This is a genomic window from Ferrimonas kyonanensis DSM 18153, from assembly GCF_000425405.1.
Lineage (GTDB): Bacteria > Pseudomonadota > Gammaproteobacteria > Enterobacterales > Shewanellaceae > Ferrimonas > Ferrimonas kyonanensis.
The window spans coordinates 9,714-67,384 of record NZ_KE384370.1 but is presented as its reverse complement, the minus strand read 5'-3'; the positions used below and the strand labels follow the sequence as shown (position 1 = coordinate 67,384).

At 56.9% G+C, this 57,671-nt stretch carries 58 protein-coding genes (1 of these 58 only partly in view); 17 read left to right on the top strand and 41 right to left on the bottom strand.

The annotated features are described in order from the left end of the window. The 3 genes from tolQ to H598_RS0122160 all read right to left on the bottom strand — a co-directional run. Nucleotides 1-431, bottom strand: the 5' portion of a protein-coding gene (tolQ, locus tag H598_RS0122170) for a protein TolQ (protein WP_028114968.1). Its footprint begins 256 nt before the window's first position; 431 of the gene's 687 nt are visible here — the first part of the coding sequence; the start codon lies at nt 429-431; the stop codon falls past the left edge of the window. Then, entirely contained in the window at nt 421-822 is a 402-nt protein-coding gene (gene ybgC / locus H598_RS0122165; RefSeq protein WP_028114967.1) for a tol-pal system-associated acyl-CoA thioesterase, read from the bottom strand. Before ybgC ends, tolQ begins: the two co-directional genes overlap by 11 nt. Nucleotides 823-986: 164 nt before the next feature. After that, complete coding sequence (locus tag H598_RS0122160) at nt 987-3,119, bottom strand: prolyl oligopeptidase family serine peptidase (RefSeq protein ID WP_028114966.1); 2,133 nt, start codon at nt 3,117-3,119, stop codon at nt 987-989. A gap of 546 nt (nt 3,120-3,665) precedes the next feature. Here H598_RS0122160 and H598_RS25280 point away from each other — a divergent pair. Continuing rightward, nucleotides 3,666-5,021, top strand: coding sequence for a dicarboxylate/amino acid:cation symporter (locus tag H598_RS25280; protein WP_051252961.1), 1,356 nt, complete (start codon nt 3,666-3,668; stop codon nt 5,019-5,021). Nucleotides 5,022-5,098: 77 nt separating this feature from the next. Here the strand turns inward: H598_RS25280 and H598_RS0122150 are convergent, their stop codons facing one another. The 11 genes from H598_RS0122150 to fliD form a co-directional block, all read right to left on the bottom strand. After that, the gene (locus H598_RS0122150; protein WP_035416452.1) at nt 5,099-5,761 is read right to left on the bottom strand and encodes a TorF family putative porin; all 663 of its coding nucleotides are present in this window, start codon (nt 5,759-5,761) and stop codon (nt 5,099-5,101) included. A gap of 21 nt (nt 5,762-5,782) precedes the next feature. Beyond that, nucleotides 5,783-7,135, bottom strand: a complete 1,353-nt coding sequence (locus H598_RS0122145) for a hypothetical protein (RefSeq protein WP_028114964.1) — start codon at nt 7,133-7,135, stop codon at nt 5,783-5,785. A gap of 576 nt (nt 7,136-7,711) precedes the next feature. Further along, nucleotides 7,712-8,041 (bottom strand): hypothetical protein, encoded by a 330-nt coding sequence (locus H598_RS25275; protein ID WP_051252960.1) that lies wholly within the window; start codon nt 8,039-8,041, stop codon nt 7,712-7,714. Beyond that, nucleotides 8,034-8,987, bottom strand: coding sequence for a flagellar motor protein MotB (locus H598_RS0122135; RefSeq protein ID WP_245595640.1), 954 nt, complete (start codon nt 8,985-8,987; stop codon nt 8,034-8,036). Before H598_RS0122135 ends, H598_RS25275 begins: the two co-directional genes overlap by 8 nt. A gap of 20 nt (nt 8,988-9,007) precedes the next feature. Then, nucleotides 9,008-9,865, bottom strand: coding sequence for a flagellar motor stator protein MotA (gene motA, locus H598_RS0122130; RefSeq protein ID WP_028114962.1), 858 nt, complete (start codon nt 9,863-9,865; stop codon nt 9,008-9,010). Further along, entirely contained in the window at nt 9,862-10,590 is a 729-nt protein-coding gene (locus H598_RS0122125; RefSeq protein ID WP_028114961.1) for an RNA polymerase sigma factor FliA, read from the bottom strand. The genes motA and H598_RS0122125 overlap by 4 nt, the downstream gene beginning before the upstream one ends. An 8-nt stretch (nt 10,591-10,598) precedes the next feature. Then, nucleotides 10,599-11,054, bottom strand: a complete 456-nt coding sequence (locus H598_RS0122120; RefSeq protein ID WP_169629341.1) for a flagellar basal body-associated FliL family protein — start codon at nt 11,052-11,054, stop codon at nt 10,599-10,601. Nucleotides 11,055-11,077: 23 nt separating this feature from the next. Beyond that, nucleotides 11,078-12,205 (bottom strand): flagellar hook-length control protein FliK, encoded by a 1,128-nt coding sequence (locus tag H598_RS25845; protein ID WP_028114959.1) that lies wholly within the window; start codon nt 12,203-12,205, stop codon nt 11,078-11,080. Next, nucleotides 12,186-12,512, bottom strand: coding sequence for a hypothetical protein (locus tag H598_RS0122110; RefSeq protein ID WP_028114958.1), 327 nt, complete (start codon nt 12,510-12,512; stop codon nt 12,186-12,188). The genes H598_RS25845 and H598_RS0122110 overlap by 20 nt, the downstream gene beginning before the upstream one ends. After that, nucleotides 12,481-12,861 (bottom strand): flagellar export chaperone FliS, encoded by a 381-nt coding sequence (fliS, locus tag H598_RS0122105; RefSeq protein WP_028114957.1) that lies wholly within the window; start codon nt 12,859-12,861, stop codon nt 12,481-12,483. Before fliS ends, H598_RS0122110 begins: the two co-directional genes overlap by 32 nt. Nucleotides 12,862-12,872: 11 nt before the next feature. Continuing rightward, nucleotides 12,873-14,216, bottom strand: a complete 1,344-nt coding sequence (gene fliD, locus H598_RS0122100) for a flagellar filament capping protein FliD (protein WP_245595639.1) — start codon at nt 14,214-14,216, stop codon at nt 12,873-12,875. A 446-nt stretch (nt 14,217-14,662) separates the two neighbouring features. Here fliD and H598_RS0122095 point away from each other — a divergent pair, with 446 nt between their 5' ends. Continuing rightward, the gene (locus tag H598_RS0122095) at nt 14,663-14,860 is read left to right on the top strand and encodes a hypothetical protein (protein WP_028114955.1); all 198 of its coding nucleotides are present in this window, start codon (nt 14,663-14,665) and stop codon (nt 14,858-14,860) included. Here H598_RS0122095 and H598_RS26685 read toward each other — a convergent pair. Genes H598_RS26685 through H598_RS0122035 form a run of 12 tightly spaced genes read right to left on the bottom strand, consistent with a single transcriptional unit; the run spans nt 14,854 to nt 24,568 of the window. Further along, complete coding sequence (locus H598_RS26685; RefSeq protein ID WP_156897150.1) at nt 14,854-15,873, bottom strand: hypothetical protein; 1,020 nt, start codon at nt 15,871-15,873, stop codon at nt 14,854-14,856. The two genes, H598_RS0122095 and H598_RS26685, sit on opposite strands and share 7 nt — an antisense overlap. An 8-nt stretch (nt 15,874-15,881) precedes the next feature. Beyond that, complete coding sequence (flgL, locus tag H598_RS0122085) at nt 15,882-16,799, bottom strand: flagellar hook-associated protein FlgL (RefSeq protein WP_028114953.1); 918 nt, start codon at nt 16,797-16,799, stop codon at nt 15,882-15,884. Between the two features lie 9 nt (nt 16,800-16,808). Further along, entirely contained in the window at nt 16,809-18,179 is a 1,371-nt protein-coding gene (gene flgK, locus H598_RS0122080; RefSeq protein WP_028114952.1) for a flagellar hook-associated protein FlgK, read from the bottom strand. Beyond that, nucleotides 18,176-18,571 (bottom strand): rod-binding protein, encoded by a 396-nt coding sequence (locus H598_RS0122075; RefSeq protein ID WP_245595638.1) that lies wholly within the window; start codon nt 18,569-18,571, stop codon nt 18,176-18,178. The genes flgK and H598_RS0122075 overlap by 4 nt, the downstream gene beginning before the upstream one ends. Before the next feature lie 8 nt (nt 18,572-18,579). Then, complete coding sequence (locus tag H598_RS0122070) at nt 18,580-19,656, bottom strand: flagellar basal body P-ring protein FlgI (RefSeq protein ID WP_245595642.1); 1,077 nt, start codon at nt 19,654-19,656, stop codon at nt 18,580-18,582. Nucleotides 19,657-19,688: 32 nt separating this feature from the next. Beyond that, nucleotides 19,689-20,357, bottom strand: coding sequence for a flagellar basal body L-ring protein FlgH (flgH, locus tag H598_RS0122065; RefSeq protein ID WP_028114949.1), 669 nt, complete (start codon nt 20,355-20,357; stop codon nt 19,689-19,691). A 10-nt stretch (nt 20,358-20,367) separates the two neighbouring features. Next, nucleotides 20,368-21,153, bottom strand: a complete 786-nt coding sequence (gene flgG / locus H598_RS0122060; RefSeq protein ID WP_028114948.1) for a flagellar basal-body rod protein FlgG — start codon at nt 21,151-21,153, stop codon at nt 20,368-20,370. A gap of 10 nt (nt 21,154-21,163) precedes the next feature. Continuing rightward, nucleotides 21,164-21,880 carry a flagellar basal body rod protein FlgF gene (locus H598_RS0122055; protein WP_028114947.1) on the bottom strand — a complete coding sequence of 239 codons (717 nt, stop codon included), beginning with the start codon at nt 21,878-21,880 and terminating at the stop codon, nt 21,164-21,166. 7 nt (nt 21,881-21,887) lie between these two features. Then, nucleotides 21,888-23,090, bottom strand: a complete 1,203-nt coding sequence (gene flgE / locus H598_RS0122050; protein WP_028114946.1) for a flagellar hook protein FlgE — start codon at nt 23,088-23,090, stop codon at nt 21,888-21,890. 13 nt (nt 23,091-23,103) lie between these two features. Continuing rightward, nucleotides 23,104-23,793, bottom strand: coding sequence for a flagellar hook capping FlgD N-terminal domain-containing protein (locus H598_RS0122045; RefSeq protein WP_028114945.1), 690 nt, complete (start codon nt 23,791-23,793; stop codon nt 23,104-23,106). Then, nucleotides 23,793-24,215, bottom strand: a complete 423-nt coding sequence (flgC, locus tag H598_RS0122040) for a flagellar basal body rod protein FlgC (RefSeq protein WP_028114944.1) — start codon at nt 24,213-24,215, stop codon at nt 23,793-23,795. Before flgC ends, H598_RS0122045 begins: the two co-directional genes overlap by 1 nt. Before the next feature lie 2 nt (nt 24,216-24,217). Further along, a complete protein-coding gene (locus H598_RS0122035) occupies nt 24,218-24,568 on the bottom strand; it encodes a flagellar basal body protein (protein WP_028114943.1) in 351 nt (116 codons plus the stop codon). Nucleotides 24,569-24,714: 146 nt separating this feature from the next. Between H598_RS0122035 and flgA the strand changes: the two genes are divergently transcribed. Genes flgA through flgN form a run of 3 tightly spaced genes read left to right on the top strand, consistent with a single transcriptional unit; the run spans nt 24,715 to nt 26,194 of the window. Then, nucleotides 24,715-25,410 (top strand): flagellar basal body P-ring formation chaperone FlgA, encoded by a 696-nt coding sequence (gene flgA, locus H598_RS0122030; protein ID WP_051252958.1) that lies wholly within the window; start codon nt 24,715-24,717, stop codon nt 25,408-25,410. A 14-nt stretch (nt 25,411-25,424) separates the two neighbouring features. Continuing rightward, nucleotides 25,425-25,751 (top strand): flagellar biosynthesis anti-sigma factor FlgM, encoded by a 327-nt coding sequence (gene flgM / locus H598_RS0122025; RefSeq protein WP_281171335.1) that lies wholly within the window; start codon nt 25,425-25,427, stop codon nt 25,749-25,751. Continuing rightward, the gene (flgN, locus tag H598_RS0122020; protein WP_028114940.1) at nt 25,748-26,194 is read left to right on the top strand and encodes a flagellar protein FlgN; all 447 of its coding nucleotides are present in this window, start codon (nt 25,748-25,750) and stop codon (nt 26,192-26,194) included. The genes flgM and flgN overlap by 4 nt, the downstream gene beginning before the upstream one ends. Here the strand turns inward: flgN and H598_RS0122015 are convergent. From H598_RS0122015 to H598_RS25840, 8 genes are read right to left on the bottom strand one after another with little or no spacing between them, the layout of a single operon-like run. Then, a complete protein-coding gene (locus tag H598_RS0122015) occupies nt 26,139-26,591 on the bottom strand; it encodes a flagellar FliJ family protein (protein WP_028114939.1) in 453 nt (150 codons plus the stop codon). The two genes, flgN and H598_RS0122015, sit on opposite strands and share 56 nt — an antisense overlap. Then, nucleotides 26,584-27,906, bottom strand: a complete 1,323-nt coding sequence (locus H598_RS0122010; protein WP_028114938.1) for a FliI/YscN family ATPase — start codon at nt 27,904-27,906, stop codon at nt 26,584-26,586. The genes H598_RS0122015 and H598_RS0122010 overlap by 8 nt, the downstream gene beginning before the upstream one ends. Further along, nucleotides 27,890-28,597 carry a flagellar assembly protein FliH gene (fliH, locus tag H598_RS0122005; RefSeq protein WP_028114937.1) on the bottom strand — a complete coding sequence of 236 codons (708 nt, stop codon included), beginning with the start codon at nt 28,595-28,597 and terminating at the stop codon, nt 27,890-27,892. Before fliH ends, H598_RS0122010 begins: the two co-directional genes overlap by 17 nt. Next, a complete protein-coding gene (locus H598_RS0122000; protein WP_035416459.1) occupies nt 28,597-29,583 on the bottom strand; it encodes a flagellar motor switch protein FliG in 987 nt (328 codons plus the stop codon). Before H598_RS0122000 ends, fliH begins: the two co-directional genes overlap by 1 nt. Before the next feature lie 19 nt (nt 29,584-29,602). Continuing rightward, nucleotides 29,603-31,249: a flagellar basal-body MS-ring/collar protein FliF gene (fliF, locus tag H598_RS0121995; RefSeq protein ID WP_028114935.1), complete on the bottom strand. Its 1,647-nt coding sequence runs from the start codon at nt 31,247-31,249 to the stop codon at nt 29,603-29,605. A gap of 9 nt (nt 31,250-31,258) precedes the next feature. Then, complete coding sequence (fliE, locus tag H598_RS0121990) at nt 31,259-31,582, bottom strand: flagellar hook-basal body complex protein FliE (RefSeq protein WP_211227345.1); 324 nt, start codon at nt 31,580-31,582, stop codon at nt 31,259-31,261. Nucleotides 31,583-31,599: 17 nt separating this feature from the next. After that, complete coding sequence (locus tag H598_RS0121985; RefSeq protein ID WP_028114933.1) at nt 31,600-32,904, bottom strand: sigma-54 interaction domain-containing protein; 1,305 nt, start codon at nt 32,902-32,904, stop codon at nt 31,600-31,602. Further along, nucleotides 32,901-33,776: a MotY family protein gene (locus H598_RS25840; protein WP_051252956.1), complete on the bottom strand. Its 876-nt coding sequence runs from the start codon at nt 33,774-33,776 to the stop codon at nt 32,901-32,903. The genes H598_RS0121985 and H598_RS25840 overlap by 4 nt, the downstream gene beginning before the upstream one ends. Nucleotides 33,777-34,303: 527 nt before the next feature. On the opposite strand from H598_RS25840, the gene H598_RS0121975 reads away from it, so the two are divergent. The 8 genes from H598_RS0121975 (at nt 34,304) to H598_RS0121940 (ending at nt 41,099) form a co-directional block, all read left to right on the top strand. Next, complete coding sequence (locus H598_RS0121975; RefSeq protein ID WP_169629337.1) at nt 34,304-35,101, top strand: FliM/FliN family flagellar motor switch protein; 798 nt, start codon at nt 34,304-34,306, stop codon at nt 35,099-35,101. A 1-nt stretch (nt 35,102) separates the two neighbouring features. Next, a complete protein-coding gene (locus tag H598_RS0121970) occupies nt 35,103-35,459 on the top strand; it encodes a FliM/FliN family flagellar motor switch protein (RefSeq protein ID WP_028114931.1) in 357 nt (118 codons plus the stop codon). 1 nt (nt 35,460) lies between these two features. Next, entirely contained in the window at nt 35,461-36,189 is a 729-nt protein-coding gene (fliP, locus tag H598_RS0121965) for a flagellar type III secretion system pore protein FliP (protein ID WP_051252954.1), read from the top strand. A 3-nt stretch (nt 36,190-36,192) separates the two neighbouring features. Next, nucleotides 36,193-36,462, top strand: coding sequence for a flagellar biosynthetic protein FliQ (locus H598_RS0121960; protein WP_028114929.1), 270 nt, complete (start codon nt 36,193-36,195; stop codon nt 36,460-36,462). A gap of 2 nt (nt 36,463-36,464) precedes the next feature. Further along, complete coding sequence (gene fliR / locus H598_RS0121955; RefSeq protein ID WP_028114928.1) at nt 36,465-37,244, top strand: flagellar biosynthetic protein FliR; 780 nt, start codon at nt 36,465-36,467, stop codon at nt 37,242-37,244. After that, on the top strand, nt 37,241-38,374 hold the full coding sequence (locus H598_RS0121950; protein WP_028114927.1) for an EscU/YscU/HrcU family type III secretion system export apparatus switch protein: 1,134 nt from the start codon (nt 37,241-37,243) through the stop codon (nt 38,372-38,374). Before fliR ends, H598_RS0121950 begins: the two co-directional genes overlap by 4 nt. 10 nt (nt 38,375-38,384) lie before the next feature. Continuing rightward, complete coding sequence (gene flhA, locus H598_RS0121945; protein ID WP_028114926.1) at nt 38,385-40,472, top strand: flagellar biosynthesis protein FlhA; 2,088 nt, start codon at nt 38,385-38,387, stop codon at nt 40,470-40,472. 99 nt (nt 40,473-40,571) lie between these two features. Then, nucleotides 40,572-41,099 carry an NUDIX hydrolase gene (locus tag H598_RS0121940; RefSeq protein WP_028114925.1) on the top strand — a complete coding sequence of 176 codons (528 nt, stop codon included), beginning with the start codon at nt 40,572-40,574 and terminating at the stop codon, nt 41,097-41,099. A 6-nt stretch (nt 41,100-41,105) separates the two neighbouring features. Here the strand turns inward: H598_RS0121940 and H598_RS0121935 are convergent, their stop codons facing one another. The 5 genes from H598_RS0121935 to H598_RS0121915 form a co-directional block, all read right to left on the bottom strand. Further along, a complete protein-coding gene (locus H598_RS0121935; protein ID WP_028114924.1) occupies nt 41,106-42,287 on the bottom strand; it encodes a CaiB/BaiF CoA transferase family protein in 1,182 nt (393 codons plus the stop codon). Further along, nucleotides 42,287-43,435, bottom strand: a complete 1,149-nt coding sequence (locus H598_RS0121930) for an acyl-CoA dehydrogenase family protein (protein WP_028114923.1) — start codon at nt 43,433-43,435, stop codon at nt 42,287-42,289. Before H598_RS0121930 ends, H598_RS0121935 begins: the two co-directional genes overlap by 1 nt. Nucleotides 43,436-43,451: 16 nt before the next feature. Beyond that, entirely contained in the window at nt 43,452-45,584 is a 2,133-nt protein-coding gene (locus H598_RS0121925) for a 3-hydroxyacyl-CoA dehydrogenase NAD-binding domain-containing protein (RefSeq protein WP_028114922.1), read from the bottom strand. A gap of 12 nt (nt 45,585-45,596) precedes the next feature. Continuing rightward, the gene (locus H598_RS0121920; protein ID WP_028114921.1) at nt 45,597-46,805 is read right to left on the bottom strand and encodes an acetyl-CoA C-acetyltransferase; all 1,209 of its coding nucleotides are present in this window, start codon (nt 46,803-46,805) and stop codon (nt 45,597-45,599) included. 243 nt (nt 46,806-47,048) lie between these two features. Then, nucleotides 47,049-47,741 carry a TetR/AcrR family transcriptional regulator gene (locus H598_RS0121915; protein ID WP_028114920.1) on the bottom strand — a complete coding sequence of 231 codons (693 nt, stop codon included), beginning with the start codon at nt 47,739-47,741 and terminating at the stop codon, nt 47,049-47,051. Between the two features lie 749 nt (nt 47,742-48,490). Here H598_RS0121915 and H598_RS0121910 point away from each other — a divergent pair. From H598_RS0121910 to H598_RS0121895, 4 genes are all read left to right on the top strand, one after another. Next, nucleotides 48,491-50,530: a hypothetical protein gene (locus H598_RS0121910; RefSeq protein ID WP_028114919.1), complete on the top strand. Its 2,040-nt coding sequence runs from the start codon at nt 48,491-48,493 to the stop codon at nt 50,528-50,530. A 439-nt stretch (nt 50,531-50,969) separates the two neighbouring features. Next, nucleotides 50,970-51,554 (top strand): helix-turn-helix transcriptional regulator, encoded by a 585-nt coding sequence (locus tag H598_RS25835; protein WP_051252953.1) that lies wholly within the window; start codon nt 50,970-50,972, stop codon nt 51,552-51,554. A gap of 133 nt (nt 51,555-51,687) precedes the next feature. Beyond that, the gene (locus H598_RS0121900) at nt 51,688-53,763 is read left to right on the top strand and encodes a hypothetical protein (protein ID WP_156897149.1); all 2,076 of its coding nucleotides are present in this window, start codon (nt 51,688-51,690) and stop codon (nt 53,761-53,763) included. A gap of 365 nt (nt 53,764-54,128) precedes the next feature. Next, a complete protein-coding gene (locus H598_RS0121895) occupies nt 54,129-56,045 on the top strand; it encodes an Ig-like domain-containing protein (RefSeq protein ID WP_169629335.1) in 1,917 nt (638 codons plus the stop codon). A 167-nt stretch (nt 56,046-56,212) separates the two neighbouring features. Here the strand turns inward: H598_RS0121895 and bamJ are convergent, their stop codons facing one another. Next, nucleotides 56,213-56,662, bottom strand: coding sequence for a BamJ family beta-barrel-assembly machinery protein (bamJ, locus tag H598_RS0121890; protein ID WP_211227346.1), 450 nt, complete (start codon nt 56,660-56,662; stop codon nt 56,213-56,215). Nucleotides 56,663-56,743: 81 nt separating this feature from the next. Continuing rightward, the gene (locus tag H598_RS0121885; RefSeq protein WP_211227344.1) at nt 56,744-57,376 is read right to left on the bottom strand and encodes a methyltransferase domain-containing protein; all 633 of its coding nucleotides are present in this window, start codon (nt 57,374-57,376) and stop codon (nt 56,744-56,746) included. Between the last annotated feature and the right edge of the window lie 295 nt (nt 57,377-57,671).

Sequence of the window (57,671 nt, the reverse complement as noted above, 5' to 3'; positions counted from 1 at the left end):
CCAAACAGACCGATGTAGGGACTGGTGGAACCAATGGTAGCCAGCAGTGACAGGTTGGACTCCAGCTTGTCGACTTCCCGAGACAGAGCAACCCGCATGGCACGCTGAGAGCCATCCATGATGGCGCCGCCGCTGGTGGCGGTCTGATTCAGGCGCATGTATTCCTTAAAGCCAGCGGTAAACAGCAACTCCATGCCGGTGTTGCGGTCTCCTCGGGAGGACAGCTCCTGGTACAGGCGGCTCAGATCGACACCGGACCAGAAACGGTCTTCAAATTTCTTGGCATTGACGGTGGCACTGTTCAACACGTTACGGCGCTGAATGATCACGGCCCAGCCGGTAATGGACAACAGCAACAGCATCAGCATCACCAGCTTTACCAGTAAGCTGGCTTCCAGAAAAAGATTGATAAAGGAAATTTCAGCTGACACCCGTTAACTCCTGTTTAATATGCGAAGGGATCGCCACCGGCGTAAAACCGCTGGCATTAATGCAAACCACTTTGACGTCGGCCTGGCAGTATCGCTGACCTTCGTCATCCACCAAAGACTGACTGAACACCATGCTGGCGCCCCCCATCTTGGTGATCTCGGTCTCGACAGTCAGATGTTGGTTAAACCGGGCCGGACGAACAAAATCGATGTTCATGTTACGCACCACAAACAGCACGTCTTCAGCCATCAGCTGATCCTGCTCAAAGCCATGCTGACGTAACATCTCTGACCGGGCGTGCTCGAAGAAGTTCAGGTAATTGGCGTGGTAGACCACCCCGCCTGCATCAGTATCCGAATAGTACACTCTGATGGGCCAACGAAACGCCATTTCCCTTCCTGTTCACTGTCTAAAACCTGTTGGAATGACTGGCTACTATACCCCATGACCCAAAGTGATGGCAGTCCAGAAATGCTAAGTTTGAGTTTCAAATTGCGTCAGTTAACAAAAAAGGGAGGCTAAGCCTCCCCGATCGCACAGTTACTGAACAGCGGTTACTGGATTCGCTCCGGCAACGTCAGGCCGAAGTTGTGCCACAAGAAGGCGTAGATGTCGCGGAACTCGGCAATCTTCATGGCAGTCGGTTTACCCGCACCGTGACCCGCCTTGGTTTCGATCCGAGCAATGACCGGTGCATCCCCCTGCTGCTGATGCTGCAACTCGGCGGTAAACTTAAAGCTGTGAGACGGCACCACCCGATCGTCGTGATCGGCGGTCATCACCATGGTGGCCGGGTAGGCCTGCTTCACCACATTGTGCAGTGGCGAATACGCCCGCAGGTAACCAAAGTCCTCGGCATTGTCGGCACTGCCGTATTCCGAGGTCCAGGCCCAGCCAATGGTGAACTTCTGGAAACGCAACATGTCCAGCACGCCGACCGCGGGCAATACCGCCGCAAACAGGTCCGGACGCTGAGTCAGCGCCGCGCCCATCAGCAGGCCGCCGTTACTGCGTCCGTACGCCCCCAGCTTGCTGCTGTTGGTGTAGTTCTGGGCAATCAGATACTCCGCCGCCGCGTAGTAATCATCAAACACATTCTGCTTCTTCTCCTTCATGCCCCCCTGGTGCCAGGCTTCGCCGTACTCCGCACCGCCGCGCAAGTTAGGCACCGCGTAGACACCGCCCATATCCAGCCAGGCAATGGTGGCCGGAGAGAAACGAGGGGTCAGCGAGATATTGAAACCGCCATAGGCATACAGCAGCGTCGGGTTGTTGCCGTCCTTCTTCATCCCCTTCTTGTAGGAGATGATCATCGGCACCCGGGTGCCGTCCTTACTGGTGTAAAACACCTGTTCAGACACGTAATCTGCCGGGCTGAAGGCCACGTCCGGGATGTTGTAAGCGCTGACTTCGCTGCCGTTGAAGTCGTAGCGATACACTCCGGTCGGATGGATGTAGGAGTTGAACAGGAAGTACATCTGCTGATCATCGCGACCACCGCTGATGCCGACCACCCGGCCGGCTCCGGGCAATGCCAGGGTCTGCTGCAGCTCGCCCTTAAGGCCGTACACCTGAACTTCGGCCAGCACGTCTTTCAGATAGCTGACCACAAAGCGGTTATTGATGATCGAGGCGTTGTAGATGGTGTTGTCGGTCTCAGCCACCAGTTCGCGCCAATGGGCTTTCTGCGGCTTAGTCAGATCAACCGCAATGATGCGGCCCTTAGGAGCCTGGTAATCGGTCTTGAAGTAAAAGGTATCGCCGTCGTTGCCCAGAAACAGATACTCCGCTTCCAGTTCCGACATCAACTCAACGGTGTTGCCGGTCGCCAGTTCTTGATAGAAGAACCGGTTGCGGGGATCGGTGCCCTGGGACACGGTGATAAGCAAGTACTTACCGTCGTCAGACAACTCGGTGCCAAAACCCCAGTCTTTCTGATCCGGACGGTGGTACACCAAGGTGTCCTCAGACTGAGGGGTGCCCAACTTGTGGTAATACACCTTCTGGAAGTAGTTGGCCTGCTCCATCTTGTTATCGCCGGCCGCCGGGGCATCATAACGGGAATACCAGACCCCCTCACCCTGCTTGTCCCAGGTGGCGGAGGAGAATTTAATCCACTCCAGCTTGTCGGTCAGGGCCTCGCCGGTGGCGATATTGACGAACTGCCACTGCTGCCAGTCGGAGCCCGATTGAGAGGTCCCGTAGGCCAACCACTGTCCCTGCTCGCTGATGCTGACTCCGGACAGGGCGATGGTGCCATCGCTGGAAAAGCCGTTGGGGTCCAGCAACACCTTGTCATGCTTGCCCTGCTTATCGGCACGGTACAACACCGACTGGCTCTGAAGGCCGTCGTTGCGATAGAAAAACTGATTCTCACCTTTGACCTCCGGCGGGCTCAGTTTCTCGTAGTTCCACAGTTGCGTGATGCGATCCTCAATCACAGTGCGATTTGGGATCTGAGCCAGATAACGATCGCCATAGCTCTGTTGACGTTTTACCCAATCTGCCGTCTCGGCGCTGTCCAGGTCTTCCAGCCAGCGATAGGGGTCAGCCACCTGAGTCCCATGCAGGCTGTCAACCACTGTACTGCGGGCGGTTTCGGGTACAGCACTGTGCTGCTCCTTATCCATCGACTGGCACCCGCTCAGCAGGGACGCGGCCAGCATAGAAAATGCCAAAATGCGCATTGTTATTCCTTTATTATGATTTTGTAGACCGGCTCACTATAACCAGCCATGGGATTTCAGCCAAGAGCGATCGTTTTCAATATTATTTTTGCTTACACACATAAGCCAGTGTGACTCAGCGCCCACTTTGCCACAAACTGTGCCCGCAACCCTTATCAACCGGCCATTCAGGTTTGAATCCAGCACTCCCTACGACCGAAATTGAATCAAAGTTAAATGAGAAAAACTAATGCAAAAAAGCAATTTTTCTTGGTTGTCCCAAGGGAAAGGGTTGCCATAGAATAGCGGTCATTGAGGAGATAACGACTCTCCGAGTCAACGATTTCCTACCGGGGTGACACCTAAGCAAGGTCAACCCGGGAATAAGGTTCTTTTGCTTAACTTCCTTCTTTTTTGTTGATTGCTATTCTGCCCGCTGAACTTCAGCGGGCTTTTTTTTGCCTGTCATTCAAGCCATTGCAGCATCCTGACCACAGGGGTATCCTCATACACGCTAGCGATGGTCAGCAACAATCCGTCGCCCTGAACCGCCACGGAGGACAGTTCATGCCAGCTCCCGCCTCAACCAACACGATGGACATCGGCTCCATTACCCTGCTTATCCGCACCCACCTGTGGGCACAAATTCTGCTTGCCATGGTGCTGGGTCTGAGCACCGGGCTGCTGCTGTCTCCCCATGGGGCCGCTCTGCTCACCGACAACACCAGCGCCCTGGCCGCCGATTGGCTGGCCCTGCCCGGAGCGGTATTCCTCAACCTGATTCAGATGATGGTGATTCCGCTGGTGCTCTCCTCCATCGTGCTGGGATTGTGTTCCAGTGGCGATTCCGGTTACCTGAAGCAAGTCGGAATGAGGATTCTGCCCTACTTTGTGACCACCACCACCATCGCCGTCAGTATCGGCATTGTGTTAACCCTGACTCTGCGCCCCGGCGACCACATCGATGCCAGTCTGGTTCAGCATGCCAGTGCCGCGGCCAGCCGAATGTCCGATCCGCAATTGATGCCGAGCCTGTCATTGCCCGAGCGCATCGCCCAATTGATCCCCACCAACATTAATCAGGCCATGGTCACCAAAGACATGCTGCAGATCGTCATCTACGCCATCATATTGGGGGTGGCCATTACCGCCCTGCCCCTGACAATGACCGCACCGCTGACGGCCTTGCTGCAAAGCGTACAAGAGGTGTCACTCAAAGTGGTTGGCTGGGCGATGATGCTGGCGCCGTACGCGGTGTTTGGTCTGCTGGCTGAGCTGGCGATTCGCCTTGGCCCCGACGCCATACTCGGCATGTCGGCCTATGTCGGTGTGGTGCTACTGGGCTTGCTGTTGCTGCTGAGTGTGTACTTACTGATGGTGGCGGTGCTGGCCCATCGCTCACCCCAGTGGTTTCTGCGCCAGGTTCGCCAGGTACAGTTGCTGGCGTTCTCCACCTCCAGCTCCGCCGCCGTCATGCCGCTGTCGATGAAAACCGCCCAGGATTCATTACAGGTGTCGCCGGGCATCGCCCGTTTCGTGGTTCCACTGGGCGCCACGGTCAACATGGATGGCACGGCTCTTTACCAGGTGGTTGCCGCGCTGTTTTTGACCCAGGTTTACGGCATAGAACTGAGCCAGGGGCAGATATTGATGCTGACCATTACCACCGTCGGCGCGTCCATCGGTTCCCCCAGTACCCCGGGGGTGGGCATCGTCATTCTCGCCACCATTCTCCATGGTATCGGCGTCCCCGCCCAGGGCATCGCCCTGTTGATTGGGGTCGACCGCCTGCTGGATATGTGCCGCACCGCCATCAACGTCAGCGGTGATCTGACCGCCTGCCTGATCATGGAGCGTTGGCTCGGCCACCGGCTGTCGCCACAGCCACCGGCCTCGGCCGACGCTCAGACCAGTGCGTCGTAACTCGCAGACAGAAAAAAGCCCCGGCCAAACCCGGGGCTTTGACTCAGCTGAGGGACAGACTGAATCGTAACTTGTGCTTACAGCCAGTAGGCCACACCGATCATGTAGTGGTCGTCGTCATACTCGTGGTAACTGGCTTCCAACAACAGGCTGAATGTATCCCAGAACGGATAATCGTAACGCAGTGCCACATCATAGAACTCATCCGCCGGGTTGGCTTCATCACCGTAACCGTAGTTTTCGGCATCGGTAAACCACCCGCCGTGCACCACCAGGGTGCTGTCCGCAAACAGGGCCACCGAGTAATTCAGCTCGCTGTACCAGGCTTTCACATCCTCGTCGTAATTGACGGTGGCGCTCAGGTTGCGGTAGTCCACCGACACCGTGTACTCCAGAGTGTCATCGCCGTCACCAAAGGTGTATTTCATGGCGCTGAGGCCCATACCCAGATCGTCGTTAAACATGTGGTAGTAACCACCGTAGTAATCGATCTCGTAGTCCTTGACCTCATCGGCGCCATCCTCATACCGATAGGTCTCATAGGAGACGCCACCGTAAAGGCCGATGTCATGCTCCAGCATGAAGTCGGACTGCAGCGAGGGATTGTCCAGGCTGATGCTCTGACCGCGCCACAGATAGTTGCTCAGCCCCATCATATAGCCTGATGCCGACACCGGCGCCTGTGCCGCCAATGCCTGAGTACTCAACAGTGCCAAAGCAGCAATGGTAATGGATTTCATAGTAATACTCCTGATAGTGACTTAGTGCTTAGGCAAACGGTTGGCAGGGACAATCCACTGGGTTTCCGACACCGGATCGGTAATGCCAAGCTGAACGTCGCTGTGTTTTAGGAAGATGTCGTTGTCGGTGTTATGGCAGTTCTCACACATCCGCTTACTGGTGCGGGCTTCCGCCGTGGCCAGCGGGTTCTTGCTGACAAAGTGGGCGGCAAAGGGAACCCAATAAGACTTGGTGGCCGGATCCTTCAGATTCACTACCGCCTTACTGTCTTTGCTGACACCACCAGAGTGACTCAGGGGCACCAGTTTGCTGTGAGGATCGTTGGCAACACTCAGGCCCAGTTTAATGTTCTCATCCCCTACTTCGCCGACGGCGCCTTTAACGACCCGCTTAAGGGTTTCCCAGGTACCGACGGATTCAGGCGAGTCTTCATGGCAACCAAAACAGTTGGTGTAGGGCTGAGTATGACAAGCGGTGCATTTCAATTTTTCATTGTGATTAATTAACGCCGCCTTACCGGTCAGCAATTCGGTGTGATCGTCAATCTTATCCTGATGACAGTCTTCACACTTAACTTGAATAATGTCCTTTTTTTGAGTCTGTTCAAAATGCCCCTTGGTTATATTATCCGGCCCGCCAGAATATAAATTACCTTCTGGAATCTCGTTAATATCTCGACCATGAAACTCTTGTTGAGCGCTGTGACAATCGGTACAGCTCATGTTGTGTTTCGTCACGTGGGCGTCTAACTCTTTATGAGTCTCGGCATTTTCATAGTGACAGGTTTCACAGGTTTGCTCCGGATCGGCATTTTTCACGAACGCGTGCTTATTCAACAACCCTCCGCCGACGTAATCCGGTTGGCTGATGTGGCACTGGCCACAGGTGGCGTGACAACTGTTACACCCCTCCACTTCGGCATGGTGCATCTCATCATACAGCTCCTGGGCATTAGGGGTTTGCGCCAAGCGCTCCACCAGCCCCTTGGCAATGCCGTTGACGGTGTAGTGCAGTGAGTGACGGAAGTTGGTAACCATCTCCTCGCCATGACAGTCACTGCACACCGAACCACCGTCGGCAGTCGGGTCGCTCTGAATGGCCGGGTGCCAGGATTTGGCCTTGCTGGCATCGGCCTGGTGGCAGTCGCTGCAATCAAGTTCCCCGTGGCTGGCCATGGCATCAAGACTCACCTGAAGCTGGGCAGCCCGTTGTTCGGCGCTTAACTCACCGGTGGCAAGCTGTTTCTTCTCGATCATTTTCTGCAGTAGTTTGGCGTTCTTATGGCAATTGAGACAACTGTCCTGGGCCAGTGAACTGGCACTAAACAGGGCCGCAACCACAGTCAGACAGACCAGTGGATTGGTAGTTTTCATCATCATTTCCTTGGTATTGCGCGACATCGAAATTTTAAATGACATTTAAACTTCGATTCTCGAGCAATAATTACAGTGGCATTTCCATCATCAAATTACCTTCGAGCACATTTAACCCGACAGGTTATTTGAAGTTATTAAGCAAGTTCGAATTACTCATCAAATAATTCCACTGTATTGTGGCGCCCCGCCATCGACGTCAACCGTGACAGTAATCACACACATGGATATTCAAATATTAAAACTGTTACCTGATTCCGAATATTAAATTGCCGGGAAAAGCGTTTCCCATATTCCGAAACCCACCCCGAAAACGTCTATTTCGAATCCAACTGGGATCCTGACCTCACCCTGCTCCCGGCCTCGAGAAAAAGATTCGCAGTGCCATTGAGAGGCTATGGGCATTAACCACGCTCCGCCCCGGCATCGCCGCCCATCGAGCCCTAACCCGGACACCAACAAAAAAGCGGACGCGTCAGCAGCGCCCCTGGCAGGAGTGAAATTGAGATCAGCGCGGAGCTCGCCGTAACTGGCAGGGAAAAGAGTAGCCGGCGCCAGGCCGACTACCTGAAGGCATCAGTAAAAAAAGAAAAAGCCAATCAATAACAACACAATCAGCAGAGTGCTGGCGGTGACCGGGTACAGCAGGTAGCCATCCCCGGCGCGCCGGGCCCGCATCAAGGTCAACTTCAACAGGAAAAACTGCAGCATAATGATGCCGCCACCGGCCAGAGTACCGGCCAGGAAGCTCAAACTGTCGATCTTCATCATCAGCAAGCCGGCCACCAGCCAGTTCACCAGGATCAGGTACAGGAACACCTTCTGCAGCCGATCCGGGCCATTGCGAACAAAGGCCGGATCCTCCTGATTAGCTTTGCTTTTTTGGGTATTAGGGGCGTTAGTCATTGTATCTCAACCTAGGGCTGTTGGACTCGGCTCGAGAGCGGGCTTGCTGCATCTGGGCGCCACTCAAACCATGCTGGTCAAACAGGGTCTGCTCCCCCTCGTCACTGAGAATAAACAGCTCGATGCGCCGATTCTGCGCCGCCATCGGATCCGCGTCATTCAGCAACATCTGGTCGGCATAACCAGCCACCTGCAGTACCCGGCTGGCATCGACACCGCCAATCACCAGTGCCCGCCGAGCCTCCAGTGCCCGCATCGATGACAACTCCCAGTTGGTCTTGCGATTGCCGGCAAAGGGCGCCGAGTCGGTATGACCACTGACAATAAAGCGGTTTTTCACCGGTGCCAGAATCTCCGCCAGCGACAGCATCAGATCTTCAAAATAGGGCTCCATCTGATTGCGGCCACGCTTGAACATAAATTGATCCGACGAGTCCTGAATCACGATGCGCAGCCCCTGAGGCGTCATTTCAAAATCCACATGCTTGGCAATTTCACTGTTCTGAGTGACGTCGTGCACTTGCTGAGCCAGGGTCTGCAACTGGATCTGGGTATCACTGCTGCCCGGTACCATGGCATTGAGTTCATCGCCCTTACCGGCCAACGAGTCCACCTCACCTTCGGGGATGTTATTAAACATCGCCACCCCCGCCTGTTCCGGGCCGGTACCGGTCGCCGGTATGGCCGCTTTGTCCAGGCTCGGTCTGCCCTCAAAGTCGATGATGGAGCTATTGACACTGGTCGCCAGTGGGTTGGCGCCCTGTTCAATCGGTGGCCCGTTGAGCTGCTGCACAATGGCCTGACGTTCCTGCTGATCGGCGATCTGCATCAGCCACATCACCATGAAGAAACACATCATCGCCAGGGTAAAATCGGCGAACGCGACTTTCCAGGCGCCACCATGGCTGCCCCCGTGTTTCCTTTTCTTACCCTTTTTAATGATCACTGGCGACTTTCCTTGCTGCATCAAAGTTGTTGTGCCTCAAGCCAACGTTCAACCTCGATAAAGCTGGGTCGATTCTCATGCTGAATCTGACGCCGCCCGGCATCAATGGCCAACAGAGGTGGCTTGCCTTTGGCGTGCATCACCAGAATGGCGGCCATGCACCTGAGTCGAGCGGTGTGCCGGTCCACCAGATGCTCCAGGGCGGTGGCCAGCGGGTCGAACATACAATAACAAGCGAAGATGCCGATGAAGGTCCCGACCAAGGCGGCTGCGACCTTGACCCCAATCATGGTCAACGGTCCATCGATGCTGCCCATGGTAATGATGATCCCCATCACCGCCGCCAGGATGCCGAAGCCCGGCATCGCCTCGGCGACTTTTGACAGCGCCTCGGACGGCCGAAGATGATCCTCGTGAATCCGTTCGATCTCCTCTTCGAGAAGTGTTTCCAGGTCGTGAGGTGCCACCTTGGCCATGGATTGCATCCGCAGGTTATCGACGATGAACTGCAGCAGTTCCTCCTGCTTGAGTACCGCCGGATACATCAGAAACATCGAACTCTCATTGGGATTTTCGATGTGCTCATCCAGCACCTTCATCCCCTGAGACTGCAGTTGACTCAACAGCACATGCATCAAGCCAAACACCTGTGGGTATAACTCGGGATCCTCGGACTCATTGGCCCACAGATCTTTCAGCTGATGCCACATATCCTTGATGACGTCGATGGGGTTGGCGATGAACAGCGCACCAATACCGGCGCCAAAAATAATCACCATCTCCGCCGGCTGCCACAGGTTGGACAGGTAGCCGCCGTGGGACGCGTAACCCCCGAAGACCGCCAACAGCAAACCAATAAAACCTAACATTTTTTTCATACGTGTCGTCTCTTCTCGGGGGTTTGCCACTGCTGCAGAATCTGTTGCAGCTGACTGACAGCCAGCTTATGCAGCTGACACACCCTCGATTCCGTCAGCCCCAGGGTCAGGGCAATCTCTTTCAGGTTCAGCTCATGTTGGTAATAGAGGCCAAGCACCAGTTGTTCTCTCTGCTTCAACTGGCCCAGTGCCTTAACCAGCGTGCGTTTGTCGATAAAACGGTTCTGGCCGTCCTGACCCGCATCCGGTTCCACGCCGTTCTGAAACAGCTCATCCAGGCTCTGCATCGATTCAGCCTGGCTGGCGTACAGCCTCTCTCTGAGCTGTTCCGGCGTCAGCGCCATCGCCTCGGCCACTTCGCTGTCCCGGGGCGGTCGCCCCAGCTCTCTGGAGAGCTTGCGAACGATGTCGTTAAACTCATGAGCCTGCTGGCGTACCGGCCGTGGTCGCCAGTCCAGGCGCCTGAGTTCATCGAGAATCGCGCCTCGAATCCGCTTGCTGGCAAAGTTGATGAAACCGCCGTCCAGTTCGCCCGGGTAGCGGCGCAGGGAATCGAGCAAGGCCATCATGCCGATCTGCTCCATATCCTGCACTTCCAACATGGTGCCGCAATGGCTACGCAACTGATTGACGGCCTTTTTCACCAGAGGCAGAAACTGACTCAGTTGTTCCGATTCCGAGCCGCTGCGACTCTCACTCTCGTAACTGCAAGCCTGAGCTAACATCGAACCTCCTACTGAACCACCAGGCGGGTAAACAACACGGCGTCCAACTGAACGCCAAAGCCATGCTCGGTTAACACGGTTTGCAGCGCCTGTTTGGCCTCCTGCTGCAACTGTTCCATGTTATGGGTGCCATTGAGCTCCTCTACCGACTTGCTGCCCATTAACTTGATCATGGTGTTTCTCAGCAAGGGGTCACTCTGCAGCAAGATGGATTCAATCCCTTCCGAGGGGGACTGCAGCGCCATCTCCAGCAACAGGTAGCGGGGATAACGCTCTCCTGGCAGGGAAATCACCAGTTTGTCCATCGGGTAGAACTTATCCGGCTCCGCGGCCTTTTCACTGAGGCCAAACGGCAGATCCAAGTCTTCCGGGTTACCGATGCCGATGACCCCGAAGATCACCATGGCACCGGACCACACCACCAGCACGCTGAGCTGAAGTAGTCGTTTGATTCCTGTCGACATTGCCATTTTCTGTGCCCTTCTCTCTATGCCAACATATCGATGATGTCGTGTTCATCCTCTGGCCGGCTCATCTCATGATGCTCCGCGGCCAGTATGCGCTCATCCCAGCTTTGGGAGGGGTGTTGCTGTTGTCCGGGTTGCTGCTGACCAACGTCCACATCCACCTGACCATCAAACTGCTGCATCATCTCCTGACGCAAGCGCTCCGCCCCATGAGCCAGCGCATCCCGAACCTGAGGATTGGCGGCGTGCAGCTGCACCGAAATCCGGTCTCCCTCCTGACGGATGGTCAACTCGATTCGCCCCAAATCCGGTGGATCCAATCGCACTTCGGCCCGCTTTATGCCCTGCTCCAGGTTGAAACGGATCTGGTCACCTAATGGCGCCAGCATCTCCCTCGCCAACAATGCCTGATCCCCACTCTTGGTGACCGTCATCGGCCCCCAAACACTCACCAGGGCCTGTGAGGCTCCGCCATTGGCGACAGCGGTGTCGACCGCCGCCACCGGCAGAGCTTTACTGCGAGCGGCCGCCAGCTGAATTCGAGCCTCCAGTTGCTCCGGCATCACCGCAACGGGCGCGACCGAAACCGCCGCAGTGACAGTCGCCGCTGCCGCCGCTACCGTGGTGTTCGTCTTCACTGGCGGATTCGGCGGTGTGACCGGCACCACCGATGCCGCAGTCGCGGCCGGTGCGGGTTCGGCACCGGTTACCATCGAGGTGGTGAGCGGGCGAGATATCGGCATCGCCTCCACCGCATCCATGGAAACCGACAATGCCGCTGGCGCCACCGGCGTCTCTGGTACCGGAGCCGGTGACACCACGGTGGCCGCAGTCAACTCGGCACCGATAGCCAGTGGCATCGATTCCTGCCCTGCCGGGTCCGGTTGAACCTCGACGTCGATGACGGCAAGTGGTGGCAGCATCTCGAGCGCACCCTCAACCAGCAGCGACTCACTGTCACCCGGTTCTGTGCTTGCCGCCTCAGTCTCCAACTCCGCGGTCATCGCAGCAGTCAGTTCTTGGGCCACCGCCGAGTATGGCGACGAGGACACCGCAATGGCCGCCGGCTGCCCCTGAGGATTGGCACTAATGCCGGCCTCAGTGTCCACCGTTGCCGCTCCCGGCAGGTTAATTGGAAATGCGTTCACCGCTGAGCTCCGTGTGTCGGTAGGCCATTGAGCCTTCCCGCTGTAATTGAAATTGCCCCATTTCATCGACCAGCTGATCTCGCGCACCGATCAATTGGGACAACACTTCCCGGTGAACCTTCGCCAGCGCCTTACGGGCCGCCAGTTGCTCTTCGTTCTGGGGCTTGCCTTCCTGAATCAGCAACGCCTGCAACTTAGTGTCAATCTGAGCCACTCTGGCCCAGTCCTGCTTAGCAGCGAACTGTTGCAGCGCCCTGCCAAACCGAGCCCACTGCTCAATTGAGATTTTGCCAACCTTCTCGGACATCGGAGATTACCTTTACTACTGGGACTAACATCTGGCTGTCATTCTTCATACTGGTCGACATCAGTTGTCGGCTACAATAGTCGTAAAGCTGGTGCAGGTTCTGCGCCACTTCACCGCCATTCTCCAGATCCAGCATGCTGTCCAGGCCATGAACGATGTTGATACAGCGCTGAATGCTGTTGCCCTTTTTTTCATGCTGCTTGGCTTCAATGTGGCCCTGAGAGCGAGCAAGCTCATCCATCAGGCCATCCAATAACATCCGCACCATTTCATGCTGATTGGCGGCGGCGGCCCTCGCATTCAGCGAGGTTTGCTTATAGGCATTAAAGGGGTCTTGGTCGTGTAACATTGGTTTATCCGTTAGTAAAACAATCCGGCAGAACTGTTCATGGAGCTGATGTAGCCCTCCATGGCAGTGAACTGAGCGAGATAGCGGTCATAGGTTTGTTTCATGCGATAGTCATGACTGGCGATGTCGTCTTCAAGACGTTCGATTCGAGAATCGATGTTGTCTTTTTTCATGTCGATAAAGCCATCGCGCTTGGTGAAGGGATCCATCACCTTATCCAACCGGTTCAAATAGCCGTTGTCTGAAGTAAACATCTTCTCCACCGACGCTGAATCGCTCTTCAGCGCTTTTTCCAGCTTGTCTTCATCGATGGTTAACTTGCCATTGCGATCCAACTCGATGCCCACGTCACCCAGGCGCATGCCGTTGTCTGACGCTGTGAACAGCACATTTTGCAGAGATCCTTTCAGCATTCGAATGCTGGAATCGCCCTTGAGGACACCCAGCTGATCCTCTTCAATCTGCTTGGCGTCCTCGCTGTCTTCGTCCTCATCGTCTTTACCGATGTCAGACTCCGCTTCCACCGTGGCGCCAAGGCTCTGAGTCAACCCGGCAATCTCACTCATTAACTTGTTGTAGGAGTTAACAAAGTCTTTCACCGCGTCCATGGTGGATTCGGTGTCATTGTCGACGGTAATGGTGCTCGATTTGCCGGCTTCATGGGTCTCCATCAACTCCAGTGAAACGCCATCGATGACGTCTTCCACGTAGTTGGTGCTGCTGCTGATGTCGATGCCATTGAGCTTGAATTTGGCGTCCTGACCCACCACCAGATCGGTAAAGCCAAAGGCGTTGTCGTCCTGGGTCACGGAGATTTGATTAGCGACGCCGGTCTCGGTCGAGGTCAGCAACAACTCCACACTGCCATCGCCCTTACGCATCAATGACGCTTGCACGCCCATATCGACGGCGTTCTTGTTGATGTAGTCACGCAACCCTTCCACCGTGGCGGTACCGCCGGGGTTCATGGTGGCAAAATCGATGGTCAGCTTGTCGCCATTGACGTCAATCTCAAACACGCCAGACGTGGGCAATAGCGCATCTTCACTGGCGAAACTGGCGGTAACCTGGCTAGCTTGAGCCAATTGGGACACCTCCAGGTTGTAATTACCGGCAGGGGCATCCGGACCGACCGTGACCTTGGCGACCGACTCATCGCTGATACTGCCGGACTTGGCGTTAAAGGCATCGTCGCCCAGCGCTTCCAGATCGGCGGTCATCTTATCTAGAGAGGATTCCAGCAATTTGTAAGCGTCCAGTTGGCTGTCGTACTGAGTCTGCCGCGTCGAATAGAGCTGATCCTTTCCCGCACGTTCAACGGCAGTTAGCTGTTCCGCCCATTGCACTGCTGACATTCCTGAAATCATGGTTTCTCCTCATTGAACACAGGACTCTTGCTAGAATCGTGCCATCAATTATTTTCACTTTTAATCAACAAGTTATGTATCAAAGGGAGGAAGCTGAGTGGCGCCTGACGCTGTCGTTTCCGACGTCGGGGAAATCGCACTTCCGCCTGCTTTCCTTCCTTTGGCCCTACAGCCACAGAGCGACCTGACGGAACAGAAACTTAAACCGACTGCGCTAAGCGCTGAAACCGCGACCAATGCTGCCGAGGGTCAACTCGCCACGGTCATCTTTACTCCGTTATGGTGCTACCGCCCCGGATCCCATCGGGATCAAATTGGCGATCGCAAACGATCGCCAAACAAAGGCTTACCCCATGAAAATAAACAAGTTTTTATCTTGAAAAGTCACCATGCACTTGCGACAATGATGGAAATTTCATCACCGGGATAGCTTCATGGCACTGATTGAGTTGCTGGGTATTGGCGCCCTGATTGCGGGTCTGGCTTTTGCATTTACCAACGGCCCTCGCCCCACTGAGGCGAGAGCGGCACCGAGAGACTTGTCCGGCTTTCTGGATCACCTGGAACAGATGCAGCAACAGGGAGTGGTGGATGAGCAGGAGTGTGGTGAACTAAAGCGCCTGTTTCAGTAAAGCAGTGATTGAGTCTGATTGCGGCTGGCGTTCGCCTGGGCCATCAAACTCTTCATCCGCTGATGAAACCCACCGGGATTCAACAGAACCTGCAACCGTTGCAGCTGCGAGTCCACCTCATGCTCCATCAAGCCTCCATCCGCAGAGTTCAACGTCTGCTGCATCTGCGCTTGAACGCCCTGGGTCATCGTCAACTGGCGGGCCAACTTGGCCACGACACCCTGAATTTTCGGTAAGCTCTGCTTCATCTCATCGACAGAGGTAAAGCGCCAACCTCGAGGGTCCTGCCAGTGAAATCGCTCCAACAGGCGTATCGGCCGCAGCTCGCCCGCAGGCAGACGTTGGCCCTGACCGCGCATGGCCACCTGGCCCTGCAACGACGTCCACAGCGCCGATGGCACGCTGAACCGAGCGACGCCCTGTTCAACGCTGAGCTCGATGCCAACAGGCATTAACGCCTGGCGCACCACGGCTTCTAGTTCTGCCGACGAAGCATTGGCGGGCAACCTCATCTGTAGCCATTGCTCACCCAGCTTCATCTCCACCAGCTCGTCCCGAGGGCGGGAAGCCAGCAATGGCACCGACTTCAACTGGCACAGCCGCGGTGCCGGCTCTCCATTGAGCGGAATCAGCGTCATTCGAACGTCCAACAGTGGCCGGCCCCGGTACTGGCCCGGAATCTGAGCCAGCCGCTCGGCCAGGGCCTGCATCTTGGCGCTTTGGGACAGTTGCTGATGTGCGATTCCCTGCTCCACCAACTTTTGCAATTGGCAAGCCAGGCGCCAGACTCGGCTCAGGGTGGCTTCCGCCACCTGAGCGTACACCACCTGCTGATGCTCCCGGGTCACCCGCTCCCACTGCTGGTAACAACGCAGCCGGTGCCGGGACAGCGGCGTAGCCGGCGTCGGCCGGCGGCGGTCGCCCTCGGTCTTGCTGGCCACCGTCGAAGCCGGTCCCGGCCGCTGCTGAGGACCGACTGGGGTAAGTAGAGAGTCTGAAACCCGGGTAAGCATGGTCTACCTTACATCTCGTTAAACAGAGACAACTGAGCAATCTTCACGTAACTCTGCTGGGCAATTTTCATTGCCACCAGTGAGTTTTCATATTCAGTCTGGGCCTCGGCATAATCCAGGCCGGACACCTCTCCCATCAGCTGTTCGTTGAACAGCATCATGTCGGCGTGGGAGGACTCAATCAGCTCCAGGCTGTTCTGGCGGCCACCAATGCTGGTCACCACACCACTGATGCTGGTAAGGGTGTCATCCAGGGTAGACAGCATTCCGGCGTGTTGGCCATCGAAAGTGGGATCACCCGGCCCCAATGTCGGGTCCTCCAAAGCCGCAATGTAATCACTCAGGCCATTGAAGATGTCATCACTGGCGTTATTGAAGAACAGTTCATCACCGCCACTGTTGGCCGTGATCCAGGTGGAGTCAGAGACCTGCACCTCTCGAGTATTGCTGTCACCACTGTAGACATACTTGCCAGAGGCATCCTTGGTCACCGGTGCCGTATCGGTCTCGTTGCCGGAGAAGATGTAGTTGCCTTTGTCATCCTTGGCATTGGCCATGTCCACCATGGCTTCCTGCAACTCGGTCAACTCATCGGCGTAGGCCTGACGGTCCTCGGTGGACAACGAGCCGTTGCCGGTGGAGGTGATGATCTCCCGCATTCGATTCTGAATGTCGATCATGCTGGTCAAGTAGCTTTCACTGCGATCCAGGCTGTCGGACAGGGCGCCGATGTTGTCCACGTACTGGCTGGTGGCCGCCTGATCCCGCGCCACCGTCATCACTTGCACCGCACCGATGGGATCATCCGATGGCTTGAGAATGCTCTTGCCATAGGCCATTTTCTGCAACAGCTCGCCCAAGTTATTGGAGTTATTTTGCATGCTGTACATGTTATTCAGATACAGCTGTTGGTTAGAGACTCGCATCCCCTCTCCTTAAAATGCTTGCAGTACGGTTTGGAACAGTTGATCGGCGGTGGAGATCACCTTGGCATTCGACTGATACGCCTGCTGATACAAAATCAGGTTAGCCCCCTCTTCATCGGTATTGACACCGCTGACGCCGGCCCAGTCACTCTGGGCTCGAATCAGCGACTGCTCCGAAGAATCGGCATTCAATTTAGCCTGCTGGCTGGACGATCCCAGCTGCCCCATCTTGGAGGCAAAGGCGTCGCCCATGGTACTTTCCAGTCCCAGGGAGACAAAGGTCAGCGGCTTATTGGCCAAATCGATCAGGTCCTTAAGATTGCTGTTATCGCCGGGCGTGCCATCCTTGGCAAAAGCGAGTTTGTCCGCCGTAAACCCGTCGGTGACCTTCAGGGTACCGGCGGGATTAACCGGATCATAACTGAACAGATCCTGGGTCGGCGGGTTGCCGTCAAGATCGGTGCCAGCCATCAATACGGTATTCATCTCATCGGCAATCTGCTGGGCCAGTTCATCGATAAACGCCTTGGAGTCTTTGAGGCTGTTGTCGCGGTAATCCAGCAGTGATCCCATGCTGCCTTCGATGCCCTCATCCAGGGAAAACTGGTTGTCGCCAAAACTGAGCGACAACAGGCCGAACTCCGGGTTGGCCGGATCCGGTGCCAACGACAGCTCGGCCGCCGTCGACCCCACCACCAGCGGCTGTCCCTGAGACAGCGCCACATTCAGGGTACCGTCTTTGTTTTCAGACACGCTCACGTCCATCAACTTCGACAGCTCGGCGATGACGTTATCACGCTCATCCAGCAACTCCGGCGGCGCGGTTTCCACCCCACCGTGAGATTTCACTTCGCTGTTGAGGCGGGCGATCTGCCCCAAATGCACATTGGCCTCAACCACCGAGGCGCCCAACTGGCTCTCAATCTGGTCAAACTGGCTCTGAACACCATCGTTGACGGCATTGAACCTCAGTGCTAAGCCTTCTGCTTCATTCAAAGCGGACTGGCGGGTGGCGATGTCATCGGGCGCCAGCAGGTTCGCATTCAGAGCCGCGTACAACTGGTCCAGGCCGGCAGAGATGTCTGACCCTTCGGAACCAAAGATCTGCTCCACCTGACCGAAATAGCTTTTCTGCACCGCATGAAACTCGGAGTTACTGGCGTTAGACCACACCTGGTCCACCAGGTACTGATCGGCGATGCGCCGCACACCGGTTACCGCCACCCCGTTGCCATAGGCGCCGCCTGAGACGGTGGCCAGCATCGCCTGCTGACGTGAATACCCGGCCACGTTGGCATTAGCAATGTTGTTGGAGGTGACCGACAAGGCGGACTGACTGGCCAGCAGGCCGGACAAGCCTATATTGATCATGTTACTCATCGGGGTTCCTTAGCCACAAAAGGGAGTATCACCGCTTGCTGCATGGCAGCGGTTGTGGGTTGCTGCTGTGATACAGCGACCCCATCAGGCTGCGACTTTAATTGGCCGCCTAATTGCCGGGTCAGTGCCTCCACCAACCCGGTGTTGGCCTTACCGCTCAGAGACAACGCCAGCTCACCGTCATACAGATCCCGGTACACCCCGTCGTTCTGCGACGACAGCGGGCTGTCTTCGTCAGCCAGAACGTCCGAAGCCGCCCGCATGTGCTTGAGCACCGTCTGCAGGAACTGGGCTTCAAACTGCTCACTGACGGCACGAATCGCGCCCTGCTGACCATGCTGGGCCACAATCTGGCTGGCATCCAGCCGTCCCAGGTAACCTTGATTTGCCATCACTTCCATCACATCACCACCAGTTCAGCGTCCAGGGCCCCGGCTTCATCCAGCGCTTGCAATATGGCCATCAGATCCGCCGGTGCGGCACCGAGAGAATTGACCGCCTTGACGATGGTCTCCAGAGAGGTGCCTTCCGGCCAGACAAACATCGGCTTCTGCCCCTGGCTGATGTCGATGCTGCTGTTGTTGGTTACCGTAGTCTGGCCACCGGCGAAGGCGCCGGGCTGGCTGACCACGGGTTGCTCGGTAATGGCCACCGTCAGATGACCATGGCTGACAGCAGCCTTATGTACCTTGACATCGGCCCCCATCACCACGGTTCCGGTGCGGCTGTTAAACACCACTCGGGCAGGGCGCCGTCCAGGCTGAACCTCCAGCTCCTCCAGCATCGACATAAAGGTCACGCGCTGGCGCAGGTCCTTGGGGGCGTGCACCAACACCTTGGCATTGCTTTGGGCTCTGGCCACATCCGGGCCAAAGGTATCGTTGATGGCCCGCTCGACGTTGCGGGCGGTCTTGAAACTCTGCCGTTTTAGATTCAGGACAATGTCGCTGTTGGCGCCAAAGGTGCTGGGAATCGATTGCTCCAGCAGGGCGCCGCTGGGAATGGTGCCCACGGTGGGCACGTTCACCGTGACCGAAGTGCCGTTGCGACCCTCGGCAGAGATGCCGCCCACCACCAGGTTGCCCTGGGCAACCGCGTACACTTCGCCATCCACACCTCGCAGCGGCGTCAGCAACAGCGTGCCGCCACGCAGGCTCTTGGCGTCGCCGATGGAGGACACGGTAACGTCCAACTGCTGACCCGGGCTGGCCAGGGGCGGTACCGTGGCATGAATCGCCACCGCCGCCACGTTTTTCAGCTTGGGATTGGAATTGCTGTCCAGCTGAACCCCGAACTGCTTGAGCATGTTAACCACCGACTGACTGGTGAACTTCACCTGGCTCTTATCGCCGGTGCCGGTTAAGCCCACCACCAGGCCATACCCCACCAATTGGTTGTCCCGAATCCCCTGGACATCCACCAGGTCCATCATCTGTCGGGTTTGCAGCTCAGCCGACACCGGCAGCGCCAGCATCATTATCAGGGTCAAAAAGATTCGCATAGCGGGTCCTACATTGGAAACCAGGGGCTATTGAAGTAACGCGCCGCCCAGCCCATGGCGTTGCTGTCTGCGATGGCACCCTTGCCGCCGTAGATGATGCGGGCATCGGCAATGCGCTGCGATGACAGGTTGTTTTGGGTGTCGATGTCGTCGGTTCGAATCAGTCCTACCAGACGCAGGTACTCATCGCCCTGGTTTAGACGCAGCCACTTCTCCCCCCGAATCAACAGCACCCCATTGGGCATCACCTTAGCCACCGTCACGGTGATGGATCCGGTCAGCTGGTTTTGCTGGCTGGAGCTGCCATTGCCGCTGTATTCGTGACCGGTCCCCATGGCGCCACTGCCGGAGTAGCTGTCGCCACTGCCAAAGGCCGCCTCGCCATTGGCCTTGAGGTTGGTGCTTTTGCTGGTGGAGGTGTCGGCCTTTTTGCTGGCCTGAGTGCGCTCATCCAGGTTGACGGTCAGGATGTCACCCTCGCGGTAAGCACGCTTGTCTTTGAACAGGGTCAGCATGTAGCCCGGGCGGTACAGGCTGCCGTTTTCGGCGTTCGGCAGGCTGTAGTCGATGGTCGGCGGCGCCCACTCCTTGGCATTCGGCTGAGGCTCGGCCTCAGGAAAGTGAGACGCACAGCCCCCAAGCAGGGTCAGCAACAACACGGCAATCCAAACTCTCACGGCCAACTCCTTATACGGTCTGATTCAGGAACTGCATCATTTCATCGGAAGCGGTCAGCACCTTGGCGTTCATTTCGTACGCCCGCTGAGTCGAGATCATCTCTACCATCTCTTCCACCACATTAACGTTGGCCCCTTCCAGCGCCCCCTGGCGTAGGGTGCCCATGCCTTGCTCACCGGCCACCCCTTCTACCGCCACACCGGAGGCTCCGGTCTCGCTATAGAGGTTGTCGCCCATGGCTTCCAGACCGGCGGCATTGATGAAGTTCACCAGCGTAATCTGCCCCAACTCCTCGCCTTCCGCCTGGCCGGCAATTTGCGCCGTAACCCGGCCATCGGTACCGATGGTCACCGTCAGCGCTTCTTCGGGAATGGTGATCTGCGGCACCATCGGCAGTCCGCCGGCGGTCACCATCATGCCGTCGGCATTGCGATAAAACTGGCCGTCACGGGTGTAAGCCAGATCGCCGGTGGGTAACTCCACCTGGAAAAAGCCCTGGCCTTCGATGGCCATGTCCAACTGCTGTTCGGTGGTGACCATGGCACCGGTGGTGAACACCTTCTGGGTGCCCGCCACCCGCACACCGGTACCCAGTTGCAGGCCGGAAGGCAGGTCGTTGAGTTCATCAATCTGGCCACCGGGCTGTCGCTGCACCTGGTAGAACAGATCGTTGAATGCCACCCGGTCACGCTTAAAGCCGGTGGTGTTGACGTTGGCCAGGTTGTTGGCAATGGCCGTCATCTTGGTGTCTTGGGCCGTCAGGCCGGTTTTACTGATCCACAAAGCAGAGCTCATGGTATCTCCCTTATACGTTAGCTAGCAGACGATTCCCGGACTTGGCCAGGGTCTCTGCGCTTTTCATTAACTTAATCTGAACTTCAAACTGGCGGCTGAGATCCATCGACGCCACCAATTCGCGAACCGCGTCGACGTTGCTGCCTTCCAGGAAACCACTCACCAGTCGCACCTGACCGTCGGCGGGCAGAGGGACGCCATCGGCGGGGCGCAGCAGCCCATCCAGGCCTTTGACCATGTCGGCCAATGGCGCGTCCACCAGTTTCAACTGACCGATCTCTTCAATCAGTCCACCTTCGGCGGGGGTGATGCTGACCATGCCGTCATCACCGACAAACAGTTCTTTGTATTCCGGCACCACAATGGGGCCATCCACGCCCGCCACCACCCGGCCTTCGAGCATCATCTGGCCGTTATCATCCAGCACCATATGGCCGGCTCGGGTATAGGCTTCACCGTCGGCGGTCTGCACCACAAACAAGCCACTCTCCACCACGGCCAGATCCAGGGTGCGTCCGGTCGGGGCCAGTTTGCCGCCCTTCTCACTGATGCCGGCACTGCCCAGCTGCGACATCACCCGGGTCTCGGAGACCGTCAGCGCCTGAACCCGTTCCAGGTCGGCGCGGAAACCGGCGGTATCCACATTAGACAGGTTATTGGCCCTCAGGGCCTGAGCTGCCATGACTCGATCGGCGCCGCTGGCAGCGGTATAGAGCAACTTATCCATGGGTCACCTAGATGGCGTTAAGCAGAGACTGGTTCATGGTATCCGCCGCCGTCAGTACCTTGGCGTTGGACTGGTAGTTTCGCTGGGCGGTCATCAGATTCACCATCTCGGCGGTCAGATCGACGTTGGAGCCCTCGATGTAACCGGAGGAAACACTGCCCAGGGTGCCGCTGCCCGGGGCACCAACTGCGGGAGCCCCAGCGGCCTGGTTGGCGGCCCATGAGGTGTTATTGACCGCTTCCAGGCCATTGGGGTTGGTAAAGCTCGCCAGCACCACCTGCCCCTGCAGCTTCTCTTCACCATTGGTGTAGGTGCCGTACAGGAAGCCATCTTCGTCCACCCGGACCCCGACCAGCTCACCGGAGGTGTTGCCATTCTGGTCGATGCTGGAGGTGTTGTAGTCAGAGCCGTACTGGGTGGTGTTCTTCCACTCCAGGGCCAGGGTCATGTCGCTGGCGCCGGTACCCAGTGTGGCACCGGTAATGGTCAGGTTGTCGATGGCGCCGCCGGTCATGTTGCCGTCGGTATCGAAGCTGACGTTGTTGACGTCGGTCAGGGTGGTGCCATCGACGGAGTAGTGCACGTTCCAGGTGTTATCGGCGGTTTTGACGTAATACTGGGTCAGCGCGTGTTCGTTGCCCTGAGAGTCGTACACCGACACGGTGTTGGAAGAGTGGTAGGTGCTGACGTCGGTGGAATCAAAAGGCTTGGCCACCGGGTCAATGGCGGTCACTCGGGCGTCCAGGTTGGCGGTCATATTGATGTTGGTGGTCGCCTGGGCCGGAATGGAGCCGGCCTGAACCTGGATGTCGCCGACGTTACCGGTCATCACGTCACCGGTAGGACCGACCGGGTAACCCTGCAGCTTGTTGCCATAAGGGTCGACCACATAGCCTTCGGCATCCTGATTAAACATGCCGGCACGGCTGTACAGGGTGGAACCGTCGCTGCCATTCACCATGAAGAAGCCATTGCCCTGAATCCCCAGGTCCAGCTCGCGCCCGGTGTAGGTCATAGACCCGCCAAGGGAAAAGTTCTGGCTGGCACCGGTCATGGCGACACCGCCGGCCTGGCCGCCGTTGTAAACGGCGGCAAACTCGGCCCGCGCGCCACGGAATCCGGCCGTGGAGGCGTTGGCGATGTTGTTACTGATGGTGGAGAGCTCCTGGTTGGTGGAACGCAGGCCGCTCATGGCGATGTTATATGACATAATTTCCTCAGGATTATTGTTGCGCGGACAGAGTGTCGTTAGCGCTTACTTCGCTGATTTCAAGTACGGAAACCGTACCCAGGCCGTTGCCCATCTCCGCCATCATCATTCCTGACGCACTGGCAAAATGGATCTTTTCAATGGGAGCCGATAAGAAAGTATTGACGCTCAGGTTGGCGTCGCCGGCGGTGGCCTTGGTGTTGAGGCTGTATTCCCCCGGAGCCAGGCCTAACGCCTCAGGATCGATGCTAAAGCCCACATCGCCTTTGCCCTGAGCCCCCAGCTCCACCGTCGCCACTACCTGACCCCGCTCATCCAGAACCTCAACCTGCAGGTTATCGGCGTTGTTCTCCAGATAGACCTTACCGTCGATGGGCTCACTGCCCAGGGTAAAATCCGATGCCTTAACCATGGCGTCTTTGCCCAGCAATGAGGCCGACTGTACGATGGCCGAATTCTCCATCATGGTCATCTGGGTGGACTGGTTCTCACGGATGTACTCCAGGCTTTCTACCTGGGAGAACTGAGCCAATTGAGCTACGTACTCGTTGGCATCCAGGGGGTCGGTCGGGTCCTGGTTCTCGATCTGGGCAATCATCAGGGTCATGAACTCATTTTTGAGATCCGCCCCGGAGTTACCCTGGGGGGCAACCTGGTTGTTGCCGCTGGTGCCGTTGGCACCGGATACCGCATTAACGCTCATCATTTACTCCCAAGTTGAAGCAGGCCCTGCTGCATGGAACGGGCCCGGTTCATCACATTGACACTGGCTTCGAAGCTCTGTGTGGCGGCCATCATGTCCGCCATCTCAGCCACGGGGTTAACATTGGAATAGGCCACAAAGCCCTTCTCATCGGCATAGGGATGATTCGGCTCATAACGCATCTCCACCGGCGCGTCGGTGTTAACCACCGCCGCCACTTCGACGCTGGCACTGGGAACCTGGCCGACCTGGTTCATCTGCTCATACACCGCGCGAAACACCGGTTTTACGGCACGGTAAGCCTGATCCGCCGATGCGGCGGCAGAATCGGCATTGGCCAGGTTACTGGCCACGGTATTCAATCGCAGGCTTTGCGCGGCCAAGGAGCTGCCGGCAATGTCATAGATTTGATTAAACGACATGGTTACTGACCCTCAATGGCAGTACGGATGCCATTTATCTTCATATTCAGAAACGTCAGGCTGGTCTGGAAATCCATACTATTGGCGGCAAACCGCGCCTGCTCCTGATCCAGCTCCACGGTGTTGCCGTCGGCAGACATCTGGTGCGGCACTCGATAGCCCATCTGGTAATTGCGCTGAACTTCACCGCTGCTCTGGTAGCGCTGCATGGCGGCGGCAAAGTCGATGTCCACGGCCTGATAGCCCGGGGTCTCGGCATTGGCCAGATTGGCGGCCAAAATCTTGGTGCGCTCCACCCTTAAGTCCAGCCCCTGGGCATGCAGGCCAAGTGCTGATTCAAGGTTGATAGCCATGGCAACTCCTAGTAACGTGTGTGTACAACCGATGGCAGACACCTTACAAAAGTCATGCCACAATTTTTAATCCATAAAATACATAAGGTTAGACATTGCAGACGGCCAGAAACGGAAGCGGAATTTCCCTGTTCCTCCCCCTGATAATGGCGGCACTTCCGCTTGCCGGATCCGTTCCTGCCCTGGCTTCGCCGGCGAAAGCTGGCGAACAGATTGGCGCCGCTGTGGAACAGCAGCTGCAACGGCAGGTTCAGCAATGGCAACACGACCAACCCGGCCGTTGGCAGCCCACCTCGATCACTGTGGTGCTGCCCCGGGGCGTTGAAAGGTTGTCACCCTGTGAGGCGCCGCTGTCAGTCGACGGCAACGCCAATGGCTTTCCCGGCGGCCAACAGCAACGGCAGGTCAGCTGCCCAACCCCGGCCTGGTCGCTGTTTGTCAGGGCCAAAGTCGTAATGACCGCCACCATTCCCGTGGCGCGGCAAAAACTGGTGGCCGACCAGCCCATCAGCGCCGAGCAACTGACCTGGCAGCAACACCAATTCCGACAGCGGGATCGGGCCACCCTGATGACCCCGGATGCCATCGACGGCCTGCGCCCCAAACGCAGCATTCGCGCCGGCGATCCCATCAGGGCCGGTCAGCTGCAATCGCCGCTGTGGGTAGAGAAAGGTCAGGAGGTGATCATCGAAGCCAGCGACGGCAGCTTTGTGGCCAGCACCAAAGGCGTGGCCCTGGCCGCGGGCAGCCAGGGAGAGGCCATTCGAGTACGCAACCTCAGCTCAGGTAAGCAAGTGTCCGCTTACGTGGTGGCGCCCGGTAGGGTGAAAACAAATTTTTAAGTTTCGCTAATTTGGTGTCGCTATTAACAAGCATAAGGCCCATTGAACGAGAGAGTCCCATGGAAATCAGCCCATTAACTCCCCAATTAACCGCGGTGCAACCGTCAGACACTAAGCCGAATGAGGCGCCTGTCAGTAAGCACCAGACCGAGAACCAATCCCAGACCGTGAGTCAGGAGTGGCAGCAGCTGAACCAGGCCAGCAAAGAGTTGGATGAGATGGACAGCGTCGATTACAACAAGGTCGCCCAGTTGCAAGCGGAATTGGCGACGGAAGGTTATCCCATCGATCTGGACCGGATTGCCGAAGCAATGCTGGAAGAGCATGGACCTAAACTGTGAATAAAGCTGACCAGGTCCGACAACTCGTAAAAGGCATTCAACTGGATGTGAAAGGCTACCAGCAGTTGAAAAGCTTACTGAAGTTTCAGCGTGAATTGATGCAACGCCGTGACATCGACGGACTGCAACAGCACAATCCCCGCCAGGATAAGCTGTGTCAGTCGCTCACGGCCAACGCCCGCACTCGAAGCACCATTCTACAGTCGTTGGGGTTACCCGAAGACGACAAAGGCATGAATCGGCTGTTGGCGGCGATTCCCGGTGATTCCGGTAAGAAAGTGTCGCTGATGTGGCAACAACTGCAACAACTGGTGGTGCATTGCAAGGCCGAAAACGACGCCAACGGGCGCCTGTTGAGTGGTCAGCAGCGCACCCTCAACCGGTTGGTCAATCCTGACGCCGAGGCCGCTCGCCAGAACGACTATGGCGCCCCGCGGCCCTAAGGCCGCTCTCATCCTGCTGCCGTTGTTCGGCACGTCGCTGCCCCGCCTGGTGCTGTTGCAACCTGTGTTGCTCTAACCAGGCCAGTCCCTGCCGTTTTGACAAGGCGTTCTGCCACAACTTTCCGACCCGATTAAGCTCTTGTTGTGCCAATTGCTGCTCCCGCAGCACCTTTCCCTGGGCCGGAATCAACTGTCCCTGCCAGTGAGACCGATTCTGCCAGCTCATGGGATTGATGCCGGCAGACTCGGACTGAGCTCGCTCCAGAGCCTGACTGAGGGAGTGTTGACGCCGCTGCAGTTGCTCCAGTCGATGCTGGTTACGCTGACGCTGTTGCCCCAGCTGTGCCATCTGCTGTTCATGTCGCTCTTTCAGCCGCTTGATTTTGGCATCAACCATGTTCGATCTCCGATAACAACGCCATCAACTGGCTCTCTGATTGGTGCAGATCGACCGGCTGAGACCGATCCTGCTGCAGGTACTGTGACAGTTGCGGATAATGACGCACCGCCATGTCCAATTCGGCATCCTGGCCTGGCTGATAACCTCCCAGAGGCAGCAACTCCCGCACCTCCTGATAACGACCCAGCAAGCGTCGAATGCGCTGGGCTCGCTGCAGTTGTTCCTGGCTGTGCAGTTGATCGGCGACTCGGCTGGCCGAGGCATTGATGTCGATGGCAGGAAAGTGCCCCTGCTCCGCCAGAGTACGGCTGAGCACGATGTGGCCATCGAGGATGGCCCGGGCCGCATCGGCAATGGGGTCTTGCTGATCGTCTCCTTCGGCCAATACCGTGTACAGGGCACTGAGGCTGCCTTGAGGGTGGTCGCTGTTACCCGCCATCTCAACCAGAGACGGCAGCGTCGAGAACGCCGATGGCGGATAACCCCGGGTTGCCGGCGGCTCGCCAAGGCTGAGACCGATCTCCCGCTGCGCCTGGGCATAGCGGGTCAACGAGTCCATCAGCAGCAACACGTCTTGGCCCTGATCCCGAAAACCGGTGGCGATCTGATGGCACAACCGAGCCGCCCTGAGGCGCATCAGCGGAGTGGTGTCTGCCGGCGCCGCAATCACGATGGCACGACGACGCCCCTCCTCGCCGAGGGCGTGATCGAGGAACTCGCGTACCTCACGGCCCCGCTCCCCGATCAACCCCACCACCACCACATCGGCACGGGTGTACTTGGTCATCATGCCAAGCAACACGCTCTTACCGACACCGGAGCCGGCAAACAGCCCCAGCCGCTGGCCTTTGCCAATGGGCAACAGGGTATTGAGGGCTCGCACCCCCACATCCAATTGGCCGTCGATGGGTTTTCTCAGCAATGGGTTGGGTACATTCAGGTGGGCCGCCTGCCAATGGCAGGCGGTCAGCGGCCCCTGATTGTCGATGGGGCGGCCATTGCCATCCAGCACCCGGCCAAGCAGGCCGGCACCGACAGGAATCTGCGCCGCAGAGGGGATGGGCCGAACCCGAGCGCCGGGCATCAGGCCTCGAGTGGCATGAATCGGCATCAGCAACAGGGTGGCGCCTTCAAACCCCACCACCTCCGCTTCCACCTCGCTGCCATCACGGCAGGACAGCAGGCAGCGGTCACCGGTGCCCAGTTGGCAACCGACCGCTTCCAGCATCAACCCGTTAACTCGAACCAGGCGGCCATAAATGGTGGCTACCGGCACCTTGGGGTGGATGCTGAAATTAAGCACCCGCGCCATGATCATCCACCAGATGCTTGCCCACCTGCTCCATGCAGGCATCCAGGCGGCTTTGAGTGGAGGCATCCGCTTCACACTGTTCGGTGATCACTTTGACGTCACCCACCGCCAGCGTCGCATCCGACTGCAGCTTCCAGTTGGCGACCTTATCGGCGGCCAGCTCATTCAGGGTCGCCACCACCGACGGCTCCAACACGATGGTCGGATCTTCACGACCATCGGGCAGCGCATCCAGAGTCTCTTCAATCAGGCTGAGAATCTGCTGAGGATGCAGGGTCAGTTCGCAGCGAACCACCTGCTCGGCCACCCGTTTCACCAACTCGAGAATCAACTCCTGCTGACTGTTTAGTTGCTGTTCGTGACCTTCTCTTAGCAGCTCCTGCAGCGCGGTCATCGGCGTCAGCAACTGATTCAATTGCGCGTCCATGGATTGGCGGGCGGCGGCCAGGCCATTGTGCTCACCCTGAGCGAAACCGGCTTTTTCACCGGCCTGACGCCCCTGCTCCAGCCCTTCCTGGTAACCGCTTTGGCGGCCCTGTTCCAGGCCCTCCTGATAGCCTTGATCCATCGCCTGTTGAAAGCTGCCGTACTGGCTTTCTTCCTCACCGTGACTGGCGGCTTGCGCGGCTAACGGCGGAAAGTGAAACAGTCGCGCCCGGGACGGATTCATACTCCAGCGATTCTGACTCATTATTCCACCACCGGTTCTTCAAACAGTTGCAACTCAAGCTCTTTGGCTTCCATCATCGCCTTGGCTTTCTCCATCACCTCCATTCTGGCCTGATCGGCCCGGCTCAATGCCACCGGCCCGATGGCCTCGACTTGAACCTCAATGGAGGAGGACATCCGCTTAGGCAGCGCCTTGAGAATCGCCTTCTTCAAGTTGCCATCGACCCCTTTCAGAGACAACGCCAGGGTTTCTGGTGCCACTTCTGCCAACAGTTTCTGCAGGGTTTCATCCTTCTGGCGACCCAGAATGATGTAATCAAACATGTTGTCTTCCACCTGAGTCGCAAGACGGTTGTCGTGCAGACGCAGTACCGACATCAGCTGTTCGCGATCGCCTTCATAGCGGTTGAGGATGTCGGCCACCTGCTTAACGCCGGCAACCTGGGTGTGGCTCTTCTCCATGGCAATGGCCACGCAGCGCTCCACCAGTTGCCGCAACTCTTCCACCACATCCCGATCCAGCTCGCCAAGCGCAGCGATGCGCAGCAACACTTCGTCATGGCAGTGGCTGGGCAGGTGCTGCAGCACCAGCGACGCATTCTCCGCCGGCAACAGCCCCAACAAAACCGCCTGCAACTGGCTGTGCTCATGGGTGATTTCGTGGGCCAGCAATTTGGCGTCGACCCACTCCAGCCGGCGAACCAGGGTCTGGATTTCGTCACCGTAGATGTTGTCGATCAAGCCCTTGGCAACCCGATCGCCCAGGGCAATGTCCAGCGTTCGTTGCAGGTACCCCCTGGAAGCCCGGGCAATGCCGGACTGACCACGGTACTCATCGAAGAAGCGGCTCAACACGCCACCGGCCTGATCCTGGGAGATGTTGCTCAGCCGTGCCATCTTGTGGCTCAGACGCTGCACATCGGCCCGGTCCAGGTGCGCCAGCACCTTGGCGGCGCCCTCCTCGCCCATGCTCAGCAGCAGCATCGCCGCCTGCTCAATGCTCTCCATCTGGTTTTGATTCGAGGCTTTAGTCACGTTTGTCTGCTCCGATCCACTTGCCGATCACTTCCGCCACTCGGGCCGGTTCTTCATTAGCCAACAGGCCCAGGTGTTCCAGCTGCACCGTCAGCGGTGAGCCGGGCTCAGGCAGTCCCAGCGCCACGATGGCACTGGCCAGCCCCTTCGAATCCTCTTTCTGCTCCACTGGGGGTTCCAGCTCAGGCAGGGGTTCATCCGCCACCGGTGGCACATAGGCCGGTAACTTCTCCACCTTAATCAGGTGGCCGACCAGCGGCCGCAGTACGAAGAAGATCAGGCACAGCGCGACCAGGGCACCCAGAAGGTAACGCAGGTACTGCTGGTACTCAGGCATCTGCCACCAAGGCAGCGGCTCCACCGGCGTCGCCGTTACCACGGCAAACGGGAACACCGTCAACGAAAAGCTGTCACCACGGACCTGGTCGAAGCCGATGGCGTCTTTCACCATCTGTCCCATCTGTTGCAGTTGCGCCTGTTGCCACTGACTGCCGTTGGCCACCTCTTCGTTCACCAGTACCGACACCGACAGCTGCTGCAGCTGCGCCTGCTGATACTTGGTGTGGCGTACCGAACGACCGACATCAAAGCTGCGGCTGGCCTCCTCGGTGAGGTTGGTGGAGACATTTTGCTTCTCCTGTCCGTCCGGCTGTGGCGGCTGATTGGACAGGGCTCCGGGAATACCCAACGCCATGGAGCCGCTGTTTTGCATGCTGCTGGTCTTCTCTTCGCGAATCACCGAGGTGGGATCGACACTCTCCTCGGTCTCCTCCACCTGGTCGAAGTTAACCTTGGCGGCGACCTGGACCCGAAACTGGGATGGCCCCAGCACCGGCAGCAGCATCGCTTCGGCGCGAGCAATCAGCTGTTGCTCCAGGCTTTGGGTGTATTGCACCTGCAGATCGCTCAGACCATTGATGCCATTGCCTGCGGCATCATTGCCACTGAGCAGCTCACCATACTGATTCACCAACTGCACTTTGGTGGCATCCAGCCCCGCCACGCTGCCGGCCACCAGGTTGACCACCGCAGTTACCTGGGCAGAGGTCAGGTTCTGCCCAGGCTCCAGATCGATCATCACCGAAGCCGAAGCTTGGGTGTCCTGTTTTCGAATAAACAGCGTCCGCTTAGGAATAGCCAGGTGCACCCGGGCGACTCGAACCGCATCCAGCGCCATGATGGTACGGGACAGCTCTCCCTCCAGGCCATGGCGATAGCGAGCCTGCTCCATAAACTGGCTGCTGGTGATGTCACTGTTGATGTCATCCAGGCCAGAAGGCAACTGGGCCTTGATGCCTTTGGCGGCCAGCAACATCCGCACCGCACCGACCCGGCTCGACTCCACCAGAATCTGTCCGGTGGTCGGTGAAATCTGGTAGTTAAGGCCTTCGGTTTCCAGAACCTCAATGATTTGGGCGCTGTCGAAGCCTTCCTGGTTGCCGTACAGCGGCCGATAACTGGTGCTGGAACTCCACAGCACCATGACGATCACCATCGCCGCCACCACCGCCAGTATGGAGACCACAATGACTTGCTTTTCCCCACCGCTGGACTGGCTCAGCTTATTCCAGCCACCTTTAATGCCATCCCAGGGGGAGGCTACCGACGCATCGGGATTTTGAGTAATTACCGTTGACATCTGTTATCCCTACATCGGCATCTTCATGATTTCATCCAGCGCCTGAACCAGGCGATTTCTCACCTGAACCATGGCACTGAACGACAGACTGGCCTTTTGGGAGGCCACCATGGCACCGACCAGATCGTCGGATGCGCCGGATTCCACCGCCGCCGTGCGCGCCGAGGCGATGTTCTGGGCCGCGTTGACCGCTTCCACTTTTTCCGACATCAATTCAGAAAAACTGCCGGCCCGGTGCGGGCCCTGATCCGGGTTGGGCCGAATCTCACCGGCCGCCCGCTCCTTGGCCGCCGCCATGGTCGACAGCATCGATTGCTCTGTAATGGTCATCATCTTTACTGACTCTCTGGTTAGGCAGCGCAATCAGCGCTTTTTAGAATGGCGTCCACATCGATCCCCGCCTCGCGCATCTGCGCCATCTTGTAGCGCAGTGCCCGGGTGGTCATCCCTAATGTTTCGGCACTGCGGCTGCGATGGCCGCCAAAACGTTTGAGGGTATCAATAATGAATTGAAACTCCGCCTGCTGCTTGGAGGCTTTCAGGCCGGTACCGGCACTGGCAACCGTCGTCAGCGCCTGTTGAGGCAAACCCAGCTCCAGGGCTTGCAGCGCACAGCCGCGGCGCATCACCAAGGCCCGCTGCACACAGTTATCCAGTTCGCGCACGTTGCCGGGCCAGTCGTGAGCCACCAGTGCCGCTCGCGCCGATTCACTGAAGTAGCAACGATCGTTACCGGCCAGATTCTGGTGTCGCAGCAGCAGATGCTCTGCCAGTGGCAAAATGTCGTCTTTGCGCTCTCGCAGCGGCGGCAACGTCAGCGGCAGCACATCCAGGCGGTAGAACAGATCTTCGCGGAACTGACCTTCGCTGACGGCCTTGCGCAGATCCTTGTTACTGGCGGCGATGATGCGGATGTCCAGTGCCACACTGCGGTGACAACCCAGGCGCTCGACTTCGCGCTCCTGCAGCACCCGCAACAGCTTGGCCTGCAGCATCAGCGGCATCTCGCCAATCTCATCCAGCAGCAAGGTGCCACCGTTGGCCAGCTCAAACTTACCGGCCTTATCGGCATGGGCACCGGTAAAGGCGCCCTTGCTGTGTCCGAACAGCACCGACTCCAGCATCGATTCCGGAATGGCGGCGCAGTTGACGGCAATGAACGGCTTCTCGGCCCGGCTGGAGTGGCGATGGATGTAGCGCGCCAACTGTTCCTTGCCGGTTCCGCTCTCACCACTGAGCAATACACTGGCCTCGGTGGCCGACGCTCGGTGGGCCAGCATCAACAGTTGCCGACTGGCCGCCGAAACGGCCACCAACTCCTGGCGGCTGGACTCAATGCTGATCAAGCGGGTGATCAACCGGTGCAGCTGCTCCACATCCAGAGGCAACAACAGGTAGTCCTGGGCACCGGCACTGAGAGCGGCACTGGCCAGCTCACTTTGCTCCGGCTCGACCAGGGCTACCTTCAACTCTCCCTTGACGGCCCCCAGGCGCTCGGCCACCTGTTCGGGAGCACACTCGGTCAGCCCCACCAACGTCAACCAGGCCGGCTGAGTACAGTCCGCCGACAGCAATGAAAACCCTTGCAGATCCAATTGCTTCTTATCACGGCTGCCGAGCTCGCAACCGACGACGCGAATGGAATAGTCACTCATTTTACTGTTACCTGACCGTTGAGGGATTTTGGCAGCGTGGCATTCAGATCCAGCTCATCATCCGTTGAAATGGGGGTGTCGTCGTTGTTCATCACCAGGCGGATAGTGACCCGACGATTGGTGGCCCGGCCTTTGCGGGAACCGTTGGTCGCCAAGGGAAAGCGTTCACCGTGGCCTCGAATCTCCAGCTTGTCTGCAGGCACGCCGGCGGCCACCAGTCGGGCGGCAATCTCATCGGCCCGAGTGCGGCTTAACACCAGATTGGAAAGGCTGTCGCCCTGGTCATCTGTGTGCCCATCCACCAGCACCTTGGTAATGCGGGGGTCGGCCAAGGTGTACTGAGCCGCCGCATCGATGTATCTGGCCATTTTGGTGTCTGCTTCCACACTGCCGCTGGGGTAACTCAGTTGCAATCGGCGTACCTGCTCATAAGACATGGGCAACAACTGATTCCGGCAGCGGCGCATCGCCAGGCTAGCGGGCTGGCCATTGACGTTGGCACTGTTGACCCACCACTGCTGGCCCTTGCTGTCGCTCAGTTGGGCCTGCCAGTTCCAGCCCATCTCCAGTGACTGTAAAAATCCTTCTGCGGTCTGAACCATGGTGGCCTGACCGGACTGCCAACGAGCGCCAAAGCGTCGCTCGGCCTGACTGTCGACACTTTGCCACTGAGGCTGCAGTAAACGAAAACTGGCGTCGATGCCCGCGGCGGGCAACCAATCTGCTTTCAACTGCAACGTCAGCGGTCCGCCGGCATTTTGAGACAGAATGAATTGACCAAAATCACTGACATCATGAATTAAACGACACTGAAATTTGTCACCGTCAAAATTCCAACTGGCTCGCTCAAGCTCGGTCTGATATTTAATCACCGAGGCAAATGCGAGTGACGGAAAAACGACTACCGTCAAAAATAAACTATTTAAAAAAGCAGGCATGATACACACTTGGCATTTATTTTTAGGCTTGAAGATTAGTATTTATTCCGGGCAAAAATCAACAAGCAAAATTCAATTTATCGGCCAATTTTGAATTTGGCACAATATTAACCCTCCACCATTGAATCCAGCCACAAGTGCTGATACGGTTAGCCCCCAAGCTGATTTGAATGGCATTTATAGACACGGAATATTGACAATTGTCGATTTATTGACGGAAAAGAAACACTGTCAAAATACGAAGTAAAAAATTCTGGCAAATAAATGTACTGCCGATGCACAAAGATGAACCGGAGAGATTTTGGACAACAAGATGTCCGGACCATCAATAGCAAAAACTATTTTATCCAGCTTATAAAACGAATTCGAGTTCAAAAAATAGACGCGAAATGATGAAAACAACCGCTAAAGCAAAACTTCTTCCTGTTTCCTCAAAACAGTCGGTCAGGCCCGTTGTTTTAGTGCAGGAAAAACTCGCTCGCAGTCGCCTTTTGCGTCAGCTCGAGCAGGGGCACAGCCAGATGCTGGATGCCATATTGCAGATTTTCAAACCCCTGATGCGCCAGGGGCAAGCGACGCCCAGCAACATCAGTCTGGAGCAAAGTCCCGAGGATCCGGCCACCGGCACCGGCTATTTTGTGCTGTCGCTGGGCCGAACCCCTCTGGCCTGGTTGGCCATCGACCGCTGCACCCTGGATCAACTGGCCAGCAGCTACTACGGTGGCTCCAGTCAGAGGCTGGTCAGCCCGATGCGGGCCATCAGTCACTCGGAACTGAGGTTGGCGCACCGCATCGTCACCGCAGCGCTGGAAACCCTACCTAAGACCAAACTCAATCTGAATCAGGTGGAGCTGGAAACCATTCCTACCCTGAGTGGATTGCAGGCACCGGTATGCTGGCAGTTCGGTTGGCCATCCAGTCACCCGTTTGAGCCGATTCGGCTGTACGTGTCCGACGCCCTGCTCGGCTCCCTGGCGGAGAAGCCGTCCGAACACCAGGTTCCAGAAGATCTCAAGCAGCGGGTTCAGCAGCGACTGACCCAGATACCGGTCAAGGCCCGAGTTGAATTAGCCCGGCAAGCGGTGCCGGTCAGTGTGCTCAACGCCCTGTCTCAGGGGGACATCCTGCCGATTCACATGCACGCCCGCTGTCCGGTCACCATTGGTGGCCGTCCCCAATTTTACGCCAGTGTCCATGCCCACGAAGGCAAGTTGGTAGCCAAGCTAAACCAGGACGCCCACAAACCAGAGGAGTATTAACGTGGTTGAAGACACCCTGCTCGATGAAGATTTGCTGTTGGACGATCTGCTGGACGACAGCCCGCAACCGATGACCCCGGAGTCCCAGCCGCGGCCAAAGCGCGACATGGGCTTTTTCCAGCAACTGCCGGTTCAGGTCACCCTGGAGCTGGCCAGTGCCGAGATGTCGCTGGGGGAACTCACCACCCTGGGCGAAGGCGACGTGATTACCCTGGATCGGATGGTCGGTGAGCCTCTGGATCTGCGGGTTAACGGTGCCCTGCTTGGCCGCGGTGAAGTGGTTGAGGTAAACGGACGCTACGGTGTGCGATTACTGGACGTAGAAAACACCCAATTAGCAGGAAGTCATGACGGCTAAGATGACCCGTTGGCTGCCGCTGCTGGCGCTGCTGTTGTGGCCAGTGGTCGGCCATACCGAAGGCCTGACACTGCTGACACTGGACGACGGCAGCCAGAGCCAGGCAATCAACATCAAGCTGGAAATTCTGGCTCTGATGACCGCCATCAGTCTGCTGCCGGCGCTGCTGCTGATGGCCACCAGTTTTACCCGCATCATCATCGTCCTGGCGGTACTCCGCCAGGCATTGGGGCTGCAGCAGAGTCCGCCCAACAAGGTGTTACTGGGCATCGCCCTGATACTGACGCTGTTCATCATGCGCCCCGTGGGAGAGACCATCTACGCCGAGGCGGTTCAGCCCTACGACAGTGGCGCCATCACCTTGGTGGAAGCGGCCCAACGGGCCGAAGTGCCACTGCGCGGCTTTATGCTGAGTCAGACTCGGGAAACCGACCTGGAACAGATGCTGAGAATTTCCGGCGAATCGCTGGACCTCAGCGCGGATCAAGTGCCGTTTCTGGTGTTGATGCCGGCCTTTGTACTCAGTGAACTCAAGACCGCGTTTCAGATCGGTTTTCTGCTGTTCCTGCCGTTTCTGGTGATCGACTTGGTGGTCGCCAGCGTGCTGATGTCCATGGGGATGATGATGCTGTCACCACTGATCATCTCTCTGCCCTTTAAATTGATGGTGTTTGTTATGGTGGATGGCTGGGCCATGACCGTATCCACCCTGGCCGCCAGTTTCGGATAGCCCATGGATACTCAGGTTCTCAGTACCCTTTTCGCCGACTCCATCGCCCTAGTGGTCAACATGGTCGCCGTGCTAATTCTGCCCGGTTTAGGGCTGGGCGTGCTCATCGCCGTATTTCAGGCCGCCACCCAGGTTAATGAACAAACCCTGAGCTTTTTGCCCAAACTGATCATGACCCTGCTGATGGTATTGTATGCCGGACACTGGCTGCTGCAGCAGATAACGGATCTGTTTCAGCGTTTGTTCAATGACATCCCCTACCTGATAGGTTAGACGTGCTGAGCCTTACCAGCGCCGAACTGGGCAGCCTGCTGGGCCACATCTGGTGGCCGTTCTGCCGCATCATGGGCGCGTTCCTGATGCTCCCTATGTTCTCCAGTGCCCACATCAATGCCCGCACCAAGATTCTGTTTGCGCTGTTGCTGTCGGTGGTCATGGCGCCCATGGTGCCCACCCCGCCGGCGCTGGACGCCCTGTCGGTCACGGCGGTGTTAGTGGCCGCCGAGCAGGTGCTGACCGGCATGCTGATGGCGTTTCCACTGTTGCTGCTGCTGCATGTTCTGACCACCTTAGGGGGCATCGTCTCGATGCAGATGGGCCTGTCCATGGCCATCATGAATGACCCGGTCAACGGCACCAGCCAGGCGATCATCAGCCAATGGTTGCTGCTGTATGCGATCCTGATGTTTCTGTCCCTCGAGGGGCATCTGGTGGCTTTGGGCATACTGGTGGACAGCTTTCGGTTATGGCCGGTGGGCAGCGGCATTTTCACCCTGCCGCTGCAGGAACTGTCGCTGCGGTTCGCCTGGATGTTCGCCTCGGCATTGGCGCTGGCGCTGCCGGCGGTCTGTGCCATGTTGCTGGTCAACCTGACCTTTGGCGTACTCAGCCGCGCCGCCCCCAGCCTGAACGTATTTGCCCTGGGTTTCCCGATGTCGATGATGATGGGGCTGGTGTGCATGCTGCTGGTATTCAGTGGCCTGCCGGAGTTGTACAGCGCCCTGGCCACCGACGCGCTTAAGGCGATGCTGACCTTTGTCGGAGGCACCCCATGAGCGATCAGCAGGGCGCCGGTGACAAGACCGAACAACCCACGGCCAACCGACTTAAAAAGGCCCGCGAACAGGGCCAGGTGGCCCGCTCCAAAGATTTTGCCAGCGCCATTTTGCTGGTGGTGTCGGCGGCCATTCTCGACGCCAGCAGCGATCATCTGGCCCAGCATATGCTGAGCATCGCCAGCAATAATTTTGCCCTCTCCGGCGCCGACCTCAGGCAACCAGGCATGATGCTGCAACACCTTGGACTGGCGGTGGTATTGCTGCTGCAGATGCTGATTCCGGTGCTGGCAGGCATCTATCTGCTGACCGCCGTGGCCGCGGCCATGCCGGAAGGACCACTACTGAATCTGGGTAATGCCGGTTTCAAGCTCAGCCGCATCAGCCTGATCGCCGGATTTGGTCGGCTGTTCTCGGTCAACTCCCTGGCCGAACTGGGCAAGTCGATCCTCAAGGTGACTCTGGTGGTCACCACCATGCTGGTGTACCTCAACCAGGTGTGGGAGACCCTGCCGCTGCTGGCGCGCCAGCCATTGCCCCTGGCACTGGAACGGGGGGCTCAGACGCTGATTTCCGGCCTGTACTGGCTCGGCGGCGCCGTGGCCATTGTCGGTGCCATCGACCTGCCGTACCAGGCCTGGAGCCATCGTCGCAAGCTGAAGATGAGCAAGCAGGAGGTCAAAGATGAACACAAGCAACAAGACGGCAAGCCCGAGGTCAAGGCGCGCATCCGTCAACTGCAGCAAAAGATGGCCCGAGGCCGGGCGGAAGTGGCCCTGCCCAAGGCCGATGTCCTGCTGATCAACCCCAGCCACTACGCGGTGGCGCTCAAGTACGAGCCGGACAAGGCCGACGCCCCCTATGTGCTGGCCAAGGGAGTGGATGAGGTGGCGCTGTACATGCGCTCGCTGGCGCCGAAATACGATCTGGAGGTGGTGTCACTGCCACCGCTGACCCGGGCCATCTACTACTCCACCCAGATTGAGCAGCAGATTCCGGCCCCCTTGTATCAGGCCATCGCCCACGTACTGAGCTACGTGCTGCAACTGAAAGCATTCCGCAAAGGTGCCCAGGCCAAGCCGGCACCCTTGCCCCATTTCCATATCCCCGACCATCTGCGTCACGATTGAGGATCCATTGATGAACCGGCTGTTACAGGCATTCAAAGACAATCAGAGCTTTATCGGCATTCCGCTGATGCTGCTCGCCATTTTGGCAATGGTGATCTTGCCGCTGCCACCCTGGCTGCTGGACATCATGTTCACCTTCAACATCATTCTCGCCATCCTGGTGTTGTTGGTGTCGGTGTCGATTCGACGGCCGCTGGAATTTTCGGTGTTCCCGACCCTGCTGCTGCTGGCCACCCTGATGAGGCTGACCCTCAACGTCGCCTCTACCCGGGTGGTGTTGATTGAAGGCCACCAGGGCGGTGACGCCGCCGGTAAGGTGATTCAGGCCTTTGGTGAAGTGGTCATCGGCGGTAACTACGTGGTCGGCGCGGTGGTGTTCCTGATTCTGATGATCATCAACTTCGTGGTGATCACCAAGGGGGGAGAGCGGATCTCGGAGGTGTCTGCCCGCTTTACCTTGGACGCCCTGCCCGGCAAGCAGATGGCCATCGACGCCGATCTCAATGCCGGAACCCTGACTCAGGATCAGGCCCGCAAGCGTCGGCAGGAGGTCGCCAGAGAAGCCGATTTCTATGGCGCCATGGACGGAGCCTCGAAGTTTGTCCGTGGCGATGCCATCGCCGGCATCCTGATCCTGGCCATCAACATCATCGGCGGTATCTGCATCGGCATCTTCATGTACGATCTCAGTGCCGCCGAGGCCTTTAAAACCTATGCCCTGTTGACCATCGGTGATGGTCTGGTGGCCCAGATCCCGTCACTGCTGCTGGCCACCGCCGCCGCCATCATTGTCACCCGGGTCTCCGACGCCGAAGAGATGCCCAAGCAGCTGTCCCGACAGTTGTTGGCACAGCCACGGGTACTGGCGACTGCCGCCGGAGTGATGACCATATTGGGCCTGGTGCCCGGCATGCCCACCCTGGTGTTCCTTTGCTTTGCCGCGGTCATCGGCTTTGTGGCGTTCCGCCAGACCCAACTGGCTCCGGCCGCGCCACTGGATGAGGTCAAAGAGAAAGCGGATCAGGTGATCAACGAGCCCAGCCAACCCAGCTGGGAGGCGCTGCCTTACACCGACGTCATCGAACTCAGCGTCGGCTACCGGTTGGTGCATCTGGTGGATCGCAGCAAAGGCGCCGAGCTTATTAAGCGACTGACCGGAATTCGCCGCACCCTGTCGGAACAGGCGGGATTCCTGCTGCCAGAAGTGCGGGTTCGCGACAACCTGTCGTTGCCACCCAACGGCTACCAGATCAGCATTCTCGGTACCCCTCAGGCCCAGTCAGAGCTGCAGCCAGAGCGGCTGTTGGCGATTCAGAGCGGGCCGGTGTACGGCAGCATCGAAGGGGTGATCACCAAAGATCCCGCCTATCAGATGGACGCCACCTGGATTGAACCCAATGACAAGGCCCGAGCCCTCAACCTGGGCTACTCGGTGGTGGACCACGCCACCATCATCGCCACTCATGCCAGCAAGATCATTCGTGAGGCGCTGCCGGAGATGCTGCAGCACGACGACATCACTCACTTGAATGAGCGTCTGGCCAGCCAGGCACCGAAACTGGCCGAGTCCCTGTCCACCGCCCTGACCCCGGTGCAGCAGCTGAAAACCTTCCGACTGCTATTGAGGGAACAGGTGTCGCTCAAGGACATCCGCACCATTGGCACCACCCTGCTCGAGAGCAGCGATGCCACCAAGGATCCGGTCTTGCTGGCCGCCGATGTTCGCTGTGCCATCAAGCACAACCTGGTGCACCAGATCGCCGGCGATGCCACCCGCCTCAACGTCATTACCCTGGCACCTGAGTTGGAGCAGGTACTGCTGGGCGCCCTCAACCAGGCCCAGCAAGCCGGCCAGGTATCGCTGGACAGCTTCCCGGTGGATCCGCAGGTGCTGGCCAAGCTGCAACAGGCGATGCCCGAACATCTGGCGGCGGCCCGCCACAACGGTCAGCCACCGCTGCTGTTGGTGGCACCTCAACTGCGACCGCTGCTGGGTCGCTATGCCCTGGCCTTTGCCCGGGGCCTGACGGTGCTCTCCTACAATGAGATTCCGGAAAACCGTGAGCTGGAGATCGCCGCCCAGCTCGCCGGTCAGTAACCACTTACCTTGGGTTAGCGCCTGCGGGCGCCGACCCTCTGGCAACCCGCCCGCAGATTCCGTACAATCGCCGCTCTCGTTTCAGGACCCGGATACCCCATGCAACTTCTCCAGCGCACCCTTCACCCCGATGCCGTCGAAAACGGCAGCGAATTCCTGCGCACCGCGGTGCGGGCGATCATTCGCCAACAGGACGAAATTCTGCTGCTGTACACCGAACGCTACGACGACTACAGCCTGCCTGGCGGCGGTGTCGATGACGGCGAAGCCCTGGATATTGCCCTGATTCGGGAGGTGGAGGAGGAAACCGGCGCCACCAATATCGCCATTCTCGGCAGCATCGGTACCTTTGAGGAGCTGCGCCCCTGGTACAAGAAGGACTACGACAACATGCGCATGCTGTCCCACTGCTTTGAGTGCAGCGCCGACCGGCAGTTGGGCCCCACCCGGCTGGAGCACTACGAGCAAGCCAATGGCATGAGGCCGGTGTGGGTCAAGCTGAACGACGCCATCGCCCATAACCACCGGGTCATGGCCAGTAGCGACAAACAAGGGATGTCCATCGCCCGGGAAACCTGGTTGCTGGAATACATCGCCGCCGGCAACCTGGACCACCGAGTTGCCTGACCGGCCTCAGTCACTCTGCAGGGCCACCCCAGATGCCAGCAGGGCCTGAACCGCTTCCGGGGTCAACCCGGCCTCCAGTAACACCGCCTTGGTGTGTTGACCCAGCACCGCCCCGGCCTGCGGCTGGCCTTGGCTTTGTCGGAACTTAACCGGCATCGCCACCTGCAGCAACTCCTGCCCAGCCACGGCCACCGGTGTTAGCATGTTCCGCGCCTGATACTGGGGATGCGCCGCCGCCTCGCTAACGGTCAGCACCGGCTCACAGCAGCAATCGACGTCGGCAAACACCCGGCGCCAATGATCGAAACTGTGCTCGGCAAAACAGGCGGCGATGTCCTGCTTCAGCGCCTGCTGCTGGCCAGGAGGCGCCGCCGCCCTGGTGAGCCACTGCGGCCGCCCTAAGGCATGAAAGAACTCTTTGGCAAATTGCGGCTCCAACCCACCCACCGCAAAATAGCGGTCATCGGCGGTGCGGTAATAATCGTAAAAACCGCCACCATTAAGCATCTCCTGTCCCGGCCCGGGGGCCTCGCCACTGGCCAACGCACCGGCGCCATAGAGGGCGTTCATCGCCAGGGCACCATCGGCCATGGCCACATCCAGGTGTTGGCCTTCACCACTGACACCCCGGCCCAGCAGCGCCGCCAGAATGGCGACCACCGCCTGCTGAGATCCCCCGGCCAGGTCCGCTACCTGGGTGCCTGACAACACCGGGCCGGTGTCCAGGCGGCCGCTGTAACTGGCCAGCCCAGACAAAGCCAGGTAGTTGATGTCGTGACCGGCCTTCGCCTGCATCGGCCCATGTTGGCCATAGCCGGTGATGGAGCAGTAGATCAGCTGCGGATTGATCGCCTTCAGGCGCTCATACCCCAACCCCAACCGCTCCATGACACCGGGGCGAAACTGCTCCACCACCACATCGTATTGCCCCACCAGGGTATGCACCGCTTCGATGGCCTCGGGCGATTTCAAATCCAGAGCCACGCTGTGCTTGTTACGATTCATCGTCAGGTGGGCCGCCGATCGCCCGGCCACCATCGGCGCCATGCTGCGCAGCAGGTCCGGACGAGTCGGTGACTCAATTCGGGTCACCTGCGCCCCCATATCCGCCAGCATCATGGTGGCAAACGGGCCGGGCAACAGGGTAGAGAAATCCAGCACTCGTATCCCGGTCAGCGGCCCTTTCATTACCCTTGCTCCAGCATCTGGCGGGCGATGATCAGCTTCATCACCTCGCTGGTACCGGCGTAGATCCGCTGAACCCGGGCATCGGCCCAGGCGCGAGCCACCGGGTATTCCCACATGTAGCCGTAGCCTCCGTGCAACTGCAGGCACTCGTCGATCACCTGACCTTGCAACTCGGTGGTAAGCAACTTGGCTTCGGCGGCCATGGCTGCATCCAGCTTACCCTCAAGGTGCAATTCGACGCAGCGGTCCACAAACACTCGAGTGGCATCGACCCGGGTTTTGCACTCCGCCAGTTTGAACTGGGTATTTTGAAACGCGGCGATGGGTTTGCCGAAGGCCTTGCGATCCGACACATACTGTACCGTTTGTTCCAGAATCGATTCGGTGTTACTGATGGCGTTGGTGGCCACGGACAAGCGCTCCTGCGGCAACTCCTGCATCAGGTACACAAACCCCTGCCCCTCGGCGCCCAGCAGGTTTTGAGCCGGCACCCGCACATCCTCAAAGAACAGCTCGGAGGTATCCTGGGCTTTCATGCCGACCTTTTCCAGGTTTGAGCCTCGACTGTAGCCATCACGACTGGCTTCCACCAAAAACAGGCTGATGCCCCGGGCGCCGGCACTCTTGTCGGTCTTGGCCACCACGATCACCAGATCCGCATGTTGACCATTGGTAATGAAGGTCTTGGAACCATTGATGATCCAGTCATCGCCGTCGCGGACCGCGGTGGTCTTCACCCCCTGAAGATCCGAGCCGGTTCCCGGCTCGGTCATGGCGATGGCGGTCACCAGCTCGCCACTGATGCAGCCGGGCAGATACCGTTGTTTCTGCTCTTCGGTTCCGTAGTTGAGAATGTAGGGCACGGCAATGTCGGAGTGCAGTCCCCAGCCGATGCCGGAAGCGCCGGCGCGGGCGATCTCCTCGTTGATGATGACGTTGTAGCGAAAATCGACTTCGACGCCGCCATAGGCCTCCGGCAGCGTCGGGCACAGGAAGCCCTGCTCACCGGCCTTATTCCACAAGGCTCGGTCGACGCAGCCGTCCTTCTCCCACTGGGCATGGAAGGGGGTAATCTCGGTCTCAATAAAGCGGCGTACGCTATCGCGAAACAGCTCTTGATCACTGTCAAACAGGGTTCTTGGAAACATGCATCACTCCTTGATATCAGTATTGTTGATTGGCATCGGCACGCGCTCTGAGCGAGTCCGGCACCAGGAACCGGTCACCGTAACACTCGGCCAGTTCATCGGCCCTGGCAACGAAACGACCAAGGCCATATTGATTGATAAACTGCAGCGCACCGCCGGTCCAGGCCGGATAACCAATACCAAAAATCGAGCCGATGTTGGCGTCCCCACTGCTGGTCAGCACCTGCTCCTCGTAACAGCGGGCGGTTTCTATGGCCATGATGAACAACAGCCGATCTTTGATCTCCTGCAGTGGTAATTGCGCCTGGGGACGATAAAACTGCGCCTTGAGCCCTGACCACAACCGTTTTTTGCCCTCGGGCGGATAATCGTAGAACCCCTGACCCGCCAGCTTGCCGGGCCGCTCCAGCTCGATCATTCGGTCGATGGTGGCGTCACCGGCCTTTGGCAACTGAGTGATGCCCTCATCGGCCAGATCGGCTATGGTCTGGTTACGAATTTTCTCCATCAAGGTCAGGCTGACCTCATCGGAGACCGCCAGCGGCCCCACCGGAAAGCCACACAGGAAAGCCGCGTTCTCAACGGCCGCCGCCGACACCCCTTCTCCCAGCATGGCGATGCCTTCGTTAGTGAAGGTGCCAAACACTCGAGAGGTGAAAAAGCCTCGACTGTCATTGACCACGATGGGGATTTTCCCCAGTTGCAACACAAAATCGTAGGCCTTGGCCAACGTCGCCGAGTCCGTTTGCTCACCGCAAATGATCTCCACCAGCGGCATCTTGTCCACCGGGGAGAAGAAATGCAGGCCGATAAACTGCCCCGGTCGCTCTGACGCCTCAGCCAGGCCGGTGATGGGTAGGGTCGAGGTGTTGGAGGCAAATACCGCCTCCTGAGGCAGATGCCGCTCCGCTTCCTGGGTGACGCGAGCCTTGAGCTGTCGCTGCTCAAACACCGCCTCAATCACCAGTTCACACCCCCCGAGATCCGCCGCCTGCTCGCTGGGGTGAATACGCGCCAGTGTCTGGGCTTGCTGCTCTGCGGTAATGCGGCCTCGCTGTAGTTGCTTGGCCAACAGGGCCTCTGAATAGGCTTTGCCTTTGTGGGCATTGGCCAGGCTCACGTCCTTGAGCACCACCTCGATGCCGCGACTGGCAGCCGCATAGGCGATGCCGGCCCCCATCATGCCGGCGCCCAGCACCCCCAGCTTACTGACCGTTGCGGCCTCAATGCCGTCGGGACGGCTGGCTCCGGCCTTGATGTCGTTAAGCTGAAACCAGAAGGTGTTGATGAGATTCTTGGCCACCTGGCTGGTCACCAGCGACACAAAATAACGGGATTCGATGCGACAGGCGGTGTCAAAATCCACCTGAGCGCCTTCTACCATGGCGGACAGTATTGCTTCCGGCGCCGGCAACACCCCCTTGGTCTTTAGCTTGAGCATGGCCGGAGCCACCGCCAGCATCTGAGCCAACTTGGGTGAATTGGGGTGACCTCCCGGAAGGCGGTAGCCCTTGACGTCCCAGGGCTGGCAACTCTGCTCATTGGCTTGAATAAAGGCGCTAGCCTGTGCCAGCATCGCCTGCTCACCATCGGCCAGTTCGTGCAACAATCCCGCTTTAAGCGCTTTTTCGGCGCCAAACTGTTTGCCTTCGGTGAGCAATGGCATCGCCGCCTGCAAACCAAACAGGCGCACGGTACGGGCAATGCCACCGCCACCGGGCAACAGCCCCAGAGTCACCTCGGGCAACCCCAGCTTCACCGACTTATGCCTGAGGGCGATGCGATGGTGACAGGCCAGTGCCACCTCCCAGCCGCCGCCCAATGCGGCGCCGTTGATGCAGGCCACCACGGGTTTTCCGCCGGTTTCCAGCGCTCGCAAGCTGGCCTTGATGGACTCGACCATGGCAAAAAACGGCTGGCTGGTCTCAGCGGTAACCTCGGCAATCTTGCCCAGGTCGCCACCGGCAAAAAACGTCGATTTGGCCGAGCGGACAATGATTCCGCAATAGGTCATCTGTTGCAGTTGAACCACCGCCTGGGCCAGATCGGCGGCAAACTGCTCATCCATCAAATTGGCCGAAGCCCCCTGGCGATCCAGAATCAAGTGGGCAATGCCATTGTGGTCTTGCTCAATACGTAAGCTGTTCATGGTTTGGCTCCCTTAAACCCGTTCGATGATGGTGGCAATGCCCATGCCGCCGCCGACACAAAGTGTGGCCAGGCCGCGTTTCAGGTCGCGGGCTTCCAGCTCATCCAGTAAGGTACCCAAGATCATGGCGCCAGTGGCCCCCAACGGGTGGCCCATGGCGATGGCACCGCCATTGACGTTGACCTTGTCATCGCCAATGTTCATCTCCCGCTGGAACCGCATCACCACCGAGGCAAACGCTTCGTTAACCTCAAACAGGTCGATGTCCTCAACATTGAGATTGGCCAGCGACAACGCCTTTTGGGCCGCAGGGGCCGGCCCGGTCAACATGATGGTGGCGTCGGTGCCGACCACGGCAGTGGCGACAATGCGGGCCCTGGGGGTCAGTTGGTAACGCTTACCCATGGCGTCGCTGCCGATCAGCACCAGGGCGGCGCCGTCGACAATGCCGGAGGAATTAGCCGCAGTATGCAGGTGGTGAATTCGCTCCACCTGAGGGTATTTCTCCCGTACCACCGCATCAAAGCCCATCTCACCCACCGCCTGGAACGACGGCGTTAATCCCGCCAGGGTCTCGAGACTGCAATCCGGCCGAATAAACTCGTCCTGCGCCAGCACGGTAAAGCCATTTTGGTCCATCACCGGCACCACCGAGCGATTAAAGGCACCCCGCTGCCAGGCCGCTGCCGCCCGCTGATGCGACCGCACCGCAAAGGCATCCACCTGCTCACGGCTGAAACCTTCCAAGGTGGCAATCAGATCGGCGCCAATGCCCTGAGGCATAAACCCGGTCTTCAGATTGGTGTGCGGATCGTTGGCCCAGGCACCGCCGTCGGACGCCATCGGCACTCTGGACATGGACTCGACACCACCGGCAATCACCAGTTGCTCCCAACCAGAGCGCACCTTCATGGCCGCCATGTTGACCGCCTCCAGGCCGGAGGCACAGAATCGATTCAGGGTGACGCCACCAATATCATCGTCCCAGCCCGCAGCCAGCGCCGCGGTCTTGGCAATGTCGGCGCCCTGATCGCCCACGGCGGTGACGCAGCCCAGAACGATGTCGTCCACGTCCTGAGTCTGAAAGCCGTGGCGACGCTGCAACTCATGCAGCAATCCCACCAGCAGCGAGATGGGCTTAATTTCGTGCAGGCTGCCATTGGCTTTGCCCCGTCCCCTTGGGGTACGTATGGCATCGAACAGGTAGGCGTCTTGAGTCATGAGCAATCCTTGCAATAACGGAAGTCTCACCACTCTATGAAAAAACACCTGGGGGATGAATGACCATTTCGGTCAACAGCAGTGACAAAAATCGGCAGCGGCGCAACTGGCGCTTGCAAGAAAGCAGGTCAACGTTAAATGACCCGGGTAGTGATTTTCTGGCAACGAAAGAGACGAAAAACAGCGACCGGTACGCCCACCCCACTCCAACAACCAGTTCCCGTTGTCACCGAATAGCGGTGATTACCAAAGTTCTGAAACGGACTGCTCGACTTCGGAGCGCAATGCCAACAATATGAGTCTCTTATCTGCCCTGCCCTCTTCGCCCTGCCAATCCAGTTGATCCAGCGTATGACAACACAGACTGACTAGGTCTTCGATTTTAAATACCTCTTGGGGAATAAATACATGATTGGAGATCACCATGCCGCCCCGACCAATGATGGTCATCTGTCTCAGCACTTGATAAAGCAGATCTTCGTCGGCTTTGACCTTGCCGTTCTCAACCAGATCCGAAAATTGCTTCCTTATTTTTACCGACGACATGTCAAAAATATGCTGGAATTTTTCCCTAGTCTCCGGCCTAGCCTGATCAAACATTGCCTTATTGGTCCCGATAAGATCCAGTGATGCACTGTCTGGGTAGAACTGCCTCAAGTAGAATTGGTAGCAATGAAAACAAACAATCTTCTCTTTTGCCGACAGTTCCATCCTGCTAAATTTATACATGGATTCGGCGAGTGTTTCTATTACCGAACTGAACAAATAAACCAGCAAATCATCTTTAGATGCGAAGGTACGATATAGGGTACCTGCGGTTACCTCCACCTCTTTAGCAAGCTCATTCATCGAGAACTGCAAATAGCCCTGTTCTCTGATCAGTCTCATGGCGGCTTTGGCAATCTTGACCTTTCTTATCTGAGCTTTATTAAACATATTAACGTCCAGTGTTGCGTTCTAATACCGTTCGGAGCACCGCCCCGTCATTCGCATGGCTTCACTATAACACTGAACTTGGCTACCGCTAACTGGGCCCATAATGGTCAAAACTCCACCCGCCCCTAATTTAAAAACCCCAAGCAACATCCTAAGTGAATGTTCTTAAAGGTTTTATTGCTATTTCCAAGCCAAGCGTATGTCGCCTCTAAAAATGGAGAAACTCTCCACTTCGAAACAATGCAGCGTCTGTGTCAAACCACAGTTAGCGACCTTTGTCACGCTGTGTGCCCCGGCCCTGAAAGAATCCATCAGTTGAGCCGATGCAATTGCGACTCTCATCACATCAGCGTGGCACTGTTATCACCTTAATGAGTTTTGCGAATGCCACTCCTAAATCATCTTTACATTTTCCCTACAATGGCAACCATCCAATACCGTTAGAGGAGGAAAGTGATGCAATCAGAATTAGACTGGATCTGTTTTAGTACACATCATGACCACCTCTCTATCCCGATGCTATTGGCGATGGCTCAATATATCGAGATATAACAACCGTTAACGAATAATGTCAATACAAAACAAAAACTAAGCTCATAATTTAAAAAAAACAACACGCTTAGCTTCCATGAAGTTAAATTGGGCAACTTCCAACCAAGGATGAATATTCAAGTTCAAACCTGTTGGCCACTGATAACTACAACTATTACAACAATGCCAAAAACCATTTTGGCAACAATGGAGCGTCGATGATGATCAAAAAAAGAAAGGCACTGCCTGGCCTATTCGCATTAATACTTGCCGGTTGTGGCTCTGATAACTCTACACCTGCCACACCTGACCCAGGGCCGGGCCCAACTCCGGATAACCCGGCTTGGGAATATGTTGAGAGCGGTAAAATGGAGCTCAATACCAATGGATTAAAAGGCCATATCAATGTGACTTTTGACTACATGAACGAGCAGGTCTGGAAGTGGATCCGAGGCATTACTAAGGATTCTGACAATTTCTGCTTGACCTTGCCAGATAATGTAACTCAGCCGTGCAACACCGATGTCAATGGCGACGGATTTGTCAATGCGCTCGATGCAAACCTTGCGGGCATCGTTAATCAACAGACAGACATATCTCGAGTCTCGGCTGAAGAGATCCACCGAGTATTGTCAACGAACCCTGATGGTTTAGGCGCCGGTACCGCAAGACCAGACATCTTCAAAGAGGGAAGCTACTCTGTTTTTGACCTACTACGCTATATGGTCGCCACTCGTGACGACCTGAAGTTCATCGGTGAGATCACCACACCTGACGACTCTGAGTACAATACGCATGAATTTACCTTAGCCTATGACCGAAACGGAAATGGCAGCTTTAGCGATGAGGGAGAGGAATCGAGTAACTGGCACTTTAGATTCACTCAAAGCATGGGCAAGGCCGGGTTGTACCGAGACCACAGTGGAGAAATTCCGTTCAATCGAATGGATATGTTCCTGATAAAAGAGGAGCAGCGCATTCGCTTCATTGACGCCTCTTCATCCTTCAAGGCCCGGCTGAAACACCTTTGGAAGAGCGAAGCTGACCGGCTGGCCTCGAACAATGGCAAAGTCATTGTAGACAGCATTGGCTGGAGCGACGATCCAGAAAACCCCATTGCCACCAATTTTGAAGTCAAGGCACACAACCTTAGGAATGACGTGTTCCAAGAGGGCGTGATTACCAACATGGACGTGTTTTTAACCCTGGCTGATAGGGGACACGACTTCAGGCTCACCTGGTGGCCAACCCTGGAGACTGGCGCTATTGTTAATTCCTTCGCCTTATCCCGAGCCCCGGTTTTGGGTAAGACCGTCGGCCTGCGTTCCTTCGTCACTACAACTACTGTCCTGAACGAGTTCGGCAATGACATCTTCTTCTCAGACCGTATGCCTGGAGTCTGCAACTTTGATGCGGTTACGGGTCGCTCCGATACCATCAACACCCCAGTGCCAATGACAGATTGCGTGCGAGATTTCTGGAGTGCATTTGGCATCGGCGGCTATTTCGGAAACATCAACAACGATCTGTGGCTGATGCCTTTTGGTGCCGAAAATGTAGTGTTGTCGAAACAAGATCTAAATAATGCCGGATACCATAGCCTCGGAACCAAGATCGATAGCTTTTCGAAAAACGAAACCATCCAGTGGGATTACAACTGGCGTCATAATGCGCTGGTGGAAAAAGGCGTTAAGACAGGCTTCATTGACTCTGACATTGTCACCTTGCGCACCCTAACTCCGGCAACTGAAGAAAGCCAGCATGGCAAGGCTCCACTGTTGAACGAAAACCACTTTGGCTGGAAAGTGGCTGACTGCACCCTATGCCATAACGAAGAGGCAGCGCCTCAGGGGCATGGAGGCTACTCCTGGCCTGTGAATGCGGCCGACGGATTCGATGAAATCCAGCCCTACTACTGTTCCACTTGCCACGGCAACAATGGGGCTCCAGAGGCCCACGGGCGAGAAGCCCGCTGCTTCTGGTGCCACTCGGAAGACATGTTACCCAAAAATCATGGTCCAGCCAGCACTCGCAAACTGCTGAAGCATGAAGATAACTGGATTAATACAGTTACCACGCGTCGCAAAGCAGGAGATGACAACAATATGTATGGATTCTCCGACAACCATAGTGAAGTCCTGGAAGGAGACGAAAAAGGCTACGGTGATCGCTGGGTATCTTCAAACAATGATTATGATTTCACCAAGAAATTCCCAGACCCATTCTCCTGTGGTACCTGCCACCAGGATAAGCAGTAATTAACGCCAGATAGCACGGTAATAAAGCCCCTTACCCGGGGCTTTTTTAGCAAAGGATGATTCAACTCACTGCCGCTCTCTCCGGTCTAACCGAACGTCGCGATTGTAATTTTTGCCGGTACGGCAATGCTTGCGCAGGCGCAATGATGAAGTCATGGCTTCCATTAAGTTGTCTGTTCCGACTCAGCAATCAAAAGATGGAGAGGCTCTCCACTTAAAAGAAAGATTCCGACTGTGACAACACACATTCAGTGATCACAATCACGCCACACCCCATCGCCAGGTAAAAATCGCACCACACACAACCCAAAAGCAAGACGACGATCACACTCAAAAGGCTCTGTTATCGACTCAATGAGTTTTGCGAATGGCCCTCCGAAATCGATTTTATGCTTTTCCTACAATGGCAACCATCGCATACCGCTAACGGAGGACAGTCATGCAATCAGAATTGGGCTGGGTATTTTTCAGTACAGGTAATGAGCATCTCTCCAGCCCGGCGCGGGTAATAGAGATTCAATTAAATGAGATAGAACAATCACGAGTGACCGCCATTTCGGTGTCCGACCATAAGCTGAGAAAAGCCGGTGCCGGAATTATCCTTGGGCTTAAAGACTGCCTGAAAGGATCCGATCGAATCACCATAGGCGGACACACATCACCGGTTAAATCCTACTCTGTTTTTTCGTCTGAGTCGTCCATGCCGGTCGGGTTCATTGTCATCATCTCGAACAAGAATCAATGCCAAAAACTTGAACAGTTTTCGACTCTCTCGGCATTACGCCTGCTGCGTAACACCATCCTTAAAAGCAGCCGCCCAGAGGGCGATTCCAGCGAGTTAAAACTGAAAACGCTTCAAGTCGTGAAAATGACCGCGCTAGGCCTGAATGCCAGTGAGATCGCCGATGTATTGCATCTAACCAATCGAGGTGTCGATTATCACCTGTCTCTGGCCAAGCAAAAAATTGGCGCCATAAACAAGCCCAACCTAATCTTCGAGGCCAGAAATCTTGGCTGGGTCTAACCCTGCCAGAGAAACTTCCCAGTAAGTTAGGTGACACGTTCATTGACGAACACCAAGGCAACAGCCGCAACCATTTTGTCACCTTGATCAAATCCATAAAAAGAGCCACTCAGGCTCTGAATCTTAATGAGTAATGCAACAGGAAAAGCAAATGATGAGAAGCCGGTATAGTTTATTACCAGCCTTGCTATGTGTTGGCCTAGCAGGCTGTGGTTCGGATGACTCCTCCACTCCCAACGTGCCAGAACCCCCAGTCGATAAACCGGTCAATGAGGCTTGGAACTACATCGAAACTCCGCCCTCCGAAGACTTTAACTCACCAAAGCTGGCTGGGAAATTCGACGTTTTCTTTGGAGAAAGTGAAGAAAAAGTCATCCAGTACATTAACGAAGGATCGGCACTCGCCCAACAGGGCGACATGAGTTATGACCTGAACGGCGATGGCTGGATTAACCGTTGGGATTCCTCTGCCGCAGGCGCTCGAGTGGAGCTTGGGCTTGAGGTCAGTACCTTGGGCAGTGAAATTGACCGCGTGTTAAAGACCAACCCCGATGGTCTTGGAGCCGGTACGGCTCGTCCCGATATTTTCGTAGAGGGGCACTACTCCGTCTTCGATCTGCTGCGCTATTTCGTCGCCACCCGCAGCGATCTGCGCTTTGACAACGTCATTAAGCCAGAAGAGTCTGACTATAAGACTCACGAATTCACCCTCTCCTGGGATGAAAATGGCGACGGTGACTTCACCAATGACGGCGTACATTCAAACAGCGATCTGTGGCACTTCCAACTGATGGCTTCCAATGGCGACAACAAAGATTACGTCGGTGGACTTACCTTCCACATGTACAGCCGCATGGATGAATATTGGCTTAAAACCGGTGACGTAGTTCGCTTCCTGCCGACCTCAGAAGCGATGAAAGGACGTCGCACCCTGGCATGGAAACACGAAATCGACAAAAAGGCCCAAAATGGCGGTAAAGTCATTGCCGATGCACTGCGCCTGATAGTCGACGATCACCCGGACGCCGCTCCGGGCGACAGTGGCATCATCGCCACTCAAATCGAAGTGCGCCCATTCAACTTGCGCAGTGACGTATTTCAGCCTGGGGTGATCACTGGCATGGATTACTTCCTCAGCGCCGCTGCTGACTACAATATTGATCTTGGATTCAGCTTTTGGCCAACCTTAAGCACAGGCGTTCCTTTCAATAGCTTTGTTTTGTCTAAAGGCCCGCTGGGCCAGGGTGGCGGTTTCGGTAACTGGTTTGGGCGCCTCATTCAAAACCCGGGCAGCATGATGGGAGACTTCAGCACCAACCCCAACTGCATGCACATGAACGACCAAGGTGGGCCATCTGCCGCCATTGGCGGAACCGGGATGTGGACCCAAGGTCAGGCTGAATGCGATCGTTGGTTCAACCAGCACAACGGCAGCGGCGGTTATATGACTAATACCGACCACTACACTACCGTAAACAACTACGGCGTCGATTTCCTGTTTCTGGGCTTCCAGCAGATCATCGGCAACGAACTGGATGCCGATAAGCAATTGCAGGTGTTTGTCGACAAAGACAAGTTGCTGCGCAGCGATTTTGGTAACTACGATATCAACTCGTGCAAAGGTGGAAAGTGCGATACTGCGGTACTTCGAACCCTAATTCCAGCAACAGACTCCAACCCGGTGGGCAAAGCCCCAGTGCTAGATTCAACCCACTTTGGCTGGAAAATTGCTGATTGTACCCAGTGCCACAACGAGCAACGCGATCCAAATGGCCACGGCGGCGCCTCCTGGCCGGTGAATGCAGCCGATGGTTTTGATGTGCAACAGCCGCACTACTGTGCTACCTGCCATGGCAGCAATGGCGCGACTCCTCGTCACGATCAGGAAACCCGATGCAGCTTCTGCCACAACGCCAAAAATGACTCCAGCCAGGACTATGCTCCGGTGATGCCTAATCATGGCGAAGCCAGTGCCCAGTTCCTGTTGCAGCCCGATGACAACCGCAGTAACCACGACACCGTTTCCTACTATATGGGGGAGCCCCATTACGAGACTGGACAACACTACGTGCCTCGCGCTCCGACGGCGCTCGATGGCGAAATTGAGTTATTTGGCCCGTTATGGGTACCCCACAACAATGCTTACAGCCTAAGTAAGAGTTTCCCTGGTACTTACTCCTGCATGACCTGTCACCAGGCCAAGCAGTAACCCAATACAAACCACCTCATATGCAGGTGGTTTTTTCTTTTCAGACCGACCATCGTGACAGTGATCGGTCCAAGCCAACGATTCTGCTCCATAGTCCGCGACAGAGACACGGTGTAATTAGATGGAGAGCTTCTCCACTTTTTCACTTCACTCACCGACTAACCGTCAGAAAATCGTGACGAGCATCCATCATTATGCGCATAACGGTGAAGTGTTTTCGTCGCCTCCGGGTGTATGTGAACGAAATGTCACATCTCCACCCCAACCTTTAATGACCCTTCTGATCTCTGTCAGCCCGCTCACTCAACCCAATCCAGCTTCCATCGTACGATCTCATTGAAAAAATAATGACAAAGGACAACAAAATGATGATGAAACGAACTACACCTCTCATGCTGGCACTATCAGTGGGCCTGGTTGGTTGCGGCAGTGATGATGACAACACACTGATACCGCTTCCCGACAACCGCGCTCCTATCGCCCAGCCCGATTATGTCTCAGTCAATCGCGGCGATACCGTTATCATCGACGCCCTGGCCAACGACTCCGACTCCAACGGCGACACCCTGAGTCTGGTGTCCAGTGACCTGTCCATCACCGACGATGGCAAGTTGAGCTTCAGTGCCGCAGCCGACGCGCCGCTGGGTGAGTCCAGCTTCAGTTACACCATTTCCGACGGAGAGCTGCAGGCAACGGGGACCGTCTACATCACCATAGAAAGTGGCCAAACTGAACCCACTGAAGCGACCTTCGTGACCGCCAAGACCTGTAAGAGCTGCCACTCCAGTCACTATAACGATTGGCAGCCTACCAAACACGCCCAGGATTACCGTCGCCTCTATACCCAGGAAAACAAAACCATCGAGGCGATCATCCCGGAACTGGACTGGGGCACCGAAGCGGATCCAAAGCACCACACCATGTATGGCAAACCCAACTATCGCTTCTCCACCTATAAAGGGGCGGACGGTAAGTACTACGCCGAGCTTCACGATGCCATCAACACCGACGAGTCTGTGGTGTACCGTATTGACGGCATATCCAGCACCACCTCCAAGCAATTCGTCAGCTACGACTTTCCCTCCGACGACGATCCCAACGTGGAAAGCAGTTATGGCCGGATGATGCCCTTTGCCTGGTTTAACGACGGCAACGTCGCCCGGTTCACCTCCTTTTACACTACCAGCTCCTACTGGCATCAGGATGGCAGCTTGGTTAAAGAGGGGGATATTGTTAACTCGGCCTTTGTCGGCCCCATCGAACAGCGTGAAGAACTCAAAAAGATGAGCTGGGACAACCAGTGCTTCACCTGTCACACCACCGGCGGCAAGATTGAGAAATGGGACGTCAGCGAAAAGTACACCATGCTGGCTGCCCACACCAACTCTAAGGACTCCGATGCGGTAGAAGATGGCATCAGCTGCGAACGCTGCCACAACGAGGGCTCCCTTCACGCCACCAGCATGAGTGGCGACGACATCACCAACCCCGCAAAAATGAGTTTCCAGCAATCGGTAGATTCGTGTGCGCAGTGTCACCAGATGGCCAAGCATCCAGATATCTACCACTACTCTCAGCCCTACCTGCCTGAGTTCGATGAAGACGGAAACATCACCACCAACCCCGGAAAGCACTACCGGACTGGCGATGACCTGAGCCTGTTCACCGAGGTGGATACTCAAGGCGTGTTCCTTGGCACCGACTACCCCAAGGGGCAGAAGAATCAGGTGGCCACCTACATGACCTCCAAGCACTTCGAGATGCAGATCGACTGTGTGACCTGTCATGACCCTCACGCCATGGGCATGCAGAAACAGGGGGATGCCCTGTGCACTCAATGCCACCAGGATCGTGGCGCCAACCACACCCTGCCAATCCACGACATGGTCGGGGTCTCCTGCGTCGACTGTCACTTCGTCGCCACCGAATCGGTTGCCACCCGCTGGAGCAACGACAACCACAGCTTCGATGCCATCAGCCCGGCAGAGTCTCTGGCCAACTTCGACGCCCTGGCGCCCTACTCACGCGGCAAAGGCTCCGATCCGATGATGACCAAGTGGTGGGGTTACATTCAAGCCATGGGCGGCGCCAATGGACCTTGTTACAGCGACGGGATCTATCGCGTAAGCCAGGTGTGTGATTTCTTCGATGTTCTGCCCAATGCCTGCAGCAACTGTCACGACGACGAATACCCTAAGCCTGGAGTATTTGACGACACTGAACGTGCCAAGCTGATTGAAGGCACAGAGCGCTATCAGCGCTTCCTGGATCAGCAGAAGTAACACCTAGACACCTGCCTAATTGACAGGGTAATCCAGGGCACCGGCAACGACCGGTGCCCTTTTTGTCTCTTCAGCCTTAAAGCTCCCGCCCATTAGTCGATCTAGCTCTGGTCCAGCAGACACAAAAAAGGCGCCGTGAGGCGCCCTGTTGCAGACTGGGTGCGTGGTTATTTTATCGCCAGCAACTCCACATCGAAGATCAGCAGCGAACCCGGCTGAATGGCACCGGCACTGCGATTGCCATAACCAAGCTTGGCCGGAATGTACAAACGAGTCTTTTCACCGACCACCATGTATTGCAGGCCCTCAGTCCAGCCCGGAATCACCTGCGTCAGTTTAAACTCGATCGGCTCCCCTCGCTCCACTGAACTGTCAAACACGGTGCCGTCCAGCAAGGTACCGTGATAGTGGACCCTTACCTTACTGCTGGCGCTGGGGTGCTCGGTGCCGGTTCCGGGCTGCAACACCTTATATTGCAGTCCGGAAGCGGTAGTTTGCACCCCTTCCTCTGAGGCATTCTGCGCCAGAAACTCATCACCCAGTCGAATGTTCTCCGGCGCCACCTTGGCGTTATTCATGTTCTTAAAGACAAAGTAACCCACCAACAGCACAACCATGGCAATGATCAGAATTTTAGACACGGAATATCCCCGTTTTCAGAAAGTTGTCTGAATGGTAGCAAGCATCGATCCCCCAGCTCAAGAATCCGCGCTGCGATCTTGGTTAATTCTGTTTCGTGGCCCCATGGCCACCATCGACTTATTCAGGCCACAGAAACGCTCCACCTGCAGCTCCGCCTCTGGGAACAGCGTCTGCAACATTTTCCGGTTGAGCAAACGGGCACTTTCCACCGTTTGTACCGCCTCGGCCACAGTCTCGGCCCGAGGCCAGTTACCCAAAGCAAATTGCTGTACCAACGCGATACGAGCCGGCTTCGGCAGCCAATGAAAAAATGGTGTGACACAGTGGGGTTCGACGGGAAACCAGTAGTTGGGGGTCTGCACGAAATAACGCTCACCGACTCGAGTCACCTCCCGGGCAAAACGGACCATGTTGGCCCAGTCCCCGACATGCTCCACCACCGAGTTGGAATGCACCACATGGAAACTATTGCGCTCGAATTGGTGCAGATCGCAGCCGTCCGCCACGACGAACCGAAACCGATCATGATTCTCAGGCTTATCCTGCTGAGGCAGATTGGACAAGGTCAGGCAGACCCGATTCCGCTCAAGAAATTCGTCGGGCAGCACCTGCCAGTACTCCTCCATGCCACCGACATCCAGAATCCTCACCTCATCGTGTCGCCGTGACAGTTGCTCAATCAACGTCATCAGTGGCTGCAGGCGCTTTAATCGGAGTCTGGCCCCAAAGCAATCACGATTTTCATAATTGGTCAGGTTACGTGCTATTACCCGGGTCAACGACACATCTGCTCCTCACAACCCCTGCGGCCGCCTGCAATGGAATATCAAAGCATAGACCTTGGGTAGCCTAACACCTCAAAAATAGCGGAAACGCAGGCCTGAATATCGTCGTTGTTGCGCAGGCGAGAATCCCGCGCCTTTCCCAGGGTCAAAACCCAAGCCGCTGGGCCCTCGCGTGCGCAAGGGCGACGGTGCTAATGGG

Coding starts and splice junctions, on each gene's coding strand:
- H598_RS0122015 (WP_028114939.1), bottom strand. CDS start 26,591: ATGGTTGATGCCAAAATCAAGCGGCTGAAAGAGCGACATGAACAGCAG.
- flgG (WP_028114948.1), bottom strand. CDS start 21,153: ATGAGCTCTGCTTTGTGGATCAGTAAAACCGGCCTGACGGCCCAAGAC.
- fliS (WP_028114957.1), bottom strand. CDS start 12,861: ATGTTACACGACCAAGACCCCTTTAATGCCTATAAGCAAACCTCGCTG.
- H598_RS0121925 (WP_028114922.1), bottom strand. CDS start 45,584: ATGAACAGCTTACGTATTGAGCAAGACCACAATGGCATTGCCCACTTG.
- H598_RS25275 (WP_051252960.1), bottom strand. CDS start 8,041: ATGACTAACGCCCCTAATACCCAAAAAAGCAAAGCTAATCAGGAGGAT.
- H598_RS26685 (WP_156897150.1), bottom strand. CDS start 15,873: ATGCTTACCCGGGTTTCAGACTCTCTACTTACCCCAGTCGGTCCTCAG.
- H598_RS25280 (WP_051252961.1), top strand. CDS start 3,666: ATGCCAGCTCCCGCCTCAACCAACACGATGGACATCGGCTCCATTACC.
- H598_RS25835 (WP_051252953.1), top strand. CDS start 50,970: ATGCAATCAGAATTGGGCTGGGTATTTTTCAGTACAGGTAATGAGCAT.
- H598_RS0122070 (WP_245595642.1), bottom strand. CDS start 19,656: ATGATGCTGGCGCTGCCGGTGTCGGCTGAGCTGCAAACCCGACAGATG.
- flgA (WP_051252958.1), top strand. CDS start 24,715: ATGGCGGCACTTCCGCTTGCCGGATCCGTTCCTGCCCTGGCTTCGCCG.
- fliD (WP_245595639.1), bottom strand. CDS start 14,216: ATGTCAGCAGTGCAATGGGCGGAACAGCTAACTGCCGTTGAACGTGCG.
- H598_RS0122055 (WP_028114947.1), bottom strand. CDS start 21,880: ATGGATAAGTTGCTCTATACCGCTGCCAGCGGCGCCGATCGAGTCATG.
- H598_RS0122125 (WP_028114961.1), bottom strand. CDS start 10,590: ATGTTAGCTCAGGCTTGCAGTTACGAGAGTGAGAGTCGCAGCGGCTCG.
- fliF (WP_028114935.1), bottom strand. CDS start 31,249: ATGTCAACGGTAATTACTCAAAATCCCGATGCGTCGGTAGCCTCCCCC.
- H598_RS0121940 (WP_028114925.1), top strand. CDS start 40,572: ATGCAACTTCTCCAGCGCACCCTTCACCCCGATGCCGTCGAAAACGGC.
- H598_RS0121915 (WP_028114920.1), bottom strand. CDS start 47,741: ATGTTTAATAAAGCTCAGATAAGAAAGGTCAAGATTGCCAAAGCCGCC.
- H598_RS0122035 (WP_028114943.1), bottom strand. CDS start 24,568: ATGGCTATCAACCTTGAATCAGCACTTGGCCTGCATGCCCAGGGGCTG.
- H598_RS0121935 (WP_028114924.1), bottom strand. CDS start 42,287: ATGAAAGGGCCGCTGACCGGGATACGAGTGCTGGATTTCTCTACCCTG.
- H598_RS0121885 (WP_211227344.1), bottom strand. CDS start 57,376: ATGACGTTGATTGAGCAACTGTCACGGCGACACGATGAGGTGAGGATT.
- H598_RS0122010 (WP_028114938.1), bottom strand. CDS start 27,906: ATGGCGCGGGTGCTTAATTTCAGCATCCACCCCAAGGTGCCGGTAGCC.
- H598_RS0122145 (WP_028114964.1), bottom strand. CDS start 7,135: ATGAAAACTACCAATCCACTGGTCTGTCTGACTGTGGTTGCGGCCCTG.
- H598_RS0121910 (WP_028114919.1), top strand. CDS start 48,491: ATGATGATCAAAAAAAGAAAGGCACTGCCTGGCCTATTCGCATTAATA.
- H598_RS0122075 (WP_245595638.1), bottom strand. CDS start 18,571: ATGGCAAATCAAGGTTACCTGGGACGGCTGGATGCCAGCCAGATTGTG.
- flgK (WP_028114952.1), bottom strand. CDS start 18,179: ATGAGTAACATGATCAATATAGGCTTGTCCGGCCTGCTGGCCAGTCAG.
- flgL (WP_028114953.1), bottom strand. CDS start 16,799: ATGCGAGTCTCTAACCAACAGCTGTATCTGAATAACATGTACAGCATG.
- H598_RS0121950 (WP_028114927.1), top strand. CDS start 37,241: ATGAGCGATCAGCAGGGCGCCGGTGACAAGACCGAACAACCCACGGCC.
- fliH (WP_028114937.1), bottom strand. CDS start 28,597: ATGAGTCAGAATCGCTGGAGTATGAATCCGTCCCGGGCGCGACTGTTT.
- H598_RS0122110 (WP_028114958.1), bottom strand. CDS start 12,512: ATGTCCGAGAAGGTTGGCAAAATCTCAATTGAGCAGTGGGCTCGGTTT.
- fliP (WP_051252954.1), top strand. CDS start 35,461: ATGACCCGTTGGCTGCCGCTGCTGGCGCTGCTGTTGTGGCCAGTGGTC.
- H598_RS0122095 (WP_028114955.1), top strand. CDS start 14,663: ATGGCACTGATTGAGTTGCTGGGTATTGGCGCCCTGATTGCGGGTCTG.
- H598_RS0121985 (WP_028114933.1), bottom strand. CDS start 32,904: ATGAGTGACTATTCCATTCGCGTCGTCGGTTGCGAGCTCGGCAGCCGT.
- H598_RS0122150 (WP_035416452.1), bottom strand. CDS start 5,761: ATGAAATCCATTACCATTGCTGCTTTGGCACTGTTGAGTACTCAGGCA.
- motA (WP_028114962.1), bottom strand. CDS start 9,865: ATGAAAAAAATGTTAGGTTTTATTGGTTTGCTGTTGGCGGTCTTCGGG.
- H598_RS0121920 (WP_028114921.1), bottom strand. CDS start 46,805: ATGACTCAAGACGCCTACCTGTTCGATGCCATACGTACCCCAAGGGGA.
- H598_RS0121960 (WP_028114929.1), top strand. CDS start 36,193: ATGGATACTCAGGTTCTCAGTACCCTTTTCGCCGACTCCATCGCCCTA.
- fliE (WP_211227345.1), bottom strand. CDS start 31,582: ATGATGACCATTACAGAGCAATCGATGCTGTCGACCATGGCGGCGGCC.
- flhA (WP_028114926.1), top strand. CDS start 38,385: ATGAACCGGCTGTTACAGGCATTCAAAGACAATCAGAGCTTTATCGGC.
- flgC (WP_028114944.1), bottom strand. CDS start 24,215: ATGTCGTTTAATCAAATCTATGACATTGCCGGCAGCTCCTTGGCCGCG.
- flgE (WP_028114946.1), bottom strand. CDS start 23,090: ATGTCATATAACATCGCCATGAGCGGCCTGCGTTCCACCAACCAGGAG.
- H598_RS0122045 (WP_028114945.1), bottom strand. CDS start 23,793: ATGAGCGTTAATGCGGTATCCGGTGCCAACGGCACCAGCGGCAACAAC.
- H598_RS0122120 (WP_169629341.1), bottom strand. CDS start 11,054: ATGTCGACAGGAATCAAACGACTACTTCAGCTCAGCGTGCTGGTGGTG.
- H598_RS0121930 (WP_028114923.1), bottom strand. CDS start 43,435: ATGTTTCCAAGAACCCTGTTTGACAGTGATCAAGAGCTGTTTCGCGAT.
- H598_RS0122000 (WP_035416459.1), bottom strand. CDS start 29,583: ATGGAGAGCATTGAGCAGGCGGCGATGCTGCTGCTGAGCATGGGCGAG.
- ybgC (WP_028114967.1), bottom strand. CDS start 822: ATGGCGTTTCGTTGGCCCATCAGAGTGTACTATTCGGATACTGATGCA.
- H598_RS0121900 (WP_156897149.1), top strand. CDS start 51,688: ATGCAACAGGAAAAGCAAATGATGAGAAGCCGGTATAGTTTATTACCA.
- bamJ (WP_211227346.1), bottom strand. CDS start 56,662: ATGGTTGTGCTGTTGGTGGGTTACTTTGTCTTTAAGAACATGAATAAC.
- H598_RS0121895 (WP_169629335.1), top strand. CDS start 54,129: ATGATGATGAAACGAACTACACCTCTCATGCTGGCACTATCAGTGGGC.
- H598_RS0122160 (WP_028114966.1), bottom strand. CDS start 3,119: ATGCGCATTTTGGCATTTTCTATGCTGGCCGCGTCCCTGCTGAGCGGG.